Raw genomic sequence first — 48,125 nt, forward strand, 5'->3', positions numbered from 1 at the left:
CTGATCACCAACCGCGTTCCGCCAGGAGTCGACGAAGCTGCCTACGTCAAGGCTGCCTTCCTGTCCGCCGTGGCCAAGGGCGAAGCCACCTCGCCACTGATCGATCGCAAGCACGCCACCGAACTGCTGGGCACCATGCAGGGCGGCTACAACATCGAGACCCTGGTCCAGCTGCTGGACGACGCCGAACTGGGCGCCGTCGCGGCCGATCAGCTCAAGCACACCCTGCTGATGTTCGATGCCTTCCACGACGTGGCCGAAAAAGCCAAGGCTGGCAACGCCCACGCCAAGGCCGTGCTCGAATCCTGGGCTGCCGGCGAGTGGTTCACCTCGCGTCCGGCCATCGCCGAGAAGTACACCCTGACCGTGTTCAAGGTGCCTGGCGAAACCAACACCGACGACCTGTCGCCTGCTCCGGACGCCTGGTCGCGTCCTGATATCCCGCTGCACGCCCTGGCCATGCTGAAAATGGCCCGTGACGGCATCGAACCACAGCAGCCAGGTTCGGTCGGCCCGCTGGCCCAGATCGAAGCGGTCAAGGCCAAGGGCTTCCCGGTTGCCTACGTCGGTGATGTGGTCGGTACCGGTTCCTCGCGTAAATCCGCCACCAACTCGGTGCTGTGGTTCTTCGGCGACGACATCCCGTACGTGCCGAACAAGCGCGCCGGTGGTTTCTGCTTTGGCACCAAGATCGCTCCGATCTTCTACAACACCATGGAAGACGCCGGCGCCCTGCCGATCGAATTCGACTGCACCAACCTGGCCATGGGCGACGTCATCGACGTCTACCCGTTCAAGGGTGAAGTGCGCCGTCACGACAGCGACGAGCTGGTCACCGAGTTCGCACTGAAAACCGAAGTGCTGCTCGACGAAGTCCGCGCTGGCGGCCGTATCCCGTTGATCGTTGGCCGTGGCCTGACCGAAAAAGCCCGCGCCGAGCTGGGCCTGGGTGCTTCCGACCTGTTCAAGAAGCCAGAGCAGCCTGCCGATTCCGGCAAGGGCTTCACCCTGGCGCAGAAGATGGTCGGCCGCGCCTGCGGTCTGCCGGAAGGCCAGGGCGTGCGCCCAGGTGCCTACTGCGAGCCGAAGATGACCACCGTCGGCTCCCAGGACACCACTGGCCCGATGACCCGCGACGAGCTGAAGGACCTGGCGTGCCTGGGCTTCTCGGCCGACCTGGTGATGCAGTCGTTCTGCCACACCGCGGCGTATCCGAAGCCGATCGACGTCACCACCCACCACACCCTGCCAGACTTCATCCGCACCCGTGGCGGCGTGTCGCTGCGCCCAGGCGACGGCATCATCCACAGCTGGCTGAACCGCATGCTGATGCCTGACACCGTCGGTACCGGTGGTGACTCGCACACCCGCTTCCCGATCGGCATCTCGTTCCCGGCCGGTTCCGGCCTGGTCGCCTTCGCCGCCGCCACCGGCGTCATGCCGCTGGACATGCCGGAGTCGATCCTGGTTCGCTTCAAGGGCAAGCTGCAACCTGGCATCACCCTGCGTGACCTGGTGCATGCCATCCCTTACTACGCCATCCAGAAGGGCCTGCTGACCGTCGAGAAGAAGGGCAAGAAGAACGCCTTCTCCGGCCGCATCCTGGAAATCGAAGGCCTCAACGACCTGACCGTCGAGCAAGCCTTCGAACTGTCCGACGCCTCGGCCGAGCGCTCCGCTGCCGGTTGCACCATCAAGCTGCCAGAGAAGGCCATCGCCGAGTACCTGCAGTCCAACATCACACTGCTGCGCTGGATGATCGGCGAAGGCTACGGCGACCCTCGCACCCTGGAGCGTCGCGCCCAGGCCATGGAAGCCTGGCTGGCCAAGCCTGAGCTGCTGTCGGCCGACGCCGATGCCGAATACGCCGAGATCATCGAAATCGACCTGGCCGACGTCAAAGAGCCTGTGCTCTGCGCGCCGAACGACCCGGACGACGCCCGCCTGCTGTCCTCGGTACAAGGCGAGAAGATCGACGAAGTGTTCATTGGCTCGTGCATGACCAACATCGGTCACTTCCGCGCTGCCGGCAAGCTGCTGGACAAGGTCAAGGGTGGTATTCCGACCCGTCTGTGGCTGGCTCCGCCAACCAAGATGGATGCCCACCAGCTGACCGAAGAAGGCTACTACGGCATCTACGGCAAGGCCGGTGCGCGCATGGAAATGCCAGGCTGCTCGCTGTGCATGGGTAACCAGGCACGTGTACAGACCGGTTCGACCGTGGTCTCTACCTCGACCCGTAACTTCCCGAACCGTCTGGGCGACGCGACCAACGTGTACCTGGCCTCGGCCGAGCTGGCCGCTGTCGCTTCGATCATCGGCAAGCTGCCGACCGTCGAAGAGTACATGCAGTACGCCAAGGACATCGACAGCATGGCTGCCGACGTCTACCGCTACCTGAGCTTCGACCAGATCGCTGAGTTCCGTGAAGCGGCGGCCAACGCCCAGATCCCAGTGGTTCAGGCGTAAGCTGAGCAGTAGGTTGTAAACCAAAGCCCCGGCAGAAATGCCGGGGCTTTTTTGTGGCTGCCTGTGCCGGCCCTTTCGCGGGTAAACCCGCTCCTACAGTACGGCGGCACGCCTGTAGGAGCGGGTTTACCCGCGAAAGGGCCGGCACAGGCAACCTCAGATCACGAACAGATCGACGAACCTGTGCACCGCCGTGCCCTCCAGCGCTTGCTGGTCCTTGCACAGCGCAAAAATCCGCTCACACCGCTGCCGGGCAAACCGTGTCGCCAGGTTGTCCCTGAACTTCGCCTCCAGCAACGGTATACCCTCCCCCCGCCGCCGCCGATGCCCGATCGGATACTCCACCAGCACCTGCTCGGTGCTGCTGCCATCCTTGAAAAATACCTGCAGCGCATTGGCAATGGAGCGTTTGCCCGGTTCCAGGTACTCACGACTGAAGCGAGGATCTTCAACCACCTCCATCTTCTCGCGCAGGCGATCGATGCTCGGGTGGGCGGCATGGAAGGCGTCCTCATAGTGCTCTGCCGTCAGGTGACCGAAGATCAGCGGCACTGCCACCATGTATTGCAAACAGTGGTCGCGGTCCGCAGCGTTGGCCAGCGGGCCGCTCTTGGAAATGATGCGGATCGCCGACTCCTGGGTGGTGATGACGATCCGGTCGATCTCGTGCAGGCGGTTACGCACCAGCGGATGCAGGGTTACCGCCGCCTCGCAGGCAGTCTGGGCATGGAATTCGGCCGGGAAGCTGATCTTGAACAGGATGTTCTCCATCACGTAGCTGCCGAGCGCCTGCGCCAGGCCCAGCTCACGCTGCCCAGCGGGCTTGAGCGTCAGGTCCTTGTTGGCGTGGCTGAACGACACGTCGTGAAAGCCCCACTGCGCAGCGGTGAGCACACCCGGCACGCCCATTTCGCCACGCAAGGCGATATCGGCCAGGCGCACGCCGCGACTGGAAGCATCGCCGGCGGCCCACGACTTGCGCGAGCCGGCATTGGGCGCATGGCGGTAGGTACGCAAAGCCTGGCCATCGACGAACGCGTGGGACAAGGCTGACAGCATCTGCTCGCGGTTGGCGCCCATCAACCGAGCACAGACCGCCGTGGATGCCACCTTGACCAGCAGTACATGGTCGAGGCCGACCCGATTGAATGAATTCTCCAGCGCCAGCACGCCCTGAATCTCATGAGCCAGGACCATGCTTTGCAGCACTTCGCGCACCAGCATCGGCGCTTCGCCGCTGGCCACGCGCCGTTGCGAGAGGTGATCGGCCACGGCCAGGATGCCGCCCAGGTTGTCCGAGGGGTGGCCCCACTCGGCAGCCAGCCAGGTGTCGTTGTAGTCCAGCCAGCGCACGCTGCAGCCAATGTCCCAGGCGGCCTTGACCGGGTCGAGGCAGTAGGAGGTGCCAGGCACCCGGGCACCGTTGGGCACGACCGTGCCTTGCACCAACGGGCCGAGCAGCTTGGTGCACTCCGGGAAGCGCAGGGCCAGCAAGGCGCAACCCAGGGAGTCCATCAGGCAGTTGCGGGCGGTATCCAGGGCCTCGGGGGATTCGACCCGGTAATCCAGGGCATAGTCGGCGAGGGTTTGCAGCAACCGGTCGTAATCCGGGCGGTCGTTCAGGTCCACATTGGCGCTCATAGCCAGCTCCTGTGCATGGGGGCTGCTTTGCAGCCCATCGCGGGGCAAGCCCGCTCCTACAGGGATCGGGTAACCCCGTGTAGGAGCGGGCTTGCCCCGCGATGGGCCGCAAAGCGGCCCCATCAACTCAAGCCGAGCGCCAAGGTTGCGTCAGAAGCTATCGCCAGGCACGCGAACCCAGCCTTCCATCAACACCCGAGCACTGCGGCTCATGATTGCCTTGGTCACCGTCCACTCGCCATCCACCTTGCGCGCCTCGGCCCCGACCCGCAAGGTGCCGGACGGATGACCGAAGCGCACCGCACTGCGCTCGCCCCCGCCAGCGGCGAGATTGACCAGGGTGCCCGGAATCGCGGCGGCGGTACCGATGGCCACCGCGGCGGTGCCCATCATCGCGTGGTGCAGCTTGCCCATGGACAACGCGCGCACCAACAGGTCGATGTCACCCGCCTCGACAGCCTTGCCACTGGAAGCAGTGTAGGTGCTCGGCGGCGCGACGAACGCCACCTTGGGCGTGTGCTGACGCCCGACCGCCTGGTCGACGTGTTCGATCAACCCCATGCGTACGGCGCCATGGGCGCGGATGATCTCGAAGCGCTGCAGGGCCTTGGCATCACCGTTGATCGCGTCCTGCAACTCGGTGCCGCTGTAGCCGATATCGGCAGCATTGACGAAGATGGTCGGGATACCGGCGTTGATCAACGTCGCCTTGAAAGTACCGATGCCCGGCACCTCGAGGTCGTCGATCAGGTTGCCGGTAGGGAACATCGCCCCGCCGCCGCCATCCTCATCGGCCGCTGGATCGAGGAACTCGAGCTGCACCTCGGCCGCCGGGAAGGTCACGCCGTCGAGTTCGAAGTCACCGGTTTCCTGCACTTCGCCGTCGGTGATCGGTACATGAGCGACGATGGTCTTGCCGATGTTGGCCTGCCAGATACGCACGGTGGCCATGCCATTGCGCGGCACACGCGCCGGGTCGACCAGGCCGCCGCTGATGGCGAACGAGCCGACCGCGGCGGACAGGTTGCCGCAGTTGCCGCTCCAGTCGACGAAGGCCTTGTCGATCGCGACCTGGCCGAACAGGTAGTCGACATCGTGGTCGGGCCGGCTGCTCTTGGCCAGGATCACCGTCTTGCTGGTGCTGGAGGTGGCACCGCCCATGCCGTCGATCTGCTTGGCATAGGGGTCGGGGCTTCCGATCACCCGCAGCAGCAGTGCATCACGGGCGGGGCCTGGAACCTGGGCGCGCTCCGGGAGGTCCTGCAGGCGGAAGAACACGCCCTTGCTGGTGCCGCCGCGGATGTAGGTGGCGGGGATTTTTATCTGAGGTGCATGTGCCATTGCTGTGCTGTCCTGTCTGAAATGCCTATGACCCTGGGGCCGCTGTGCGGCCTCTTCAACTACACGGTCGCTTCGAGGAAATCCTGGGCAAAGCGCTGCAGCACCCCACCCGCCTCGTAGATCGACACCTCTTCGGCCGTATCCAGGCGGCACGTCACCGGCACCTCGAGGCGCTCGCCATTCTTGCGCGTCACCACCAGCGCCAGAGTCGCGCGCGGCGTGCGCTCGCCCAGCACGTCATAGGTCTCGCTGCCATCCAGGCCCAGGGTGTTGCGGTCGATGCCCGGCTTGAACTCCAGCGGCAGCACGCCCATCCCTACCAGGTTGGTGCGGTGGATACGCTCGAAGCCTTCGGCGACGATGGCCTCGACCCCCGCCAGGCGTACGCCCTTGGCCGCCCAGTCACGCGACGAGCCCTGGCCGTAGTCGGCCCCGGCGACGATGATCAGCGGCTGCTTGCGCTCCATGTAGGTCTCGATGGCCTCCCACATACGGGTCACCTTGCCTTCCGGCTCGATGCGCGCCAGCGATCCCTGCTTCACGCTGCCGTCGTCCTTGCGCACCATTTCGTTGAACAGCTTGGGGTTGGCGAAGGTAGCGCGCTGCGCGGTCAGGTGATCGCCCCGGTGGGTAGCATAGGAGTTGAAGTCCTCTTCCGGCAGGCCCATCTTGGCCAGGTACTCGCCTGCGGCGCTGTCGAGCATGATGGCGTTGGACGGCGACAGGTGGTCGGTGGTGATGTTGTCCGGCAGCACCGCCAGCGGGCGCATGCCGCGCAAGGTGCGCTCACCAGCCAAGGCGCCCTCCCAGTACGGCGGACGACGGATGTAGGTGCTCATCGGGCGCCATTCGTACAGCGGCGCCACCTTCGGCCCACGGTCTTCTTCGATGGCGAACATCGGGATGTAGACCTTGCGGAACTGTTCGGGCTTGACCGCCGCGCGCACCACTTCGTCGATTTCGGCATCGCTCGGCCAGATATCCTTGAGGCGGATTTCCTTGCCGTCGACCACACCCAGCACGTCCTTCTCGATGTCGAAGCGGATGGTGCCGGCGATGGCGTAGGCCACCACCAGTGGCGGTGAAGCCAGGAACGCCTGCTTGGCGTACGGGTGGATGCGCCCGTCGAAGTTGCGGTTGCCCGACAGCACGGCGGTGGCGTAGAGGTCGCGGTCGATGATTTCCTGTTGGATCACCGGGTCCAGCGCGCCGGACATGCCGTTGCAGGTGGTGCAGGCGAAGGCGACGATGCCAAAGCCCAGTTGCTCCAGTTCCTTTTCCAGCCCCGCCTCTTCCAGGTACAACTGCACGGCCTTGGAGCCGGGGGCCAGCGACGACTTGACCCACGGCTTGCGATTGAGCCCGAGCTTGTTGGCATTGCGCGCCAAGAGGCCGGCGGCGATCACGTTGCGCGGGTTGCTGGTGTTGGTGCAGCTGGTGATGGCGGCGATGATCACGGCGCCGTCCGGCATCTGCCCCGGCACTTCTTCCCAGGCCCCGGCAATGCCCTTGGCCGCCAGGTCGCTGGTGGCCACACGGGCGTGCGGGTTGGACGGGCCGGCCATGTTGCGCACCACGCTCGACAGGTCGAAGCGCAGTACCCGTTCGTACTCGGCATTGGCCAGGCTGTCGGCCCAGAGGCCGGTGGCCTTGGCGTAGGTTTCTACCAGGGCGACCTGCTGCTCTTCACGGCCGGTCAGCTTGAGGTAATCGATGGTCTGCTGGTCGATGGCGAACATCGCGGCGGTGGCGCCGTATTCCGGCGCCATGTTGGAGATGGTCGCACGATCGCCCAGGGTCAGCGCACGGGCACCTTCGCCATGGAACTCGAGGTAGGCACCCACCACTTTCTGCTTGCGCAGGAATTCGGTCAGGGCCAGCACCAGGTCGGTGGCGGTGATGTTCGGCGCCAGCTTGCCGCTCAGCTCGACGCCGACGATTTCCGGCAGGCGCATCCACGAGGCGCGGCCGAGCATGACGTTTTCGGCCTCCAGGCCACCCACGCCGATGGCGATCACGCCCAGGGCGTCGACATGCGGGGTGTGGCTGTCGGTGCCGACGCAGGTGTCTGGGTAAGCCACGCCACGGTCGTTGTGGATCACCGGCGACATCTTCTCCAGGTTGATCTGGTGCATGATGCCGTTGCCCGGCTGGATCACGTCGACGTTCTTGAACGCTTTCTTGGTCCAGTTGATGAAATGGAAGCGGTCTTCGTTGCGACGGTCCTCGATGGCGCGGTTCTTGTCGAACGCCTGCGGGTCGAAGCCACCGCACTCCACGGCCAGGGAATGGTCGACGATCAACTGCACCGGCACCACCGGGTTGACCTGGGCCGGGTCGCCGCCTTTGTCGGCGATGGCATCGCGCAGGCCGGCGAGGTCGACCAGGGCGGTCTGGCCGAGGATGTCATGGCACACCACACGGGCCGGGAACCACGGGAAATCGAGGTCACGCTTGCGCTCGATGAGCTGGCCGAGCGAGGCATCGAGTGTGGCCGGGTCGCAGCGGCGCACCAGGTTCTCGGCGAGCACGCGGGAGGTGTATGGCAGGCCATCGTAGGCGCCGGGCTTGATCGCCTCGACCGCCGCACGGGCGTCGAAGAAGTCCAGGTCGGTGCCTGGCAGGTGTTTGCGGTAGGCAGTGTTCATCATTCAGGCTCGGTCACAGGTTTTCGGAAGATTCCCCCGTCCCTGTGGGAGCGGGCTTGTCCCGCGAATGGCAGCTCAGACGCATTCGCGGGGCAAGCCCGCTCCCACAGGGGATACGGGTTGCCTCTCTTTATCTAATCAGCGCTGTTCGATCGGCACGAACTTGCGCTGCTCGACGCCGGTGTACTCGGCGCTCGGGCGGATGATGCGGTTGTTTGCACGCTGCTCGTAGACATGCGCCGCCCAGCCGGTCAGGCGCGAGCAGACGAAGATCGGGGTGAACAGCTTGGTCGGAATGCCCATGAAGTGGTACGCCGAGGCATGGTAGAAGTCGGCGTTGGGGAACAGGCGCTTCTGCTCCCACATGGTCTTGTCGATGGCTTCGGAAACCGGGTACAGCACGGTGTCACCTACCTCTTCGGCGAGCTGCTTCGACCAACCCTTGATCACCTCGTTGCGCGGGTCGGACTCTTTGTAGATGGCATGGCCGAAGCCCATGATCTTGTCCTTGCGCTCGAGCATGCGCAGCAACTCGGCAGTGGCTTCCTGCGGGCTCTGGAAACGCTCGATCAGCTCCATCGCCGCCTCGTTGGCGCCGCCGTGCAGCGGGCCGCGCAGCGAGCCGATGGCCGCGGTGATGCAGGAATACAGATCGGACAGGGTCGAAGCGCAGACCCGGGCAGTGAAGGTCGAGGCGTTGAATTCGTGCTCGGCGTAGAGGATCAGCGACACGTTCATGACCTTGACGTGCAGCTCGCTGGGCTTCTTGCCGTGCAGCAGGTGCAGGAAATGGCCGCCCAGGGTGTCTTCGTCGCTGGTGCAATCGATGCGCACGCCATGGTGGGTGAAGCGATACCAGTAGCACATGACTGCCGGGAACAGCGCCAACAGGCGATCGGTCTTGTCGCGTTGCTGCTCGAAGGTCAGCTCGGGCTCCAGGGTGCCCAGCACCGAGCAACCGGTGCGCATCACGTCCATCGGATGGGCATCGCGCGGAATGCGTTCAAGCACTTCCTTCAAGGCTTGCGGCAGGTCGCGCAGGCCCTTGAGCTTGTGCTTGTAGTCGGCCAGTTCCGCCTTGCTCGGAAGCTCGCCGTACAGCAGCAGATAAGCCACTTCCTCGAACTCGGCGCCGGCCGCCAGGTCGCGGACGTCGTAGCCACGGTAGGTCAGGCCTGCGCCGGCCTGGCCAACGGTGGACAAGGCCGTCTGCCCGGCCACCTGGCCACGCAGGCCTGCGCCACTGAGTACTTTTGCTTCGGCCATGGTGCTTCTCCTTTCTTGAACTTGTTATGGAAATCTTTCTGGCTAATCGGGTTTGCTTCTACCGCCGCGAGAAGGCCAGCTCAGGCTCAGCCTTTCTTCTGGGCGAACAACGCATCCAGGCTCTGCTCGAACGCGTGGTAACCAATGGCATCGTAGAGCTCCATGCGGGTCTGCATGGTGTCGACCACATTCTTCTGCGTGCCGTCACGGCGCAGCGCGGTGTAGACGTTCTCGGCCGCCTTGTTCATGGCGCGGAACGCCGACAGCGGGTACAGCGCCAGCGACACGTCGGCCGAGGCCAGCTCTTCGGTGGTATACAGCGGCGTGGCGCCGAACTCGGTGATGTTGGCCAGGATCGGCGCACGCACGCGCTCGGCGAAGGTCTTGTACATCGCCAGCTCGGTGATGGCCTCGGGGAAGATCATGTCGGCGCCAGCCTCGATGCACGCCTCGGCACGGTCCAGGGCGGCATTCAGGCCCTCGACGGCCAGCGCGTCGGTACGCGCCATGATCACGAAGCTGTCATCGGTCCGGGCGTCCACCGCCGCCTTGATGCGGTCGACCATCTCCTGTTGGGTGACGATTTCCTTGTTCGGTCGATGGCCACAACGCTTGGCACCGACCTGGTCCTCGATATGCAGGGCGGCGGCACCGAACTTGATCATCGACTTGACGGTACGGGCAACGTTGAACGCCGAGGCGCCGAAGCCGGTGTCGACATCCACCAGCAGCGGCAGGTCGCACACGTCGGTGATGCGCCGCACGTCGGTGAGCACGTCGTCCAGGCCGGTGATACCCAGGTCCGGCAGGCCCAGGGAGCCGGCGGCAACGCCCCCACCGGACAGGTAGATGGCCTTGAACCCGGCACGTTTGGCCAGCAGGGCGTGGTTGGCATTGATGGTACCGACCACTTGCAGTGGATGTTCGGCGGCTACGGCATCGCGGAAACGCTGGCCGGGCGTGCTCTTCACAGTCATGAATCACCTCGGGGGCTGTTGTTGTTGGCGTCCAGGTAATGACGCTGGATGTTGCGTTTGGACGCGCCGATGTGGCGGCGCATCAGGAGTTCGGCCAGTTCGCCGTCACGCTCGGCGATGGCATCGAGAATGCGGTGATGCTCGGAAAAGGCCTGGCGCGGCCGGTTGGGCGTGGCGGAGAACTGGATGCGGTACATGCGCACCAACTGGTACAGCTCGCCGCAGAGCATCTTGACCAGCGTCTGGTTGCCGCTGCCCTGGATGATCCGGTAATGGAAGTCGTAGTCGCCTTCCTGCTGGTAATAGCCCACCCCGGCCTGGAACGCCGCGTCGCGCTCGTGGGTATCGAGCACCCGGCGCAACTCGTCGATCTCGGCCTGGCTCATGCGCTCGGCGGCCAGACGGCAGGCCATGCCCTCGAGCGACTCGCGGATTTCGTAAAGCTCGATCAATTCGGCGTGGTTCAGCGACACCACCCGCGCCCCGACATGCGGCACTCGCACCAGCAGGCGCTGGCCCTCCAGGCGGTGGATGGCCTCGCGCAGCGGGCCACGGCTGATGCCATAGGTGCGCGCCAGCTCTGGCTCGGAGATCTTGCTACCGGGGGCGATCTCACCTTTGACGATGGCGGCCTGGATGCAGCGAAAGACATGCTCGGACAGGGTTTCCGTTTCGTCTGATTGCACCAGGCCAGGAGTGGAAAGGTCGAGCATATTGTCAACACCTTGGTAATCTATAAGGCGAAAACTAGCGAATCAGCAGCCCATAGTCAAAGACAAAATCAATATTGTCGACAATCGTCTAAGAGCGAACTTAAACCGCCTGGCTGCTGTCAGATCGCGACGCGCTGGCGCCAAGGCGTCGGCGTGATAGAATGCCGCGCCTCACACGGAGTATGGACAGTGTGTCCGTCTGCAACCGCAGGTTGTCGACAGATGAACGAGGAAGCTTGCGCAGTACTTGCCAGTCGCCTTGCCCCGAACTTTGCACAGCACCGCGCCAGGACTATGAGACTTACACCCGTTTTATCGCTGTTATGCCTTTCCCTGCTACCGGCCCTTGGCCAGGCCGCAGGCAAGACCGTATACGGTCTGAACGAATACGCCCGCCTCGGCGACCTCGACCTCGAAGTGGCCGCCAAGCTCGACACCGGCGCCAAGACCGCCTCGCTCAGCGCCCGCGACATCAAGCGTTTCAAGCGCAACGGGGAAAGCTGGGTGCGCTTCTACCTGGCCATCGATGCCGCCCACTCGCACCCGATCGAACGCCCCCTGGCCCGCGTCAGCAAGATCAAGCGCCGCGCTGGCGACTATGATGCAGAGTCGGGCAAGGCGTACACCGCCCGCCCGGTCATCGAACTCGAAATCTGCATGGGCCAGGCCCTGCGCACCATCGAAGTCAACCTCACCGACCGCAGCGCGTTCCAGTTCCCGCTGCTGATCGGCTCCGAGGCGCTCAAGCACTTCGACGCGCTGGTCGACCCAAGCCTTAAATACGCGGCCGGCAAACCTGCCTGTGCCACCGACGCTCCCAAAGCAGAGTAACCCCGATGCGTTCTCTTACCCTCCATCTGAAAGTCCTCATCACCGTGCTGGTGCTGCTGGGCGTGGCGGTCACGGCTTACCAGATCTTCGTCCTCGGCATCCCGGTGACCGAAGACGAAACCGACGACCTGTGGAACATCGACGCCAAGGTCGAATTCGTCGCCAGCTCCAAGGACCCGGTCAAGGTGCAGATGTTCGTGCCACCGCTGAACCGCGACTACGTGAGCCTCAACGAGAGCTTCATCTCCAATAACTATGGAGTGAGCGTCAACCGTGCCGACGGCAACCGCAAGGTGACCTGGTCGGCGCGCCGCGCCAGCGGCAACCAGACCCTCTACTACCGCCTGGTGCTGACCAAGCGCTACAGCAGCGAGAAGACCACGGTCAAAGGCCCGACCTTCCGTGACAGCCTGGCCGTCGAAGGGCCCGAGAAGATCGCCGCCGAGGCCCTGATGGCGCCGATCCGCCAGCACTCGGCCGACGTCGAGACCTTCGTCAGCGAGACCATCAAGCGGGTCAACAACCTCAACGACGACAACGTCAAGCTGCTGCTGGCCGGCGACACCTCGTCGATGAAGAAGGCCCAGGTCATCGACCTGCTGCTGTCGATCGCCCACGTACCGATGGAAAAGGTGCACACCATTCGCCTGGTGGCCGACACCCCGCAAACCCCGGAGCTGTGGCTGCGCAGCTTCAATGGCAACGACTGGCTGTACTTCAACCCGGACACCGGCGAACAGGGCCTGCCGAGCGACCGCCTGCTGTGGTGGACCGGTGACGACAACCTGATCACCGTCGATGGCGGCAAGAAGACCAACGTCACCTTCAGCATGAACAACAGCGAGATGAACGCCATCCGCCTGGCCAAGCTGACCGACGAGAACACCGACGCCGACTTCCTCGAGTACTCGCTGTACGGCCTGCCGCTACAGACCCAGCAAACCTTCATGATCATGGTGATGATCCCGATCGGCGTGCTGGTCATCCTGATCCTGCGCAACCTGATCGGCATCCAGACCCTGGGGACCTTCACCCCGGTGCTGATCGCCCTGGCCTTCCGCGAAACCCAGTTGGGCTTCGGCATCGTGCTGTTCACGGTGATCACCGCCCTGGGCCTGTCGCTGCGCTCGTACCTCGAGCACCTCAAGCTGCAGATGCTGCCACGCCTGTCGGTGGTGCTGACGTTCGTGGTGGTGCTGATCGCCGCCATCAGCCTGTTCAGCCACAAGCTGGGCCTGGAGCGCGGCCTGTCGGTGGCGCTGTTCCCGATGGTGATCCTGACAATGACCATCGAGCGCCTGTCGATCACCTGGGAAGAGCGTGGCGGCGGCCATGCCATGAAGGTGGCCATCGGCACCCTGTTCGCCGCCTCCCTGGCGCACCTGCTGATGATGGTGCCGGAGCTGGTCTACTTCGTCTTCACCTTCCCGGCGGTATTGCTGGTCCTGGTGGGCTTCATGCTGGCGATGGGTCGCTACCGCGGCTACCGCCTGACCGAGCTCGTGCGCTTCAAGGCATTCGTGAATAAGGCTGACGCGTGATGTTTGGCCTGATCAAGACATGGAAAGCCCTGGAGGCCCGGGGCATCATGGGTATCAACCGGCGCAACGCGGACTATGTCCTGAAGTACAACAAGCGCAACCTGTACCCGATCGTCGACGACAAGATCATCACCAAGGAGCGCGCACTCGCGGCCGGCATCCATGTGCCGGAGATGTACGGCATCATCGAGACCGAGAAGCAGATCGAGAAGCTCGACGAGATCATCGGCGGGCGCAACGATTTCGTCATCAAGCCGGCGCAGGGCGCGGGTGGCGACGGCATCATGGTGATCGCCGACCGCTTCGAGGACAACTACCGCACGGTTTCCGGCAAGATCATCAGCCACGAGGAAATCGAGCACCAGATTTCCAGCATCCTCACCGGCCTGTACTCGCTGGGTGGCCACCGCGACCGGGCGCTGATCGAGTACCGGGTGACCCCGGACCAGATCTTCAAGAGCATCAGCTACGAAGGCGTACCGGACATCCGCATCATCGTGCTGATGGGTTATCCGGTCATGGCCATGCTGCGCTTGCCGACCCGCCAGTCGGGCGGCAAGGCCAACCTGCACCAGGGCGCCATCGGCGTGGGTGTGGACCTGGCGACCGGCGTGACCCTGCGCGGCACCTGGCTCAACCGCATCATCAGCAAGCACCCCGACACCACCAACGCGGTGGACGGCGTGCAACTGCCGAACTGGGACGGTTTCATGAAGCTCGCTGCCAGTTGCTACGAGCTGTGCGGGCTGGGTTACATCGGCGTGGACATGGTGCTGGACCAGGAAAAAGGCCCGTTGATCCTCGAGCTCAACGCCCGCCCCGGCCTGAACATCCAGATCGCCAACGACTGCGGCCTGACCCAGCGCACCCACGCCATCGAGGCACACCTGGAGGCACTGGCCAAGGAAGGCATGACCGAGGATGCCGACCAGCGCGTGCGGGTCACCCAGGGGCTGTTCGGGCACGTGCACCCGTGATGACACGAGGCCGCCCCCACCCTGGGAGCGGCCATGTGTCGCGATTGGGCCGCAAAGCGGCCCCATTACGCTAGGCGCCTGCCCTGCACGGGTCTACAATCGCCCTCCTCGCTTTTACATCGCCGTCCACACTGATGCCGACCTGTACGCTCCACTCCCTGCCCTACCAACCCGATCCCGCCGCCTTCTTCGCCCGCCTGCGCCAGGCTCCCGGCGCGATCCTGCTCGACAGCGCCCGCCCCGGCGCCGAACGCGGGCGCTTCGACCTGCTCAGCGCCTGGCCACTGCAGCACCTGCAGGCCCAACCCGACGAACACGGCCGTGCGTTCCTGCAGCGCCTGCGCACAGCCCTGGCGCAACTGGGCGAAGCGCAACTGCCCGAAGGCTGCGAGCTACCCTTCGCCGGCGGCCTGATCGGCTACCTCAGCTACGATTTCGGTAGGCGCCTGGAGCATCTGCCCAGCCTGGCCAGCGACGACCTCGGCCTGCCTGACGCACAGCTTGGCCTGTATGCCTGGGCATTGATTTCCGACCACCAGCATGGCACCAGCCAACTGGTGTTCCACCCCAGCCTGAACAGCCACGAACGTCAGCGCCTGATCACCCTGTTCGAGGCCCCCGAGGCGACGACGACCGGCGAGTTCCGCCTGCTCGCCGCCATGCGCGGCGACCTGCAGCCGGCGCAATACCGCACTGCCTTCGACCAGGTGCAGCGCTACATCCAGGCGGGCGACTGCTACCAGATCAACCTCACCCAGCGCTTCCGAGCGCCGTGCCAGGGCGACCCATGGCTGGCCTACCAAGCCTTGCGCAAGGCCTGCCCGACCCCATTCTCCGGCTATCAGCAACTGGCCGATGGCAGCGCGTTGCTGAGCTTCTCGCCGGAACGCTTCATCCGTGTCAGCCGGCGCCAGGTCGAAACCCGCCCGATCAAGGGCACCCGCCCGCGCGCCAGCGACCCGCTCGAAGACGCACGCAACGCCGACGAACTGCGCCACAGCGCCAAGGACCGCTCGGAAAACCTGATGATCGTCGACCTGCTACGCAACGACCTGGGGCGAACCTGCGAGATCGGCTCGGTGAAAGTGCCGGAGCTGTTCAGCCTGGAAAGCTACCCCAATGTCCACCACCTGGTCAGCAGCGTCACCGGGCACCTGGCCGCAGGCCGTGACGCTCTGGACCTGATCGGCGACAGCTTTCCCGGCGGCTCGATCACCGGCGCCCCGAAGATCCGCGCGATGCAGATCATCGACGAGCTCGAACCCAGCCGCCGGGCACTGTACTGCGGCTCGCTACTGTACGTGGACGTGCGCGGCGAGATGGACAGCTCGATCGCCATCCGCAGCTTGCTGGTCAAGGACGGCCAAGTCAGTTGCTGGGGGGGCGGCGCAGTGGTGGCCGACTCCGACTGGGAAGACGAGTACGAGGAATCGATTGCCAAGGTACGGGTGCTGATGGAGACGTTGCAAGGCTTATGAACGGCGTCGCCTGCTTCGCGGGTGAACCCGCTCCTACAGACCAGTTCATGCCCCTGTAGGAGCGGGTTCACCCGCGAAGAGGCCGGCATTGGCAGCACACCGCCTCCAAGGCAAACGTCTACCCCGCCATTTTTTGTTACCATCACCCCATTACGAGCGCACAGCGCCACAGCCAAGATGGAAACCGCCTGATGAGCCAACCCTTCGACGTCGCCGCCCTGGCCGCGACCTATGCCAACAAGTCCCCGCAGGACATCCTCAAGCTCGCCTTCGAACACTTCGGTGACGACCTGTGGATCTCCTTCAGCGGCGCCGAGGACGTGGTGCTGGTCGACATGGCCTGGAGGCTGAACAAGCAGGTCAAGGTATTCAGCCTCGACACCGGCCGGCTGCACCCCGAGACCTATCGTTTCATCGACCAGGTCCGCGAGCAGTACAACCTGCCGATCGAGATTCTCAGCCCTGATCGCGACAAGCTCGACCCGTTCGTCAAGGACAAGGGCCTGTTCAGCTTCTACAAGGACGGCCACGGCGAGTGCTGCGGTATACGCAAGATCGAACCACTGCGACGCAAGCTCGCCACCGTCAGCGCCTGGGCCACCGGCCAGCGTCGCGACCAGAGCCCAGGCACCCGCAGCCAGGTGGCGGCACTGGAGATCGACGGCGCCTTCTCCACGCCCGAACGCACCCTGTACAAGTTCAACCCCCTGGCGCAGATGAGCAGTGAAGAAGTCTGGGGCTATATCCGCATGCTCGAGTTGCCCTACAACAGCCTGCACGAGCGCGGCTTCATCAGCATCGGCTGCGAGCCGTGCACCCGTCCGGTGCTGCCGAACCAGCACGAGCGCGAAGGCCGTTGGTGGTGGGAAGAGTCGACGCAGAAGGAATGCGGGCTGCATGCCGGCAATCTGATCAGCAAGTCGTAAACTCCGACAAATGGGGCCGCTTAGCGCCCCTTCGCGGCACGAGGCCGCTCCTACAGAGGTTTGCGATCCCCCTGTAGGAGCGGCCTCGTGCCGCGAAGGGGCGCAAAGCGGCCCCAATCAATTACCGATCAGTGCACCGGCAGTTCGACGCCGTCGAACAGCTCCTCGAGCTCCTGCTTGTTGTGGCACTGGATGGCCTTGGCCATCACTTCACGGGTCAGGTGCGGGGCGAACTTCTCGATGAAATCGCACATGAAACCGCGCAGGAACGTGCCGCGACGGAAGCCGATCTTGGTGATGCTGGCTTCGAACAACTCGCTGGCATCCAGGCACACCAGGTCGGGATCGAGCTTCGCATCCACTGCCATCTTGGCCACGATGCCCACGCCCAGGCCCAGGCGCACATAGGTCTTGATCACGTCAGCATCCGCCGCGGTGAACACCACCTTCGGCGTCAGGCCACGATGATTGAATGCCTCGTCCAGCTTGGACCGGCCAGTGAAGCCGAACACGTAGGTGACGATCGGGTATTCGGCAACCGCTTCCAGGGTCAGCTTCGGCAGCTTGGCCAGCGGATGGCCCTGCGGTACCACCACGCAACGATTCCACTTGTAGCACGGCATCATGATCAAGTCGCCGAACAGCTCCAGCGCCTCGGTAGCGATGGCGAAATCGACCGTGCCATCGGCCGCCATTTCGGCAATCTGCATGGGCGAGCCCTGATGCATGTGCAACGACACTTCCGGATACTGCTTGATGAAGTTGCTGATCACCGGCGGCAGCGCGTAGCGCGCCTGGGTGTGGGTGGTGGCGATGGACAGGGTACCCTTCTTCTCGTTGGAGAATTCCTGGGCGATCTGCTTGATGCTCTCGACCTTGCGCAGGATTTCGCCTGCGGTATTGATGATCCGTTCACCGGCAGGAGTGACCCGCGTCAGGTGCTTGCCGCTTCGGGCAAAGACTTCAACACCCAGTTCATCCTCCAGCAGGCGGATCTGCTTGCTGATCCCTGGCTGGGAGGTATACAGACTCTGCGCCGTCGCGGAGACGTTGAGGTCGTGGTGCGCCACTTCCCAGATGTAGCGCAGTTGTTGAAGCTTCATAGGTTTCCCTCGGATCAGCAGTAAGTCACCGGCGGCACGCTGCAGGCTGCGATGAGATATAACTATATTAGTGGTTATCGCAATAAATCTAGAACTATTTTGTTACGTGCGCCGGACATTTCCCACGTCTAGCTTTACGCCTTCCTACGGCCGAGATGCTGAGCCAACGGCACCATGTAGACCGGTACGGGTGACAACTGCAGCAGGCGCACCGCCGTGCGCCCGAGCGGCACGTCGACCCCAGCCCCTGCGCTGTGGCTGCCGAAGATCATCAGGTCGACTGCCAGGCGCTGCGCCTGGTCGAGGATGACCTGCGCAGGATCCCCCTGCCGCACGCGCACCGCCTTGATCAAGGCCAGATCGGCCTCCTCACCCAGTTCTTCGCGAAAATTCTCGAGCACGCGCTGCTCGATGTTGGCCATCACCGTGTTGACCCCTTCGCTGTGCAATTCGTCCAGCGTCTGCTCGTCGAGGTAGCTCTGCAGGAGCGATTCGGCGAACTGCCCCATCGGCTCCACGGCATGAATCACGTAGAGCTCCGCGCTGAAGGTGCGAGCCAGGGCCAGGGCATGCTGCATGACGAAGGGCGCGTACACCCCGAGGTCGGTGGCGTACAACATGGAACGAATCATTCGACCTCCTCGGCTGTCGCTTTGACAGAGCAAGCTTGAGCTTAGCAGCGCGCCACGCCCCCGCCTCACCGTCCGGCCGCTGGCGCCGCGGGCTGGCGAAGGTCAGGCGACCCGCAGCGTGGTGGTGGTAAATGCTGGGCCAGTCGGTTGCAGGGGGTACTCTAGTTCAAGGTTGAGCCCGCTGTTCTACACCCGTTTCTGCCACGCAGGCCCCCAATACATGCCAGGGCACTGTCCAGGCCAGGGAAAATCCCTGTGCGGAGCCGGCCCAACCCATTGTCGCCACCCCTGTAACGCGCTAAGGTTCCGCTCCCCGCTGCGAATATTCTTGCTGCTGGGCCGCACGGGGATTGCTGGCGGCCGGCACCCGTGACCTGACGAGTAACACGATGGCTGATTTACCGATCGACGACCTTAACGTTGCCTCCAACGAGACCTTGATCACCCCCGATCAGCTCAAGCACGAACTTCCCCTCAGCGCCAAGGCCCTGCAGACCGTGACGGCCGGCCGCGAAGTGGTGCGCAATATCCTCGATGGCAAGGACCATCGCCTGTTCGTGGTGGTCGGCCCCTGCTCCATCCATGACATCAAGGCGGCGCACGAGTATGCCGAGCGCCTCAAGGTACTGGCCGAGGAAGTCTCCGACACCCTGTACCTGGTGATGCGCGTGTACTTCGAGAAGCCGCGCACCACGGTAGGCTGGAAAGGCCTGATCAACGACCCGTACCTGGACGACTCCTTCAAGATCCAGGATGGCCTGCACATCGGCCGCAAGTTGCTGCTGGACCTGGCCGAAATGGGTCTGCCGACCGCCACCGAGGCGCTGGACCCGATCTCACCGCAATACCTTCAAGACCTGATCAGCTGGTCGGCGATCGGCGCACGCACCACCGAATCGCAGACCCACCGCGAAATGGCCTCGGGCCTGTCTTCGGCCGTGGGCTTCAAGAACGGCACCGACGGCGGCCTGACCGTGGCCATCAACGCCCTGCAGTCGGTATCCAAACCTCACCGCTTCCTGGGTATCAACCAGGAAGGCGGCGTGTCGATCGTCACCACCAAGGGCAACCCCTACGGCCATGTGGTGCTGCGGGGCGGCAACGGCAAGCCGAACTACGATTCGGTCAGCGTCGCCCTGTGCGAGCAGGACCTGGCAAAAGCCAAGATCAAGGCCAACATCATGGTCGACTGCAGCCACGCCAACTCCAACAAGGATCCGGCGCTGCAGCCTCTGGTCATGGAGAACGTCGCCAACCAGATCCTCGAAGGCAACCAGTCGATCATCGGCCTGATGGTCGAGAGCCATCTGAACTGGGGTTGTCAGTCTATTCCGAAGAACCTCGACGAATTGCAGTATGGCGTATCGATCACCGACGCCTGCATCGACTGGTCGGCCACCGAGAAGACCCTGCGTAGCATGCGGGCGAAACTCAAGGATGTGCTGCCTCAGCGTAAACGCGGGTGATCTGATAAGGCAGCGGGGCCGCTTCGCGCCCCATCCGGCCGGTCCGGCGCCCCGGCAAGGCCGGATGGGGCGCGAAGCGGCCCCGCTGTTTGGGTGTCAGGCCTTGCTCGAATGCCGCTGCTGCCGCTCCATGTAGCGCTCCACGTACGAGCAGGAAGGGATCACCGTATAGCCCATCTCCTCAGCGTACTCCAGGGCCTTCTCGGTCAGCGCCGCGGCAATACCGCGCCCACGCAGGGCGTTGGGAACGAAGGTGCGATAGATGTCCAGCGTCTGCTTGCCCAGGTCCATGTACGTCAGGTAGGCACGATGACCGTCCACGTTGGTCTCGAACTGATGACCGGCCTGGTCATGGTGGATGGTCAGCGCTTCACTCATCACTACTCCTCGCAGGTCTTTGCGGCAGACCCTGGCCTTAACCGATGGGGGTTTGTCCGGCGGAGGAACCTCTACGCCACCTACTGCCCCTTCGACCGCGGGGCCATGCCAATCGTTCTGCGGACGGGCACCCCAAATAGTAGGCACCCTCGGCACGATTGCTCAAGGTGGCAGCGGTTAAAAAGTGACAGAAATGGGTACAGCGCAGCCCATGTCCCGCACTCGCAACAGCAGCCGGATGTTCTTGGGCTTAAGACGCTGACGGACAGTTAAAGTCACCGTTAGTTCACCAAAAAAGTTCACGTACTACAGTCGGTTGCGAAGCCTGCACTGGATTTTCACAAAGTCCTACGCAAATCTTGTCGGCGACCCTTCGTGCAACAATTTTTTTTGCAGTTCTTGCGCTTGGTCAGTTTACTTACTACAAGTAATGGGTACTATGTACGCCGGCCAGTTTCTCTTTTCCGAGAGATGGCTCTTTAATAGAAAGTCCTTGAAGGGGAACACGATGAACAACGTTCTGAAATTCTCTGCTCTGGCTCTGGCCGCAGTTCTGGCTACCGGTTGCAGCAGCGTATCCAAAGAAACCGAAGCTCGTCTGACTGCGACTGAAGACGCAGCAGCTCGCGCTCAAGCTCGTGCTGACGAAGCCTACCGTAAGGCTGACGACGCACTGGCAGCCGCTCAGAAGGCTCAGCAGACCGCTGACGAAGCCAACGAGCGCGCTCTGCGTATGCTGGACAAAGCCAGCCGCAAGTAATAATCCTCACGGATTGTTCAGAAGCCGACCCACTTGTGGGTCGGCTTTTTTATTGCTGTGTTAAACCGGCGTGACACAAACGAAGAGGCCTGCGCAAGGCAGGCCCCGGGTACCACGCTTAACCCTTACTGCAGTTCGGGCGGAATGCTCGACACCATCGGCTCGTTGCCCTGGTTATTGGTCGGCACCGCGATTTCCACCGGCATGCCATCTTCGGCAGCAACCACGTCACGCACCATGTCCCAGTTCATGCGTAGGTTATTGGCCAAGTCTTCACGCTTGAGCAGCGCATTGATCACCGCAGTATGCTTGTCGACCACCGAGGGGTTGCCCTTGTCGTCGAGCGGGGTATGCGCTTCGAGGTAGACCTTGCCGCCACTCACACCGAACTTGTACGGCTCGTTGATGATACGCACCGAGGTACCGACCGGCACCATCTGCGACAGTGCCAGCACGTTGTTGTTGAGCATACGGAAGCAGCCGTGACTGGTGCGCATGCCGATGCCGAACTTCTTGTTCGAACCGTGGATCAGGTAGCCCGGTACGCCCAGGGTGAACTTGAACGGCCCCAGTGGATTGTCTGGGCCCGCAGGCACCACCGCAGGCAGAATGTCACCATCGGCGGCATGCTCGGCGCGAATGGAAGCCGGCGGCGTCCAGGTCGGGTTCGGCGTCTTGGCGGTGATCTTGGTGTGTGCGATCGGCGAGCCCCAGCCCTCACGACCAATACCCAGCGGGAAGGTATAGACCTTGTTCTCGCCCTTCGGGTAGTAGTAGAGGCGGTATTCGGCGAGGTTGATGACGATGCCCTCGCGCGGCCCCGGCGGCAGAATGTAACGGGTCGGCAGGATGATTTCGGTACCGGCGCCCGGCAGCCATGGGTCGACGCCCGGGTTGGCGGCGATCATTTCCAGGTAGCCGAGGTCGTTGGCCGTGCCGATGTCGGCGAAGGTGTCTTCGTACTTGGCCTTGATGACCTGCACCTGGCCAACCACGTCTTCACCGGGTGGCGGCAGGGGCAGCTCCAGGGCAGCAGCAGGCCCCGCTACCAGCAGGGCGGCCAGGGACAGGCAACGGGTGACGGCGGGAAAGCGCGGCAACATCCGGTAAATCCTTCGAAAGATGAGTCAAGACGGTCGATTGTACACCTGCCCCGATACAAGCGGGAGGCATTGGCAGCGGGCAAGCGTTTCAGATGATGAAAGGTGCCCCAAGCGCCCTAGAGTTGCGGCCACACCGGGCGCATGCCGCAGCGCTGGGCCTCGAGGATCGCCCGACACAGCGGGCACAGGCGGCCGTCGCGGTAGATCGAGCGGGCGACGCCTGACCAGCGTGGCTGCGCCGGCAGCAGCCCACCGCACAAGGTGCGGTCGGCCGGCACGCCCAGCTCGAGCTGACGCGCCACCAGGTGGACGCGGATTTCCTGGCAGGCGAACAGGTCGAGCTGCTCATCGGGCTCGATCAGTTGGTAGGCATACAAGGACCAGGCAGGGCGCGGCATCGGGGGCTCTCGAAACGGGGGGCGCAACATTAGCCGAAAGCCGCCCCCGTTTAAAGCGTCACAGCAAGGGTTTTATCGCCGGCCAGGCATTTTCCAGCAAGCGTTGCTGCGCGCCCTGCGCCGGGTGGATACCGTCGGCCTGCATCATGCCGGGCTCCCCGCCCACGCCGTCGAGGAAGAACGGCACCAGCGCCACCTGCTTTTCACTCTCCAGCTGCGCATACACCTGGGCGAACGCCGTGGTGTAACGTGCGCCGTAGTTGGGCGGCAGGCGCATGCCGAGCAACACCACCTTGGCTCCGGCCTGGCGCGAACGCTCGATCATCGAGGCAAGATTTTGTTGCAATTGCGCTGGCGGCTGCCCGCGCAGGCCGTCATTGCCACCCAGCTCCAATACCACGACGCTCGGCTTGTGCGCCGCAAGCAGCGCCGGCAGCCGCGCCAGGCCACCGGCACTGGTGTCGCCACTGATCGAGGCGTTGACCACCTGATCGTCGAAACCTTCGTCCTTGAGCCGTGTCTGCAACAAAGACACCCACCCCTGGCGGGTATCCAGGCCAAAACCGGCGCTGATACTATCGCCGACAACCAGCAACGTTCCCGCCGCCGCGCTCTGGGCCAGGCAATACAGGGCCAGACCGGCACTCAACCACCACACTCGCATCGGATTCTCCATGGGCCCCAGCATTCTCGTTGCGCAGCACCTTAGCAAAGTGGTCCCCAGCGCGGAAGGCGACCTGACCATCCTCCACGCACTGTCCCTCGACCTGGCCGCGGGCGACAGCCTGGCCATCGTCGGCGCCTCGGGCTCGGGCAAGTCGACCCTGCTGGGCCTGCTCGCAGGGCTCGACCGCCCCAGCGCCGGCAAGGTCATCCTCGCCGGCCACGACCTGGGGCCGCTCGATGAAGACCAGCGAGCGCGGGTGCGCGCCGAGCATGTCGGCTTCGTGTTCCAGTCATTCCAGTTGCTCGACAGCCTCAACGCCCTGGAGAACGTCATGCTGCCCCTGGAGCTCGACGGCCGCCGCGATGCCCGCGAGCAAGCCCGCACCCTGCTCGAACGGGTCGGCCTGGGCAAGCGCCTGAGCCACACGCCGCGCCAGCTGTCCGGTGGCGAACAGCAACGCGTCGCCATCGCCCGCGCGTTTGCCGCCCAGCCTTCGGTGCTGTTCGCCGACGAGCCCACCGGCAACCTCGACAGCCACACCGGCGAGCGCATCAGCGACCTGCTGTTCGAACTGAACAAGGAACGCGGCACCACCCTGGTGCTGGTCACCCACGACGAACGCCTGGCCCGCCGCTGCCGGCGGCTCATTCGCCTGGAAGCCGGGCACATGGTCGCCCCGGTAGCAACGCCATGACCCGCCTGCCGCTGATCCGCCTGTGCGGCCTGGCACTGCGCCAACTGCTGCGCGATACCCGCGCCAGCGAAGTGCGCGTGCTGTTCTTCGCCCTCTTGGTGGCCGTGGCCGCCAGCACGGCAATCGGCTACTTCGGCGCCCGCCTCAATGGCGCCATGCAGTTGCGCGCCAGTGAATTCCTCGGCGCCGACCTGGTGCTCCAGGGCACCTCGCCGGCCCGCCAGGCACAGCTCGACGACGGCCTCGACCTGGGCCTGAAGCACGCGCAGGTCGTGGAATTCACCAGCGTGGTCGGCAGCGATGCCGGCATCCAGCTGTCCAGCGTCAAGGCCGCCGATGGTGCCTACCCGCTGCGCGGCCAGGTCCGCAGCGCCGCCGCACCCTACGGCGAGGAAAGCGCCGGCGGCGGCCCCGCGCCCGGCGAAGCCTGGGTCGAGCCGCGCCTGCTGGCGGCGTTGGGCCTGGCGATCGGCGACAGCATCGACGTCGGCTCCAAGACACTGCGCATGACTCGGGTACTGACCTACGAACCGGACCGCGCCAACAATTTCTACAGCCTCACCCCAAGGGTGATGATCAACCTCGCCGACCTCGAGGCCACGGGGGTCATTCAGCCGGGCAGCCGGGTCACCTACCGCGACCTGTGGCGCGGCGATACCGAAGCCCTGGCCACCTACCGGCAAAGCGTGGAAAAGAACCTGGCAGCCAACCAGCGCCTGCGCGACACCCGCGACGGCAACCGGCAGATCGGCGGCGCCCTGGGCAAGGCCGAACGCTACCTGAACATGGCCAGCCTGGTCGCCGTGCTGCTGGCCGGGGTGGCCGTGGCCCTGTCGGCCAGCCGCTACGCCGCACGCCGCCTGGACGCGAGCGCCCTGCTGCGCTGCCTGGGCCTTTCCCGGCGCGAAGCACTGGGCCTGTACTGCATGCAACTCGCCGCCCTGGGTCTGGCCGCCGCACTCGGCGGCGCCCTGCTCGGCTGGCTGGCACAGCTTGGACTGTTCCGCCTGCTGCACGATCTGTTGCCCAGCGTGGTGCCGCCAGGCGGGCTGGCACCGGCACTGGCCGGAATCGGCACCGGGCTGGTGGCGCTGGCCGGTTTCGCCCTGCCACCACTGGCGGCACTGGGCAAGGTGCCGCCACTGCGCGTGCTGCGCCGCGACCTGCTGCCGGTACCGCCGAGCAGCTGGCTGGTGTATGGCGCCGCCCTGCTCGCCCTGGGCCTGATCATGTGGCGCCTGAGCCTCGACCTGCTACTGACCTTCGCCCTGCTGGGCGGTGGCCTGGTCGCCGCGCTGTTGCTCGGCGGCCTCCTACTGCTCGGCCTGCGCAGCCTGCGACGGCTGCTGGCCGGCGCGCCGCTGGCCTGGCGCCTGGGCCTGGGCCAACTGCTGCGCCACCCTACCGCCGCCGCCGGCCAGGCCCTGGCCTTTGGCCTGATCCTGCTGGCCATGGCCCTGGTCGCCCTGCTGCGCGCCGAACTGCTCGACACCTGGCAGGCCCAACTGCCCAAGGACGCACCCAACCATTTCGCCCTGAACATCCTCCCGGACGACCGCGAGCCCTTCGCCCAGCACCTGCGCGAGGTCAACGCGTCCTCTGCGCCGTTGTACCCGGTCACGCCCGGGCGGCTCATCCAGATCAACGAGCAACCGGTGCAACAGATCGTCAGCAAGGACTCGGCCGGTGAGCGCGCCGTGCAACGTGACCTCAGCCTGACCTGGGCCAACGACCTGCCCACCGGCAACAGCCTGACCGCCGGCGACTGGTGGCAGTCAGCCCCCAGCGACGCGCAAATCCCTGGCGTGTCGGTGGAAGCGGAACTGGCCAGCAGCCTGAAGCTGCAACTGGGCGATCTGCTGACCTTCGACATCGGTGGCGAGCAGCACCAGGCCCGCGTCACCAGCCTGCGCAGCGTGCACTGGGACAGCTTCCAGCCGAACTTCTACATGATCTTCCAGCCCGGCACCTTGCAAGGCCTGCCGACCACCTACCTGACCAGCTTCTACCTGGCACCGGGACACGACCTCGACGTGGTCGCGCTGTCACGCGCCTTCCCGGCAGTCACCATCCTCCAGGTCGACGCCCTGCTGGACCAACTGCGCAGCATCCTCGCCCAGGTCACCCTGGCCGTGGAATACGTGCTGCTGTTCGTCCTCGCGGCCGGCCTGACCGTGTTGTTCGCCGGGCTGCAGGCCACCCTCGACGAACGCATCCGCCAGGGCGCCCTGCTGCGCGCGCTCGGCGCGGCACGCCCGCTACTGGTCAAGGCCCGGCGCATCGAGTTCGGCCTGCTGGGGGCGGCCAGCGGCCTACTGGCCGCCCTGGGCTGCGAGGTGATCACCCTGGTGCTGTACCGCTATGCCTTCGACCTGCAATGGAGTCCGCACCCCTGGCTTCTGCTGTTGCCACTGGCCGGCGCGCTGCTGGTCGGTGGCGCCGGAGTACTCGGCACCCGCCGGGCACTGAACGCCAGCCCCCTCACGGTCCTGCGCGAAGGGTAATGAGGCAGGGGAACCTGGCATTTCATGAATGCCTTTCCCCTGGCTGAATGAAACCCTATTCCTGCCGAGTGCCTGGGCGCTGCGGGAACAGTGAACGACTGATGAACCGAGCCGCCTCATGCAGACTGGCGCCGACCTGCTCCAGCTCGGCGCGCTCATGCTGGGCGCTGATACCAATGCCCGAGATCACGAAGCGCGGTTGACGATCGTGGTCGGTGATGGCACTGGCCACCATGCTGACGCCCCGGTACAGGTGATCCTGGTCGATGGCCCACCCCAATTCAAGGGCGGTCGCGGCGTCGTTGCGATACGCCTCGAAGCTCGGCGGGTTCTCCCAGCGCACTCGGGTCAGGCGCCGGCGCAGCTCGTCGTCCGGCAACTGGCGCAGGCCAGAGATGCAACGCCCAGCGGCCCCGACCAGCTCCGGCAGGCGCGAACCGAGGGCGACGTTGACGTGCGCCACCGACGGCGCCGAAACCGCGATGACGCGGATGTGCGCATCGTCGGTGACCTGCCACAGGGTGATCAGGATCTGGTGCGTGGTGCTCAGGCGCTCCAGCTCCGGCTGGATCAGATCGGCGTAGCTGCGCCCGACGAAGCTCACCGCCAGCTCCGACAACCCCAACCCCAACCGATAGGTCTTGGCCTCGTTGTCGAACGAGGTCAATTGTTCATTGCTCAAGGTGCGCAGGATGTTGAAGGTGGTGCTCGGGCTGATGCCCGTGGCCCGGGCGATCGCGGCCACGCCTTCGGCGCTTTCGGCATTGGCCAGGTGGCGGAGGATCTGGATGGCATTCACCACGGCACCGACATCCTTGCCGCTGGAACGCTTGGCTTGTGGCTCGTCGGCAGTATTTTCGGTCTTCATATTCTGTATTCTGATTGACATTCGGTATTTGGAATTTATTCTAACCCTGCGACGCCTGCAACAGCCATCTGGACGGCCAGCAGCGCATCGGCGACAACGCACTGTGCAACAAAGCAGAACAACAACAAAGGAGAAACCTCATGCTGGATTTCCCCGACCACAGCATGCCAGGGCCCGAGGCACAGTACCTCGCGTTTCTCGGCCAAGGTCATTTCATGTTGCAGCGCAGCGCCTCCACCGGCCAGCACGTGTTCTACCCTCGCACCCAAGTGCCAGGTAGCGGCGAAACCGACCTGGAGTGGGTACCAGCCAGTGGCATGGGCACCCTCTACGCCCTCACCGTCAACCGCGCTCGCGGCGGTGACCACAACATTGCCCTGGTCGACCTCGACGAAGGCGTGCGCATGATGTCGCGCATCGAAGGCCACCTGAGTGTGCCCATCGGCAGCCGCCTCAAGGCACGCATCGTCGACCAGGATGGCAGCCCGGTCGTGGTCTTCGAACCCGCAGCGGAGGTACAAGCATGAGCCAGGCCCTGCGCGGCAAGACCGCCATCGTCGGCATCGGCAGCGCCGGCATCGGTGAAGCCCCCGGCTACAGCGCCATGGAACTGCTCGGCCAGGCCTCGCTCAAGGCCATCGCCGATGCCGGCTTGAAGCTTGCCGACATCGATGCGGTATTCGCCGCCACCAGTTCCCATGCCTTCCCTACCCTGTCGGTCTGCGAATACCTGGGTATCAAGCCGAAATTCGTCGACGGCACCAATATCGGCGGTTCCAGCTTCGAACTGCACCTGCTGCAGGCCACCCTGGCCCTGCAAGCCGGATTGTGCGATGCCGCGCTGATCTGCTACGGCTCCAACCAGCGCACCGCTGGCGGCAAGCTGGTATCGATGAGCGAGCCCCAGTGGCATGAGACGCCCTACCACCCACGCCACCCGATCACCGCCTATGGCCTGGCTGCCAGCCGCCACATGCACCAGTACGGCACCACCCGCGAGCACCTGGCCGAAGTGGCCGTGGCCGCCCGAGGCTGGGCCAACCTCAACCCCGAGGCCTTCGCCCGCGGCCCGCTCAGCCTCGATGAGGTGCTGGCCTCACGCATGGTCAGCGACCCGCTGAGCAAGGCCGACTGCTGCCTGGTCACCGATGGCGCGGGCGCCTGCGTGGTGGTCCGCGCCGACCGTGCCCGCGACCTGCCCAACGAGCCGGTGTACTTCCTGGGCGCCGCCGGAGCGCAATGGCACCGCTCCATCGCCGCCATGCCAGACCTGACCGTCACCGCCGCCTCGGAAAGCGGACCGCGAGCCATGCAGATGGCCGGCGTGCAGCATGCCGACATCGACCTGGTGATGCTTTACGACGCCTTCACCATCAACACCCTCCTGTTCCTCGAAGACCTCGGCTTCTGCCCCAAGGGCGAAGGTGGCCGTTTCGTCGAGGGTGGGCGCATCGCCCCTGGCGGCGAGCTGGCGGTGAACACCAATGGCGGTGGGCTGTCCTGTGTGCATCCAGGGATGTACGGCATGTTCCTGATCATCGAGTCGGTCACCCAGTTGCGCCGCCAGGCCGGCGAACGCCAGCTGAAGAAGGCCGATATCGCACTGCTGCACGGCAACGGCGGTACGTTGTCCAGCCAGGTCACGGCACTGCTCGGCACCCAGGCCACGCTTTGAAGTTCGCGTAGCACGCGCCCGGCGGCCATGCCTTGGCCTGCCGTGGACACACTCGCCCTCGCGCCGGGCGAACGGTCCGGCACACGTCAACGTTTCAGGTGGAACATCATGTCAGTGAGTCACTTGCAACACGCAGCCTTCTCCAGCCTCACCCCCCTGGTACAACCGCGCTCGGTTGCCGTGGTCGGCGCCTCCAGCGACCCGCACCGCATCGGTGGCCGCCCCATTGCCTACATGCTGCGCAACGGTTTCAGCGGGCGCATCCTCCCGGTCAACCCCAACCGCACCGAGATCCAGGGGCTGCCGGCCTATGCCAGTGTCGAGGCACTGCCAGAAGCGCCCGACGTGGCCATCGTCGCGGTGCCGGCACCGCAGGTGCTGGAGACCATTCAGGCGTTGGGGCGCAAGGGTGCGCGCAGCGCCATCGTGTTCTCCTCGGGCTTCAGCGAGGTCGGCGAGGAAGGCGTGGCCATGCAGGATGCCATCGTCGACGCTGCTCGTGCCGCCAACATGCGCCTGCTCGGGCCCAACGCCCTGGGCGTGTTCAACGCCAACCTCGGCTACTATGCGTTCTTCTCCACCAGCCTGGAACGCGGCATCCCGCTGCCCGGTCGAGTCGGCATCGCCACTCAGTCCGGCGCCTACGGCGCGCACCTGCTCGGTCTGTCGCGCCAACGCGGGCTGGGCACGCCGATCTGCATCGCCACCGGCAACGAAGCCGACGTCACCCTGGGCGACAGCATCGGCTGGCTGGTGGAGTCGCCGGACGTCGATGTGGTCATGGCCTACGCCGAATCCATCCGTAACGTCGACAGCTTCCTCGCCGCCCTGGAAGCCGCGCATCGCGCCGGCAAGCCGGTGATCCTGCACAAGGTCGGGCGCAGCGAGCTGGGCGGCCGCGCGGCGATGTCGCACACCGCGTCGCTGGCCGGCGACGACAAGGTGCTCGACGCCGTACTGGCCGACTACGCGGTGATCCGCGCCCGGACCACCGAGGAACTGGTGGACATCGCCTACCTGGCCACCCAACGCCTGTACCCGATCGACAACAGCCTGGGCATGATCACCGTCAGTGGTGGCGCCGGGATCATCGTCAGCGACACCGCAGAGGACGTCGGCCTGCCCATGCCGGCGATGCCCGAGGCCGCCCAGCAACGCCTCAAGCAGCGCCTGTCGTACGCCTCGCCGATGAACCCGGTGGACTGCACCGCGCAGGCCCTCAACGACCTGAGCCTGGTGCACGACTTCACCGAATCGATGGTGGTGGACGGCGGCTACCGCTCGCTGATCGCCTATTTCACCCAGGCAGGCACCGCCGCATCCATCGGCCCGCGCCTGGCCGAGCAGTTCAGCCGAATCAAGGCCGATCACCCCGACCGCCTGTTCGTCGTCTCGGTGATGGGCGAAGGCGAGGAGCTGGCGCCCTATCAGAATGCCGGCTTCGCCCTGTTCGAAGACCCGACCCGCGCTGTGCATGCCATCAATGCCATGGGCAAGCTCGGCGAGGCCTTCGCCCGGCCGTTGCGCCCGCGCGCCGCAGCAGGTGGCGTCGAGTTGCCGGCGCGGACCCCAGGCGAAGCCGAGGCCAAGCAACTGCTGGCGCGTGCGGGGATCGAGTCGGCACCCGAGCAAGTCCTGCGCAGCCCTGACGAAGCCGCCGCCTTCGCCGAGCGCATCGGCTTCCCGGTGGTACTGAAGATCGCCTCGGCGGACATCCTGCACAAATCCGAAATCGGTGGCGTGCTGCTCAATGTCGACAGCGCCCAGGCGGTGCGCGAAGGCTTCGCCCTGCTGCTGCGCCGCGCCGCCGAGCACGCCCCCGAGGCGCGTATCGACGGCGTGCTGGTGGCGCGCCAGCTGCAAGGTGGCGTGGAGTGCTTCATGGGCATCCAGCGCGACCCGCAGTTCGGCCCGGTGGCGGTGTTCGGCCTCGGCGGCATCTTCGTCGAAGTGCTCAAGGACGTGGTGTTCCGCCGCTGCCCGTTCGGCGTCGACGAGGCCGAGCAGATGATCCGCAGCATCAAGGGGGCGCCGCTGCTGCTCGGCGCACGTGGCCGCCCGGTCACCGACATCAAGGCACTGGCCAAGGTCCTGTCGCAGCTTTCGCAATTCGCCGCCGCGGCAGGCCCACGCCTGCGCTCGGTGGACCTCAACCCGGTCTTCGCCATGCCCGAAGGGCAAGGTGCCTGGGCCGCCGATGCGGTACTGGAAGTCGAGGAGATGGACCATGGCACTGAATCCTGAGCATCTGCTGAGCTACCCGATCCCCGAAGTGCGCCAGCACCTGAGCCGCCAGGACAGCGCCTTGTATGCGCTGTCGGTGGGGCTCGGCGCCGACCCGATGGACGAGCACCAGCTGGCCTTCGTCGACGCCAACCGCGACCTCCAGGCGCTGCCGTGCATGGCAGTGGTGCTCGGCCACCCAGGCTTCTGGCTGGGCAACCCGGACACCGGCGTCGATGCCCTGCGCCTGGTCCACGGCGAACAGAGCATCGAGTGGCACCAACCGTTGCCGGTCGAGGGCGAGCTGATCGGCCGCACCCGGGTCACTGGCCTGGTCGACAAAGGCGCCGGCAAGGGCGCACTGGTGTACAGCGAAAAAGTCGTCAGCGATGCCACCAGTGGTGAAGTGATGGCCATCACCCGCAGCACCACCTTCCTGCGCGGCGATGGTGGCTTCGGCGGCGACAGCCAGTCGCTGAGCCAGCCGCACCGCATGCCCGAGTCGGCAGCGGACCTGGTCATCGACCTGCCGACCCGCCCGGAGCAAGCGCTGTACTACCGCCTCAACGGCGACGACAACCCGATCCACGCCAATCCCTCGGCGGCGGTGCGCGGCGGCTTCGCCAGGCCGATCCTGCACGGCCTGTGCACCCTGGGAGTGGCCTTTCACGCGCTGCTGCGCGGGGTGGCCGACTACCGCGCCGATCGGTTCGCACACCTGCAAGTGCGGTTCTCGGCCCCGGTGTTCCCCGGCGAAACCCTGCGTACCGAGATCTGGAACGACGGCTCCTTCCGCACCCGCGTGGTCGAGCGCGATGTGGTGGTGCTGGACAACGGCCACGTGCGCCTGACGCCGCAAGGGAGTGCCAACCTGGCCGGGCGGGCATAGCGCGACGACGACCTCAACCCCATTTGCGAGAACAACAACAATGAACGCATCCGACAGCTTGGCCCAGAACGCCGCCCTACCCCGGCGGACCCTGGTGATCGCATTCCTCTTCTGCTTCCTCGGCCTGCTGGCCGACGGCGCGGACCTGATGTTTCTCGCCTACAGCCTGAACAGCCTCAAGGCCGAGTTCGGCCTGAGCAACTTCGAGGCGGGCTCGCTGGGCAGCATCACCCTGGCCGGCATGGCCATCGGCGGTATCTACGGTGGCTGGGCCTGCGACCGTTTCGGCCGCGTGCGGGTAGTGACCTGGACCATCCTGGTGTTTTCCGCCGGCACCGCCCTGCTGGGGCTGGCGCACAACTACTGGGCGTTCGCGGTGGTGCGCTTCATCTCCTCGCTGGGGCTAGGCTCGCTGTTCGTCGCCTGCAACATCCTGATGTCCGAATTCGTCACCGCCAAGTACCGCACCACCATCCTCGCCACCATGCAGGCCGGCTGGACGGTGGGCTACCTGGTGGCGACGGTGCTGGCCGGGCAGATCATCCCCGAGCATGGCTGGCGGGTGCTGTTCTTCACCGCCGTGGGCGCCGGATTGCTGTGCCTGGCCCTGCGCCCCTGGGTACCGGAGTCGCCGTCGTGGCTCGCCGCCCGCGCCCAGCGCAGCCAGCCGGCTACCAGCCGTGGCCAGGCCAAGGTCGCCAGCGGCGGCTTGCGCCAGCTGCTGGTCGATGCACCGACACGACGGATGTTCCTGCTGTGGAGCCTGACCTCGTGCTTCCTCCTGTTCGGCTACTACGGCACCAACAACTGGATGCCGTCGTATCTGGAAAGCGAGCTGGGCATGAACTTCAAGTCCATGACCGGCTACATGGTCGGCACCTACACCGCGATGATCCTCGGCAAGGTGGTGGCCGGCATCGCCTCGGACAGCTTCGGCCGTCGCGTGACCTTCGCCGCCGGCGCCATCGGCACCGCGCTGTTCATGCCGGTGATCGTGTTCTGGCACACCCCCGACAACATCCTCTGGGTACTCACCCTGTTCGGCTTCATCTACGGCGTACCGGTGGGCGTGCTGGCCACCTACATGACCGAGAGCTTCTCCACCCAGGTCCGTGGCGCCGCCGTAGGCACCGCCTACAACCTCGGGCGCATCGGCGCGGCGGTGGCTCCGGCGGCCATCGGCCTGCTGGCCACCCATGTATCGATCGGCGCGGGCTTCCTGGTGATGGGCATCACCTACGTCATCACCGGCCTGATCCCGGCCCTGGCCATCCCCAACCGCCTCTATGACCCCAACCGCGAAGCCCGCAGCGCCAAGGCCGCCACGCCGGCGCAGGCCACCGCGCAAAACCCTGCCCGGCCACTGGGCAAGCCAGCCACCGAGGAGGGCCTGGGATGAACGACAACACCTGCGCAGCGAACACCGCCGAGCGGGAAATTTTCCCCAGCGGCCGCTCCACCTTCCAGGAATTCATCGGCCTGGAGCGCTGGATCGAGGGCGACACCGCCCGGGTCCGCCTGCGCCACCAGCCCGAACTGATGAACTACAACGACACCTTCCACGGCGGCGTGCTGATGAGCGTGCTCGATGCCGCCATGGCCGGGGCCGTCCGCATCGCAGTACCGGGCTGCTCGATGGTCACCATCGACATGGCCAGCCACTTCATGGGCGCCACCCGCGGCGAGCTCAATGCCGTCGGCAAGGTGCTGCGGCGCACCCGCACGCTGTGCTTCTGCACGGCACAGATCTTCGACCAGGATGGCGAGCTGATCGCCAGCGCCACCGGCAGTTTCAAGTACCGGCCCGCGGCGGCCGGAGCTGTTCAACCGACACGGGAATGACGACATGACAGAACACGCTGAACTGGCAGCAGAACGCGAAGAACGCCTGCGCATGATCCGCGACAGTGCGGCCTCGCTGGTGCCGCGCGACGGCGGCCTGAACCGGGTCCGCCGCCAGCGCTTCCAGGCGCCAGGCATCGACCGCGACGCCTGGGCCGAAGTCTGCGCCATGGGCTGGCCGGGCCTGCGCCTGGCCGAGGACGAGGGCGGCAGCGGCCTGGGCATGGCCGAATACGCCGCGCTGCTCGAAGAACTGGGCCGTGGCCTGTTGCCCGAGCCGCTGATCGAGGCGAGCCTGGTGGCTCCCTTGCTGCCCGCCGCCGAGCGTGACGCGCTGCTGGCAGGCGACCGGCTGATCCTGCCGGCCGGTCTCGGTTTCGAAAGCGCCAACCTGCCGGTGCTGCGCGATGGCCAGCTGCACGGTGAAGTCGCCCATGTGGCGCTGGGCGCGACCGCCGACGCCTGGCTGGTGGCCTGCGAACAGGACTTGGCCCCGGGGTTGGCACTCGTACGTCGCAATGCCCAAGGCCTCACCGTCACGCAGGAACCGACCCAGGACGGCGGCCACCTGGCGCGCCTGCGTTTTGCCGGCACTCCGGCCGAGCCGGTGGCCAACCAGCCCGCAGCCCTCGACGAAGCCACCGTGGCCTGCGCCGCCTACCTGGTGGGGCTGATGGATGCCGCCTTCGAGCGCACCCGCGAATACCTGGGCGTGCGCCGCCAGTTCGGCCGCGAGATCGGCAGCTTCCAGTCGCTGCAACACCGCATGGTCGACCTCAAGCTGCAGATCGAACTGGCCCGCGCCATCGTCGGCGAGGCGGCCAGCGCACTGGATGCAGGCGCCCCGGCGACACGCGTGCAGCGCCTGGTGTCCACCGCCAAGGTGCGCGCAGCGGATGCGGCGATGCTGGTGACCCGCCAGGCGATCCAGCTGCATGGCGGCATCGGCTACACCGACGAAGCCGACATCGGCCTGTTCCTGCGCCGCGCCATGGTGCTGCTCAACCACCACGGCTCGCTGGCCTTCCACCGCCAGCGCTACATCGACCTGCTGCACGCGGAGGTGGCCTGATGGAGGCGCGGCTGATCCAGGAAACCCACGGTTCGGTGCGCCTGCTGCGCCTGGACAACCCGGCCCGGCGCAATGCCCTGTCCCGCGCCTTGCGCGCCGAGTTGCACGTGGCCCTGCAGCAGGCCGATGAGGACCCGGCCATTCGCAGCGTGGTGCTCACCGGCTCTGCCGAGGTGTTCAGTGCTGGCGGCGACCTCAGCGACATGAACGTCGGCGACCTCAACGCCGGCCGCGTGCGCATGCAGAAGAACGCGGAGCTGGTGCGGCAGATGCTGCGCATGAACAAGCCACTGATCGCCGCCATCGAAGGCTGGGCGGTAGGCGCCGGGCTGTCGGTGGCCCTGGCCTGCGACAGCTTGGTGTGCGGCGCCACGGCGCGCTTCGCCGCCGGCTTCGGCAAGGTCGGGCTGCTCGCCGACCTGGGCCAGTTGCACACCCTGCCGGCACGTATCGGCATCGGCCGAGCACGCCAGGTGCTGATGTTCGGCCAGGTGATCGAAGCCGAGGAAGCGCTGCGCATCGGCCTGGTAGACCAGCTGTGCGCCGCCGGCGATGCCTTGAGCACGGCCTTGGCGCTGGCCGCCCGGGTCGAGCAACAGGCGCCGCTACCGCTGGCCATGACCAAGGCCCTGCTGGCCGACGGCCTGGAACTGCTGCTCGAACGCGAGGGTGACTTCCAGGCGCAGCTGTTCCTCAGCGCCGATCACGCCGAAGGCAAAGCCGCCTTCCTCGACAAGCGCTCCCCCTCTTTCAAAGGACAATGACATGACCGACTACAACGTCTTGGGCGATGACGAGTTCCGCCAGCTGGTACGCGAGTGGGTCGCCGCCAACTATCCGCAACATATCCGCAACCCGGCCCACCGCTTGGGGCGCGAAGAGACCTGGGAGTGGTACCAGGCGCTGTCGCGCCAGGGCTGGCTGTGCCCAGGCTGGCCGGTGGCACATGGCGGCATGGGCCTGAGTGCCGGCAAACAGTTGGTGATGATGGAAGAAATGGAAGACTACGGCTGCGCACGCCTGCCCGACAGCGGCATCACCATGCTCGGCCCGCTGCTGATCCGCTATGGCAGCGACGCCCAGCGCGAGCGCTTCCTGCCACGCATCCTCAGCGGCGAGGACATCTGGTGCCAAGGCTACAGCGAGCCGAACGCCGGCTCCGACCTGGCCAGCCTGCGCACCGAGGCGGTGCTGGACGGCGACGACTGGGTGATCAACGGTCAAAAAACCTGGACCACCATGGGCAGCGAGGCCAACTGGATCTTCGTCCTCGCCCGCACCGAGCGCAGCGCCAAGCCCCAGCAGGGCATCAGCTTCCTGCTGGTGCCGATGGACACGCCCGGCGTCGAGGTGCGGCCGATCCTCAACCTGGAACTGCAGGGCGAGTTCTGCGAAGTGTTCTTCAACGACGTGCGCGTGCCGCAGGCCAACCTGGTCGGCGCGGTCAACCAGGGCTGGGGCATGGCCAAGGCGCTGCTGGGCTTCGAGCGGATCTTCCTCGGCTCGCCCAAGCAGGCCACCTTCGCCCTCGAGCGCCTGGTGCGCCTGGCTCGCCATCAGGGCCTGTGGCAAGACCCAGTGTTCGCCCAGCGCTTCGCCGCCCTGAGCATGGACCTGGACTGCCACAAGGCGCTCTACGAACGCTTCGCCGAACGCCTGCGCCGTGGCGAAGAACTGGGCCCGGACGTTTCCATGCTGAAGATCCACCAGTCCGAGCTGTACCAGCGCATCAGCGAGCTGGGCCTGGAAATCGCCGGTGCCGATTCGGCGCTGCTGCACCCGTTCAGCGACGACCCCGAGCTGCACCCGGCCGGCATCTTCATCCAGTCGCGGCCCACCACCATCTACGGCGGCACCAACGAGATCCAGCGCAACATCCTGGCCAAGGCCGTGCTCGGCCTGCCGAACTGAACCCTGTGCAAACGCTGTGCATACCGAATTCTGAATGAGGAACGAGCAATGACCCAACGACTCAACGAAGGCAAGGTAGCGATCGTCACTGGCGCAGGCGGCGGTATCGGCCGTGAGATCGCCCTGGCCCTGGCCGACAGCGGCGCGCGGGTGCTGATCAACGACATCGGCGTTTCGCTGCAAGGGGATGGCGGCTCGGCGTCGCCGGCCGAGGAAACCCTCGGCCTGATCCGCCAACGCGGTGGCGACGGCGCGATCAACACCGACAGCGTATCGGACTGGGACAGCGCCCGGCGCATCGTCTCCAGCGCCGTGGACGCCTTCGGCCGGGTGGACATCGTGGTCAACAACGCCGGCATCCTGCGCGACGCGATCTTCCACAAGATGAGTGCCGAGGACTGGTTGTCGGTGATCAACGTGCATCTCAACGGCAGTTTCTTCGTCAGCCGTGCCGCCGCCGAGCACTTTCGCGCGCAGAACAGCGGCGCCTTCGTGCACATGACCAGCACCTCGGGGCTGATCGGCAACTTCGGCCAGGCCAACTATTCAGCGGCCAAGCTGGGCATCGTCGCCCTGAGCAAGTCCATCGCCCTCGACATGCAACGCTACAACGTGCGCTCCAACTGCATCGCGCCGTTCGCCTGGAGCCGCATGACCGACTCGATCCCGGCCGATACCCCGGAGCAGAAGGCGCGGGTGGAGAAACTCCAGCGCATGACCCCGGACAAGAACGCACCGCTGGCCGTGTACCTGGCCTCCGACGCTGCCCGCGAGGTCAATGGCCAGGTGTTCGCCGCCCGCAACCACGAGCTGTTCCTGATGAGCCAGAGCCGCCCGCTGCGCAGCGTCCACAGCGAACAGGGCTGGACCCCGCAGGCCATCGCCGAACACGGCATGCCGGCGCTGCGCAACAGCTTCATGGACCTGGCGCGCAGCCCGGACGTGTTCTCCTGGGACCCACTCTGAGCCGGCGAGGACATGCCCATGTTCAAGACCCGATTCACCGAACTGTTCGATGTCGAGCACCCGATCATGCAAGGTGGCATGCAGTGGGTGGGGCGCGCCGAGATGGCCGCGGCAGTGGCCAATGCCGGCGGCCTGGCCACCCTCTCGGCGCTGACCCAGCCAAGCCCGCAGGCGCTGGCCGATGAGATCGCGCGTTGCCGCGAACTCACCGACCTGCCCTTCGGCGTCAACCTGACGCTGTTGCCGACGCAGAAGCCGATCCCCTACGCCGAGTACCGCGCGGCGATCATCGAAAGCGGCATTCGCATAGTCGAGACCGCCGGCAACAACCCCGGCGAGCACATCGCCGAGTTTCGCCAGCACGGGGTCAAGGTGATCCACAAGTGCACCAGCGTGCGCCATGCGCTCAAGGCCGAGCAACTGGGGGTAGACGCGGTGTCCATCGATGGCTTCGAGTGCGCCGGCCACCCTGGCGAGGACGACATTCCCGGGCTGGTGCTGCTGCCCGCCGCCGCCAACCGGCTGAGCGTGCCGATCATCGCCTCGGGGGGCTTCGCCGATGGCCGCGGGCTGGTGGCGGCACTGGCGCTGGGGGCCGATGCGATAAACATGGGCACGCGTTTTCTCAGCACCCGCGAGTGCCCGATCCACCCGCAGGTCAAGGCGGCCATCCGCGCCGCCGACGAGCGCGCCACCGACGTGATCATGCGTTCGCTGCGCAACAGCGCACGGGTGGCACGCAACGCGGTGAGCCAGGAGGTGCTGGCCATCGAGGCGCGCGGCAACGCCACCTATGCCGACATCGCTGCGTTGGTCAGCGGCCTGCGCGGGCGCACCGTCTATGAACAGGGCGACACCGACCTGGGGATCTGGTCGGCGGGCATGGTCCAGGGCCTGATCGATGACGAGCCCAGCTGCGACGAACTGCTACGCGGCATCGTCGAACAGGCCCGCGACCTGGTGCGCCAGCGCCTGGAGGGCATGCTCGGCAATTGACTGCTTGCATGCGGCGCCCTGGAGCGGCGCCGCTTTCACCCCATCTGACGAAGAGCACAACAACAATGAGAATTCTTCCCGTACGGGCGCTCGTTTCGAGCTTCGCCTGCCTGCCCCTGCTTGCCCAGGCCGACTTCATCGGCGACAGCAAGGCCAGCCTGGAGCTGCGCAATTTCTACTTCAATCGCGACTACCGCCAACCCGGCGCCACCCAGTCGTATTCCGAGGAATGGGCCCAGGGCTTCCTGCTGCGCCTGGAGTCTGGCTACACCGAGGGCACGGTCGGCTTCGGCGTGGATGCACTAGGCCTGCTCGGCCTGAAGCTCGACTCCAGCCCTGACCGCACCGGCTCCGGCCTGCTGCCCTATTCGGCGAGCGACAAACGTGCTGCCGACGACTACAGCGACGTCGGCCTGACGGCGAAGATGCGCGTATCGAAGAGTACCCTGAAGGTCGGAACATTGCTGCCGAAGATGCCCGTGGTGCAGTACAACGATACGCGCCTGCACCCGCAGACCTTCCAGGGCGGCCTGGCCGAAATCAACGAAATCGATGGCCTGGCCATGCAAGTGGGGCAGTTGCGCGAGGTCAAGCAGCGCGATTCGTCCAACCACGAAGACCTGACGATGACCCGCGGCAACAAGCGCAACATCGTCCTGGGCCGTCACACCAGCAGCGACCGCTTCAACCTGGCCGGTGGCACCTACCGCTGGACCGACAACCTCAGTACCAGCTACCACTATGGCGGCCTGGAGGACTTCTATCGCCAGCACTACCTGAGCCTGGTGCATGTGCTGCCGATCGCCGAGGGGCAGTCGTTCAAGTCCGATATCCGCTGGGCGCGGTCCACCGACGACGGTGGCAGCAACGTCGACAACCGGGCACTCAATGCCCTGTTCACCTACCGCCTGGGCGGCAGCAGTTTCGGCGTGGGCTATCAGCGCATGTCCGGCGATACCGGTTATGCCTACCTCAGCGGCACCGACCCGTACCTGACCAACTTCGTGCAGATCGGCGACTTCGCCAACAAGGACGAACGCTCCTGGCAGGCCCGCTACGACTATGACTTCGCCGCCCTTGGCCTGCCAGGGCTGACCTTCATGACCCGCTACCTGCAAGGTGACCACATCGACCTGCTCAACGGCCAGGGACGTGGCAAGGAATGGGAGCGCGATACCGACATCGGCTACGTGATCCAGAGCGGACCGCTGAAGAACCTGGGATTGAAGGTGCGCAACGGGGTGTTTCGCAGCGACTTCGGTAACGACATCGATGAAACGCGGGTGATCCTCAGCTACCAGATGCCGCTGTGGTAGGCCGGTAACGGGTGGGCTGGCACGGGCTGTGCCCGTGTTCGCGGCGGTTCGGCGCCCCGATAAATCCGCTCCTACAAGGGCGGCGCGGCGTAGGCGATGCGGTCGATGTACCAGACTGCATCGCCCGTCGGTGTCTGCACCACCACCTCGTCGCCCTCTTCCTTCTTCAGCAACGCCCGGGCCATGGGGGAGTCGATCGAGATGTAATCATTGCGGCCGTAGATCTCGTCATAGCCAACGATGCGAAACTTCATGCGCTCGCCGTCGTCGTTCTCGATCTCGACCCAGGCGCCGAAGAACACCTTGCCTTCCTGCTGCGGCGAATAGGCCACCACCTTCACATCTTCAAGACGCTTGCGCAGATAGCGGACCCGACGGTCGATCTCGCGCAGCAGCTTCTTGTTGTACTGGTAGTCGGCGTTCTCGCTGCGATCCCCCAGCGAAGCCGCCCAGGCGACCTTCTGGGTAATCTCAGGGCGGTACACCCGCCACAGATGGTCGAGCTCCTTCTTCAGGGCGTCATGACCTTCGGTGGTGATGATATTGGTGCTCAACGGCGCACTCCTCAGCGGCGGGTGATCAGGCCCTGGCGCGCGACGCGGGTCAGCTGGCCGATGACCTCGGCCGCCTCGCTGGCCAGTGGCGACTGGATCACGGCGAGATCGAAGCGGTCGTTGGCGTACTGTTCGAGCTGGCCGACACCGTCGATGAACTGAATCAGAAAGGCACGGGCCTGGCCCTTGCGCCGGGAAAGGCCTTCAAGGTGGCGCAGGAGCGTGGGTTGATGCTGACCGCCGAGCAGGATGCGCGGGGTACGGGAAGCCTGGTTGGCAGGCAGGGGGCTCAAGCAGACACTGGTACGTGGACAACTCATGGTGGTTTCTCTGCGCCTCGCAATACCCGCTGGGCCGCGGTGGGAGGCGTCACCGAACCAGCGCTTTAGCGGTATTTCGGACGTACCTTGGAAGGGCTGTCCCGCGCCCCGCAAGTAGCTGTTTAAATCGGCGCAGGCAGTATCCTAGAGCCTAGCGCCAGCGCCTGCAAGCCTACCTTGATCTAGCGCCGCGCCACGCGCTCCAGCTGGGAACGCTGGCGGTTGAACGCCAGGTAGTACTTGTTGACGCTGTTGACGAAATTGACCACCCCCATACCCACCTGCTCCATGGCGATGCGCTCGGTCTGGAAGAACCACTGGTTGCCGTTGAGCCCGCGCCGGCGGGCCTCGGCGCGCATGGCCTGGACTCGCTCGGGGCCAAGGTTGTACGCCGCCAGGGTGAACGCCATGCGCTCGCGCTCGTTGATCTTGGCACTGGCGAAGAACTTGCGGCGAATCAGCGCCAGGTAGCGGGCGCTGGCCTGGACATTGCCGTCCACCGTCGCGGTATTGCTCACGCCAACGCGCTGGGCCGCCGATGGGGTGATCTGCATCAGGCCGTGGGCGCCACCGGTGCCGCGCGCGGCAGGGTTGAGCGTGGATTCCTTGAAAGCCAGCGCCGCCAGGTTGAGCCAGTCGATCTGCTGCGCCTGGCCATGCTTCTGCAATACCGGGCGCAACGACGCCAGGCGCTGGCGATCCTTGCGCGCCAAGGGGTCGTGCACCCGGTACTGGCGCCGGTAGATACGCTCGAAGGCGGCGTCCTGGTTGTCCGGTGCTCGGTAGCCCTTGAGGAAGCGGTCGACCGCGCCCAACAGCAGCGTGGCATCCTTGGGCACGTACCAGCGCATAGCCTGCGCCTTGCCCAGCTGCACGCGCTTGTCCAGGCGCAGGCGCGGCATCACCCGCGCCCAGCGCTGGGCGATCGGCCGCTCGACCACGGTCAGGTGATAGATGCCGGCCTGGACCATTTCCAGTACATCCTCCACCGCCAGGGTCGAATCGACCCACTCCACCTTGATCGGCGCGCGCTTGCGCAGGGCCAACTGCTGGTTGATCTGGGCGATGGCAGCGCCGGCGGCGCTGGCCGAGGTCAATGCCACGGTCCGCCCGGACAACTGTTCGGCGCGGCTGAAAGCGCGCTCGCCCTTGCGCCCGACCAGGGTCAACGTCACTTGGTCGACCACCGGCGCGCTTACGCCGACGTTGCCCACCACGCTCGGGTCGAGCAGTTCGCCCGGTGCGGCCAGGTCGCCCTCCCCCCGCTGCAAGGCGCCGAGCAGTTGCTCCTTGGCTCGCGGGATGATCTTCAGCTGGACTTGCTGGTCACCCTCCAGCCGCGCATTGAGGTAGTGCTCGAAGCTGCGCAAGCGATAGTACTCGACCCCGACCGGCTCGCCCTTGACCTCTCCGGAGCTGTTGCGGCTCTGGTTGACCAGCACCCGCAGCACCTTGCTGCTGCGAATCTGCTCCAGGTCGCGGACCTTGCTCGCCGGTGCGTGCGGCTGCGGGCCGGGCAGCCGGGCCTGGGCGGGGCCGGCGCCGAGCAGCGCGAACATCAGCAACAGGGTGAGCACAGGTCGCAACATGGAAACGTGTCCGAGGTGATGGGCGGCGCCAGCACGGCGCTATCATAAGGTGAGAAATGAGGCTAAAAGACCACGGCAACCGCCTGAAGTTCTTGGCTTTTTCCCGAAAATCGCGTTTTTTGCTATGCTGGCCGCCCCGCGGCACGAGGTAGCACCATGCAACTGATCGATATCGGCGTCAACCTGACCAACAGCAGCTTCCACGGCCAGCAAGCCGCCATCGTCGAGCGCGCCGTCGAAGCCGGCGTGTCACGCATGGTGCTCACCGGCACCAGCCTGGAGGTCAGCGAACAGGCGCTTGCCCTGTGCCAAGAGCTCGACGCCCCAGGCCAGCACCTGTTCGCCACGGCCGGCGTACACCCGCATGACGCCAAATCCTGGAACAGCGACAGCGAACGCCAGCTGCGCCAGTTGCTGGCCGAGCAGCGCGTGGTCGCCGTAGGCGAATGCGGGCTGGACTTCAATCGCGACTTCTCCCCTCGCCCGCTCCAGGAAAAGGCCCTGGAAGCCCAACTGGCACTGGCCGCCGAGTTGCGCCTGCCGGTGTTCCTGCACGAACGCGACGCCAGCGAGCGGCTCCTGGCAATCCTCAGGAACATGCGCGACCACCTGCCGGCCGCCGTGGTGCACTGCTTCACCGGTGAGCGTGCAGCGCTGTTCGGTTACCTCGACCTCGACCTGCACATCGGCATCACCGGCTGGATCTGCGACGAGCGCCGTGGCACCCACTTGCATCCGCTGGTGGGCAACATCCCGCAAGGCCGCCTGATGCTGGAGAGCGACGCCCCCTACCTGCTGCCGCGCACCCTGCGACCGAAGCCGAAGAACGGCCGCAACGAACCGGCGTTCCTGCCAGAGGTACTGCGCGAAGTGGCGCAACATCGCAACGAAAGCCTGGAACAGACTGCCGCCCACACCACGGCCGCAGCCGAGGCATTCTTCCAGCTGGGCCAAGCCTGACCCAGCCAGGCGAACGGTTCATTGATACACATCAAGGTCTTCCTGACGCGCGCAGGCACAATGATGGCACCTTGCCAATCATGTTTCCGCTCAACTCAGAGAAGACCTACCCATGGGTGCCTGGCTTAGCAATATTTCCCTGAAATACAAATTCTGGGCCGTCAACGCGGTGGCCTTCGTCACGACCCTGCTGCTGGTGCTCTATGCCGTGCACCTGGAACAACGTGCGCGGATCGATGCCGCACGTTCCCAGGCCCAGGTTCAGGGGCAGTTACTGGCGGCCTGGCCGGCCGCTGAGCCGCTGCCGAGCCAGGGCAACGTGATCACCTGGCAACCCGGGCAGGCCCCGACCCTGGCCGGCGAACCGCTGGAAGCCCTGCGCAGCGCCCAGGGCTGGGTCGAGCTACCGGCTGCCTGGGCACTGGGCGACAACCCGCTGTACGGCGCCCTGGTACTGCACCACGGCCAGCAACAGGTCGCGGTACTCGCACAAGCGCCAAGCCTGCGCCAGGTGTTCTTCGAGCGCTTCAGCAACTATGCCGTATGTGTTCTGGTGCTGATGCTGGCCATGCTAGGCGCCTCGCAGTTGCTCATCCGTTTCCTCCTGAGCCAGCTCGACACCCTCAAGGACGTCATGCTGCACGTCGAGAAAACCGGCGACTTGACGGCCCGCGTGCCCCTGGCCTGTGGCGACGAGGTGGGCCAGATGGCCGGCGCGTTCAACGCCATGCAGACCACCTACCATCGGGTGGTCGGCACCGCCGCCCGCACCGCCGCGCAACTCGACGCCGGCGCGGCGCGCCTGGCCGCAAGCATGAGCGAGGTGCGCCACGGCATGCTCGGCCAGCAGAGCGAAACCGACCAGGCGGCCACGGCGATCAACCAGATGTCCGCCACCGTGCACCACATCGCCCAGCATGCCGGGGCCACCCGCGACCTGTCCCAGGCCGCCGATACCCTGGCCGGCGATGGCCAGCAGGTGGTGAGCCGCGTGCAGACCTCGATCGCCGGGCTGTCCACCGGTGTGCAGCAGACCGCGCAAATGATCAACCAGCTGGCCGAGGACAGCCAGAAGATCAACGGCGTGGTCGGGGTGATCCACAGCATCGCCGAACAAACCAACCTGCTCGCCCTGAATGCCGCCATCGAGGCCGCCCGCGCCGGCGACCTGGGCCGCGGCTTCGCCGTGGTCGCCGACGAGGTACGCAGCCTGGCCAAGCGCGTGCAGACCTCCACCGACGAAATTACCCACATGGTCGCCGACTTGCAGGCCGGCACCCGCGACGCCGTGGAGTTCATGCAGGAAAGCTCGTACAAGGCCGACGATTGCGTGCGCGAGGCACGTGAGGCGGGCGAGGCCCTGGCGCAGATCACTGGCGCGGTGGCGCAGATGCGCGAGAGCAACACGCAGATCGCCGTGGCCGCCCAACAACAGAGCCAGGTCGCCGAGGAAATGAACCGCGCCGTGGTGAGCATCCGCGACGTCACCGAGCAGACCGTGCAGCAGACCGTCGGCTCGGCGACCACCAGCACTGAACTGGCGACCCTGGCCGGCGAGCTGACCAAGGCGATTGGCCAGCTCAAGCTATAGTCGCCATAGCTTGCCTCGATTGGCCCCTGCCGGGGCGGCGCACTAAGCTTTGGGCATGACTTGGAGGAATTGCCCATGAGCAAACGATTGCCCAATCTGCACGCCTGGCAGTGGCGCGGCTACCACCACAACCATCGTCACCCGACCAACCTGGTGCTGCACCTGATCGCGGTGCCGCTGTTCATCCTCGGCGCGCTGCTGGTACTGTCGGGACTGTTCGGCCTGGACCTGGGCCAGGTGGCGGTCGGCATCATCGCCCTGCTTGCAGGCCTGGCCCTGCAGCGCCAGGGCCACCGCCTGGAGGCCACTCAGCCCGAGCCCTTCGCCAACCGCAAGGACGCTGTGCAACGCCTGCTGACCGAGCAGTTCGTCACCTTCCCGCGCTTCGTGCTCAGTGGCGCCTGGTTGCGGGCCTGGCGTGAACGGCACAAACACCGGGACTGAGCCGGTGCCGCGACCACCTAGCGGTGCGCCTTGCTCCGCCCCAACGCTTTGAGCAAGGCATCCAGGGTTGCATCGGAGGTGCGCTCGGCCTCGTGCAGCTCCTGCTCCCAGTCGACCTTGCAGGGTGCAAGATCGGCGTGATCGCGCGCCTGCAGCAGCCATTGCAGGCGGTCGTGCCAGTCCCCCAGGTCGCCCTGGGCGCGCTTCAACAACTTCTGCAGTTTCTTGCCCGCGTGATCCAGCTGCGGATAGGCCTCGTCGCCATAGCGCGCCCGCTTGATCAGCAGGCGCAGGCGGTGACGGTCGTGCGCGGGGTCGCGCAGGGCGTCGTGGAGCTTGTGCCACTGCTTGACCAGGCGCTTGTCGACGCGTTTGTCGAGGTTCTGCATCAGCCCCTCCCGGTCCGCCGCGCGCAAGAACAACGGAAACGCATCGACAATCGCCAGCACCCGCGTCAGCTGGGCGCTGCGTGCGACGCTGGCAAAATTTGCCGCACGCCCGGCCAGGCGGCGCTGCCCGGGCTCGTCAAACCCTCGACGAATCAGCTCGGCGGCCAGCACCTCGCGATCGCGCAACGGGGTGGTCAGGCTGCCCAGCGACTCGCACGCCCCTTCCAGCTGTTCCACCCCCGGCATGCCACGCAAGGGTCGCAGCAGGCTGCGCAGGCGCCGTACGCTGGTGCGCAGGTCATGCAGCGCCTCGCTGTCGGTATCGGCGGCAAGGCGCTCGCGGCAGGCCAGCAGCCGTACCTGCAAGGCCACTACCTGGGCTACCACATGATCGAGCATGGCGGCCATGCAAGGCTCCTTGGTCAGCGACCGGCACGTGACTCACGAATATAGAACCGGGCCTTTTCGGCCTTGTGGGTGCAGCCCTCGAAGCCTTCGAACTGTTGCTGGGTCTTGGCGCCGGTCAGCAGCGACAATGCCTTGGAATAACTGACGGTACCGGCGAAGCCTTCGGCCTTGGCCAGGTCGAGCTCCTTCCAGGCGGCATCCAGCTGGGTCGCGCAGCTGTCACGGTAAGCCGTCTTGCCGGCGCATCCGGCCAGCGCCAGGGCAATCAGAGGAAGGCAGATCCAGGCTTTCATCGGTGATACCTCGAAGGGAAATGGAGTGGCTGTTCGACGCCTGGGCAGGCGAAAAGTGCCGTGCTGGGCAGGCTCTGCTGAGCATGCTTTGCTTAGGGTAGCTCAGCAAGGCACGCATTGAAGCACAGCGCGTGAAGGTGCATTGTTGGACCATGGTTGCACAGATGGGGAAAGAGCATGAGCAAACGCGTGGCGCTGGTATTGGGTTCGGGGGGCGCCCGAGGGTACGCCCACATCGGGGTGATCGAGGAGATCGAGCGGCGGGGCTACGAGATATCCTGCGTCGCCGGCTGTTCGATGGGCGCGGTGATTGGCGGCATCTACGCGGCCGGCAAGCTCGAACAGTACCGCAACTGGATCGAAAGCCTGGACTACCTGGACGTACTGCGCCTGGTCGACGTCAGTTTTCGCCTCGGCGCCATCCGCGGCGACAAGGTGTTCGGGCAGATCCGCAAGATCGTCGGCGAAATCAACATCGAGCAGTTACGTATCCCCTACACAGCCGTTGCTGCCGATCTCACCAACCAGCAGGAAATCTGGTTCCAGGAAGGCTGCCTGCACCAGGCCATGCGCGCCTCGGCGGCCATACCCAGCCTGTTCACGCCCGTGATGCAGGGCAACCGCATGCTGGTCGATGGCGGCATTCTCAATCCGCTACCGATCGTGCCGGTGGTCTCCAGCCACAGCGACCTGATCATCGCCGTCAACCTCAACTCGACCAACCAGAAGCAATACCAGTTGCCGGTGATCGAACGCCCAGCGGCGTTCAAGCTGCGTTTCGATGCGCTGATCAGTTCGCTCGGTTCGCGCCTGCCCTTTCGCCGCAAGCCGGCCGAGGAACTGATCCGCATCGAGCAGGAGATCGTCAGCGAGGGCTTGGCGCCGCCCAACCCCTGGCTGGCCGACGAGGCCGACCCCGAAGCCCAGCAACCGGCGGCTGCGCCTGAGCGCAGCGGTGCGCCGAAGTCGGCGACCGGCTCGTTCATCGTCGACAACGTCGGGCCGGCTTCGCTGCTGGATTTGATCAACCAGAGCTTCGAGGTGATGCAGACATCGCTGGCCCAGTACAAGATCGCCGGTTATCCGCCCGACGTGCTGATCAACGTGCCCAAGCGGGTCTGCCGGTTTTTCGAGTTCTACAAGGCGCCGGAACTGATCGCCCTGGGGCGCGAGATTGCCCGCGATACGCTGGACAACTACGAGGGCGAGAAGCGCTGAAGAACACGCTGCATGGTGACGGGGGCCCGGTTGGGGCCCCCGGCATTCTCAGCGCTTGGCGATGATGTACACCGCATGCACGATCCCC

The 48,125-nt window shown here is 65.5% G+C and carries 44 protein-coding genes (1 of these 44 only partly in view); 26 read left to right on the forward strand and 18 right to left on the reverse strand.

Going from position 1 to position 48,125, the window contains the following annotated elements:
* Positions 1–2,469, forward strand: the 3' portion of a protein-coding gene (acnB, locus tag IAE37_RS18395) for a bifunctional aconitate hydratase 2/2-methylisocitrate dehydratase (RefSeq protein WP_201175870.1). 141 nt of this gene lie to the left of the window's left edge; only the last 2,469 of its 2,610 coding nucleotides appear in the window; the start codon falls outside the window, past its left edge; its stop codon occupies positions 2,467–2,469.
* A 156-nt stretch (positions 2,470–2,625) separates the two neighbouring features.
* Here acnB and prpD read toward each other — a convergent pair whose 3' ends face one another.
* The 6 genes from prpD to IAE37_RS18425 all read right to left on the reverse strand — a co-directional run bounded on the left by prpD (position 2,626) and on the right by IAE37_RS18425 (position 11,055).
* Positions 2,626–4,110 carry a 2-methylcitrate dehydratase gene (prpD, locus tag IAE37_RS18400; protein ID WP_201175808.1) on the reverse strand — a complete coding sequence of 495 codons (1,485 nt, stop codon included), beginning with the start codon at positions 4,108–4,110 and terminating at the stop codon, positions 2,626–2,628.
* A 150-nt stretch (positions 4,111–4,260) separates the two neighbouring features.
* Positions 4,261–5,451, reverse strand: coding sequence for a 2-methylaconitate cis-trans isomerase PrpF (gene prpF, locus IAE37_RS18405; protein ID WP_201175810.1), 1,191 nt, complete (start codon positions 5,449–5,451; stop codon positions 4,261–4,263).
* Positions 5,452–5,510: 59 nt separating this feature from the next.
* Positions 5,511–8,099, reverse strand: a complete 2,589-nt coding sequence (gene acnD / locus IAE37_RS18410; protein ID WP_201175811.1) for a Fe/S-dependent 2-methylisocitrate dehydratase AcnD — start codon at positions 8,097–8,099, stop codon at positions 5,511–5,513.
* A 138-nt stretch (positions 8,100–8,237) separates the two neighbouring features.
* Complete coding sequence (gene prpC / locus IAE37_RS18415; protein ID WP_201175812.1) at positions 8,238–9,365, reverse strand: bifunctional 2-methylcitrate synthase/citrate synthase; 1,128 nt, start codon at positions 9,363–9,365, stop codon at positions 8,238–8,240.
* Positions 9,366–9,451: 86 nt separating this feature from the next.
* Positions 9,452–10,342: a methylisocitrate lyase gene (gene prpB / locus IAE37_RS18420; protein WP_201175813.1), complete on the reverse strand. Its 891-nt coding sequence runs from the start codon at positions 10,340–10,342 to the stop codon at positions 9,452–9,454.
* Positions 10,339–11,055 (reverse strand): GntR family transcriptional regulator, encoded by a 717-nt coding sequence (locus tag IAE37_RS18425; protein WP_201175814.1) that lies wholly within the window; start codon positions 11,053–11,055, stop codon positions 10,339–10,341. The genes prpB and IAE37_RS18425 overlap by 4 nt, the downstream gene beginning before the upstream one ends.
* 294 nt (positions 11,056–11,349) lie before the next feature.
* Here IAE37_RS18425 and rloA point away from each other — a divergent pair, with 294 nt between their 5' ends.
* The 5 genes from rloA (at position 11,350) to IAE37_RS18450 (ending at position 16,808) form a co-directional block, all read left to right on the forward strand.
* On the forward strand, positions 11,350–11,886 hold the full coding sequence (rloA, locus tag IAE37_RS18430; protein ID WP_201175815.1) for a retropepsin-like aspartic peptidase RloA: 537 nt from the start codon (positions 11,350–11,352) through the stop codon (positions 11,884–11,886).
* Positions 11,887–11,891: 5 nt separating this feature from the next.
* The gene (gene rloB, locus IAE37_RS18435; RefSeq protein ID WP_201175816.1) at positions 11,892–13,427 is read left to right on the forward strand and encodes an osmotic stress tolerance membrane protein RloB; all 1,536 of its coding nucleotides are present in this window, start codon (positions 11,892–11,894) and stop codon (positions 13,425–13,427) included.
* A complete protein-coding gene (locus tag IAE37_RS18440; RefSeq protein WP_201175818.1) occupies positions 13,427–14,404 on the forward strand; it encodes an alpha-L-glutamate ligase-like protein in 978 nt (325 codons plus the stop codon). Before rloB ends, IAE37_RS18440 begins: the two co-directional genes overlap by 1 nt.
* A 134-nt stretch (positions 14,405–14,538) precedes the next feature.
* The gene (gene pabB, locus IAE37_RS18445) at positions 14,539–15,882 is read left to right on the forward strand and encodes an aminodeoxychorismate synthase component I (RefSeq protein ID WP_201175820.1); all 1,344 of its coding nucleotides are present in this window, start codon (positions 14,539–14,541) and stop codon (positions 15,880–15,882) included.
* Between the two features lie 191 nt (positions 15,883–16,073).
* A complete protein-coding gene (locus tag IAE37_RS18450; protein WP_201175822.1) occupies positions 16,074–16,808 on the forward strand; it encodes a phosphoadenylyl-sulfate reductase in 735 nt (244 codons plus the stop codon).
* 128 nt (positions 16,809–16,936) lie between these two features.
* Here the strand turns inward: IAE37_RS18450 and cysB are convergent, their stop codons facing one another.
* Complete coding sequence (gene cysB, locus IAE37_RS18455; protein ID WP_201175824.1) at positions 16,937–17,911, reverse strand: HTH-type transcriptional regulator CysB; 975 nt, start codon at positions 17,909–17,911, stop codon at positions 16,937–16,939.
* A gap of 134 nt (positions 17,912–18,045) precedes the next feature.
* Positions 18,046–18,543: a universal stress protein gene (locus IAE37_RS18460; RefSeq protein WP_201175826.1), complete on the reverse strand. Its 498-nt coding sequence runs from the start codon at positions 18,541–18,543 to the stop codon at positions 18,046–18,048.
* 389 nt (positions 18,544–18,932) lie between these two features.
* Between IAE37_RS18460 and IAE37_RS18465 the strand changes: the two genes are divergently transcribed.
* Positions 18,933–20,009, forward strand: a complete 1,077-nt coding sequence (locus IAE37_RS18465; protein ID WP_201175828.1) for a 3-deoxy-7-phosphoheptulonate synthase — start codon at positions 18,933–18,935, stop codon at positions 20,007–20,009.
* 96 nt (positions 20,010–20,105) lie between these two features.
* Here IAE37_RS18465 and IAE37_RS18470 read toward each other — a convergent pair whose 3' ends face one another.
* Positions 20,106–20,387, reverse strand: coding sequence for a GNAT family N-acetyltransferase (locus tag IAE37_RS18470; protein WP_201175829.1), 282 nt, complete (start codon positions 20,385–20,387; stop codon positions 20,106–20,108).
* Positions 20,388–20,895: 508 nt separating this feature from the next.
* Between IAE37_RS18470 and oprI the strand changes: the two genes are divergently transcribed.
* Complete coding sequence (oprI, locus tag IAE37_RS18475; RefSeq protein WP_003259780.1) at positions 20,896–21,147, forward strand: outer membrane lipoprotei OprI; 252 nt, start codon at positions 20,896–20,898, stop codon at positions 21,145–21,147.
* 125 nt (positions 21,148–21,272) lie between these two features.
* Here the strand turns inward: oprI and IAE37_RS18480 are convergent, their stop codons facing one another.
* From IAE37_RS18480 to IAE37_RS18490, 3 genes are all read right to left on the reverse strand, one after another.
* Positions 21,273–22,250: a L,D-transpeptidase family protein gene (locus IAE37_RS18480; RefSeq protein WP_201175830.1), complete on the reverse strand. Its 978-nt coding sequence runs from the start codon at positions 22,248–22,250 to the stop codon at positions 21,273–21,275.
* 116 nt (positions 22,251–22,366) lie between these two features.
* Positions 22,367–22,648, reverse strand: a complete 282-nt coding sequence (locus IAE37_RS18485) for a hypothetical protein (RefSeq protein WP_136913814.1) — start codon at positions 22,646–22,648, stop codon at positions 22,367–22,369.
* Positions 22,649–22,706: 58 nt separating this feature from the next.
* Positions 22,707–23,312: an arylesterase gene (locus IAE37_RS18490; RefSeq protein ID WP_201175831.1), complete on the reverse strand. Its 606-nt coding sequence runs from the start codon at positions 23,310–23,312 to the stop codon at positions 22,707–22,709.
* Between the two features lie 10 nt (positions 23,313–23,322).
* On the opposite strand from IAE37_RS18490, the gene IAE37_RS18495 reads away from it, so the two are divergent.
* Both IAE37_RS18495 and IAE37_RS18500 read left to right on the forward strand, forming a co-directional pair.
* Positions 23,323–24,009 carry an ABC transporter ATP-binding protein gene (locus IAE37_RS18495; RefSeq protein WP_201175832.1) on the forward strand — a complete coding sequence of 229 codons (687 nt, stop codon included), beginning with the start codon at positions 23,323–23,325 and terminating at the stop codon, positions 24,007–24,009.
* Positions 24,006–26,513, forward strand: a complete 2,508-nt coding sequence (locus IAE37_RS18500; RefSeq protein ID WP_201175833.1) for an ABC transporter permease — start codon at positions 24,006–24,008, stop codon at positions 26,511–26,513. The genes IAE37_RS18495 and IAE37_RS18500 overlap by 4 nt, the downstream gene beginning before the upstream one ends.
* A 55-nt stretch (positions 26,514–26,568) precedes the next feature.
* On the opposite strand, the gene IAE37_RS18505 is transcribed toward IAE37_RS18500, so the two are convergent.
* On the reverse strand, positions 26,569–27,381 hold the full coding sequence (locus tag IAE37_RS18505; RefSeq protein WP_201175835.1) for an IclR family transcriptional regulator: 813 nt from the start codon (positions 27,379–27,381) through the stop codon (positions 26,569–26,571).
* A 140-nt stretch (positions 27,382–27,521) separates the two neighbouring features.
* Here IAE37_RS18505 and IAE37_RS18510 point away from each other — a divergent pair, with 140 nt between their 5' ends.
* The 12 genes from IAE37_RS18510 to IAE37_RS18565 all read left to right on the forward strand — a co-directional run bounded on the left by IAE37_RS18510 (position 27,522) and on the right by IAE37_RS18565 (position 40,271).
* Positions 27,522–27,908, forward strand: a complete 387-nt coding sequence (locus IAE37_RS18510) for a Zn-ribbon domain-containing OB-fold protein (protein ID WP_201175837.1) — start codon at positions 27,522–27,524, stop codon at positions 27,906–27,908.
* Positions 27,905–29,056, forward strand: a complete 1,152-nt coding sequence (locus IAE37_RS18515; RefSeq protein ID WP_201175839.1) for a thiolase — start codon at positions 27,905–27,907, stop codon at positions 29,054–29,056. Before IAE37_RS18510 ends, IAE37_RS18515 begins: the two co-directional genes overlap by 4 nt.
* A gap of 108 nt (positions 29,057–29,164) precedes the next feature.
* Positions 29,165–31,300 carry an acetate--CoA ligase family protein gene (locus IAE37_RS18520; protein WP_201175840.1) on the forward strand — a complete coding sequence of 712 codons (2,136 nt, stop codon included), beginning with the start codon at positions 29,165–29,167 and terminating at the stop codon, positions 31,298–31,300.
* Positions 31,284–32,168, forward strand: coding sequence for a MaoC/PaaZ C-terminal domain-containing protein (locus tag IAE37_RS18525; protein WP_201175841.1), 885 nt, complete (start codon positions 31,284–31,286; stop codon positions 32,166–32,168). The genes IAE37_RS18520 and IAE37_RS18525 overlap by 17 nt, the downstream gene beginning before the upstream one ends.
* Positions 32,169–32,208: 40 nt before the next feature.
* Positions 32,209–33,567: an MFS transporter gene (locus tag IAE37_RS18530; RefSeq protein WP_201175842.1), complete on the forward strand. Its 1,359-nt coding sequence runs from the start codon at positions 32,209–32,211 to the stop codon at positions 33,565–33,567.
* On the forward strand, positions 33,564–34,010 hold the full coding sequence (locus IAE37_RS18535) for a PaaI family thioesterase (protein ID WP_201175843.1): 447 nt from the start codon (positions 33,564–33,566) through the stop codon (positions 34,008–34,010). Before IAE37_RS18530 ends, IAE37_RS18535 begins: the two co-directional genes overlap by 4 nt.
* A 4-nt stretch (positions 34,011–34,014) precedes the next feature.
* Entirely contained in the window at positions 34,015–35,082 is a 1,068-nt protein-coding gene (locus IAE37_RS18540) for an acyl-CoA dehydrogenase family protein (RefSeq protein ID WP_201175844.1), read from the forward strand.
* On the forward strand, positions 35,082–35,846 hold the full coding sequence (locus IAE37_RS18545; protein ID WP_201175846.1) for an enoyl-CoA hydratase/isomerase family protein: 765 nt from the start codon (positions 35,082–35,084) through the stop codon (positions 35,844–35,846). The genes IAE37_RS18540 and IAE37_RS18545 overlap by 1 nt, the downstream gene beginning before the upstream one ends.
* Before the next feature lies 1 nt (position 35,847).
* On the forward strand, positions 35,848–36,993 hold the full coding sequence (locus tag IAE37_RS18550) for an acyl-CoA dehydrogenase family protein (protein ID WP_201175847.1): 1,146 nt from the start codon (positions 35,848–35,850) through the stop codon (positions 36,991–36,993).
* A 48-nt stretch (positions 36,994–37,041) separates the two neighbouring features.
* A complete protein-coding gene (locus tag IAE37_RS18555) occupies positions 37,042–37,959 on the forward strand; it encodes an SDR family NAD(P)-dependent oxidoreductase (protein ID WP_201175848.1) in 918 nt (305 codons plus the stop codon).
* A gap of 12 nt (positions 37,960–37,971) precedes the next feature.
* Positions 37,972–38,955: an NADH:ubiquinone reductase gene (locus IAE37_RS18560; protein ID WP_201175849.1), complete on the forward strand. Its 984-nt coding sequence runs from the start codon at positions 37,972–37,974 to the stop codon at positions 38,953–38,955.
* A 65-nt stretch (positions 38,956–39,020) separates the two neighbouring features.
* Positions 39,021–40,271, forward strand: a complete 1,251-nt coding sequence (locus tag IAE37_RS18565) for an OprD family porin (protein ID WP_201175850.1) — start codon at positions 39,021–39,023, stop codon at positions 40,269–40,271.
* 71 nt (positions 40,272–40,342) lie between these two features.
* Here IAE37_RS18565 and greB read toward each other — a convergent pair whose 3' ends face one another.
* The 3 genes from greB to IAE37_RS18580 form a co-directional block, all read right to left on the reverse strand.
* On the reverse strand, positions 40,343–40,825 hold the full coding sequence (gene greB / locus IAE37_RS18570; RefSeq protein ID WP_201175852.1) for a transcription elongation factor GreB: 483 nt from the start codon (positions 40,823–40,825) through the stop codon (positions 40,343–40,345).
* 11 nt (positions 40,826–40,836) lie between these two features.
* On the reverse strand, positions 40,837–41,145 hold the full coding sequence (locus IAE37_RS18575; protein WP_201175854.1) for a hypothetical protein: 309 nt from the start codon (positions 41,143–41,145) through the stop codon (positions 40,837–40,839).
* A gap of 182 nt (positions 41,146–41,327) precedes the next feature.
* Positions 41,328–42,734: a transglycosylase SLT domain-containing protein gene (locus tag IAE37_RS18580; protein WP_201175856.1), complete on the reverse strand. Its 1,407-nt coding sequence runs from the start codon at positions 42,732–42,734 to the stop codon at positions 41,328–41,330.
* Between the two features lie 156 nt (positions 42,735–42,890).
* Between IAE37_RS18580 and IAE37_RS18585 the strand changes: the two genes are divergently transcribed.
* From IAE37_RS18585 to IAE37_RS18595, 3 genes are all read left to right on the forward strand, one after another.
* Positions 42,891–43,694, forward strand: a complete 804-nt coding sequence (locus tag IAE37_RS18585; protein WP_201175858.1) for a TatD family hydrolase — start codon at positions 42,891–42,893, stop codon at positions 43,692–43,694.
* Positions 43,695–43,806: 112 nt separating this feature from the next.
* Positions 43,807–45,285, forward strand: coding sequence for a methyl-accepting chemotaxis protein (locus IAE37_RS18590; RefSeq protein WP_201175860.1), 1,479 nt, complete (start codon positions 43,807–43,809; stop codon positions 45,283–45,285).
* A 75-nt stretch (positions 45,286–45,360) separates the two neighbouring features.
* Positions 45,361–45,729: an Mpo1-like protein gene (locus IAE37_RS18595; protein ID WP_201175862.1), complete on the forward strand. Its 369-nt coding sequence runs from the start codon at positions 45,361–45,363 to the stop codon at positions 45,727–45,729.
* Between the two features lie 17 nt (positions 45,730–45,746).
* Here the strand turns inward: IAE37_RS18595 and IAE37_RS18600 are convergent, their stop codons facing one another.
* Together IAE37_RS18600 and IAE37_RS18605 are read right to left on the reverse strand one after the other, a co-directional pair.
* A complete protein-coding gene (locus IAE37_RS18600) occupies positions 45,747–46,526 on the reverse strand; it encodes a CHAD domain-containing protein (RefSeq protein WP_201175864.1) in 780 nt (259 codons plus the stop codon).
* Positions 46,527–46,540: 14 nt separating this feature from the next.
* Positions 46,541–46,819, reverse strand: coding sequence for a hypothetical protein (locus IAE37_RS18605; RefSeq protein ID WP_201175866.1), 279 nt, complete (start codon positions 46,817–46,819; stop codon positions 46,541–46,543).
* 177 nt (positions 46,820–46,996) lie between these two features.
* Here IAE37_RS18605 and IAE37_RS18610 point away from each other — a divergent pair, with 177 nt between their 5' ends.
* On the forward strand, positions 46,997–48,037 hold the full coding sequence (locus IAE37_RS18610) for a patatin-like phospholipase family protein (RefSeq protein ID WP_201175867.1): 1,041 nt from the start codon (positions 46,997–46,999) through the stop codon (positions 48,035–48,037).
* Positions 48,038–48,125 lie beyond the last annotated feature (88 nt).

It is taken from the genome of Pseudomonas sp. S31 (assembly GCF_016648105.1).
GTDB lineage: Bacteria > Pseudomonadota > Gammaproteobacteria > Pseudomonadales > Pseudomonadaceae > Aquipseudomonas.

What these genes read in the sequence shown, in the direction of transcription:
- prpD (WP_201175808.1), bottom strand. Translation starts at nt 4,110, where the DNA reads ATGAGCGCCAATGTGGACCTGAACGACCGCCCGGATTACGACCGGTTG.
- prpF (WP_201175810.1), bottom strand. Translation starts at nt 5,451, where the DNA reads ATGGCACATGCACCTCAGATAAAAATCCCCGCCACCTACATCCGCGGC.
- acnD (WP_201175811.1), bottom strand. Translation starts at nt 8,099, where the DNA reads ATGAACACTGCCTACCGCAAACACCTGCCAGGCACCGACCTGGACTTC.
- prpC (WP_201175812.1), bottom strand. Translation starts at nt 9,365, where the DNA reads ATGGCCGAAGCAAAAGTACTCAGTGGCGCAGGCCTGCGTGGCCAGGTG.
- prpB (WP_201175813.1), bottom strand. Translation starts at nt 10,342, where the DNA reads ATGACTGTGAAGAGCACGCCCGGCCAGCGTTTCCGCGATGCCGTAGCC.
- IAE37_RS18425 (WP_201175814.1), bottom strand. Translation starts at nt 11,055, where the DNA reads ATGCTCGACCTTTCCACTCCTGGCCTGGTGCAATCAGACGAAACGGAA.
- rloA (WP_201175815.1), top strand. Translation starts at nt 11,350, where the DNA reads ATGAGACTTACACCCGTTTTATCGCTGTTATGCCTTTCCCTGCTACCG.
- rloB (WP_201175816.1), top strand. Translation starts at nt 11,892, where the DNA reads ATGCGTTCTCTTACCCTCCATCTGAAAGTCCTCATCACCGTGCTGGTG.
- IAE37_RS18440 (WP_201175818.1), top strand. Translation starts at nt 13,427, where the DNA reads ATGTTTGGCCTGATCAAGACATGGAAAGCCCTGGAGGCCCGGGGCATC.
- pabB (WP_201175820.1), top strand. Translation starts at nt 14,539, where the DNA reads ATGCCGACCTGTACGCTCCACTCCCTGCCCTACCAACCCGATCCCGCC.
- IAE37_RS18450 (WP_201175822.1), top strand. Translation starts at nt 16,074, where the DNA reads ATGAGCCAACCCTTCGACGTCGCCGCCCTGGCCGCGACCTATGCCAAC.
- cysB (WP_201175824.1), bottom strand. Translation starts at nt 17,911, where the DNA reads ATGAAGCTTCAACAACTGCGCTACATCTGGGAAGTGGCGCACCACGAC.
- IAE37_RS18460 (WP_201175826.1), bottom strand. Translation starts at nt 18,543, where the DNA reads ATGATTCGTTCCATGTTGTACGCCACCGACCTCGGGGTGTACGCGCCC.
- IAE37_RS18465 (WP_201175828.1), top strand. Translation starts at nt 18,933, where the DNA reads ATGGCTGATTTACCGATCGACGACCTTAACGTTGCCTCCAACGAGACC.
- IAE37_RS18470 (WP_201175829.1), bottom strand. Translation starts at nt 20,387, where the DNA reads ATGAGTGAAGCGCTGACCATCCACCATGACCAGGCCGGTCATCAGTTC.
- oprI (WP_003259780.1), top strand. Translation starts at nt 20,896, where the DNA reads ATGAACAACGTTCTGAAATTCTCTGCTCTGGCTCTGGCCGCAGTTCTG.
- IAE37_RS18480 (WP_201175830.1), bottom strand. Translation starts at nt 22,250, where the DNA reads ATGTTGCCGCGCTTTCCCGCCGTCACCCGTTGCCTGTCCCTGGCCGCC.
- IAE37_RS18485 (WP_136913814.1), bottom strand. Translation starts at nt 22,648, where the DNA reads ATGCCGCGCCCTGCCTGGTCCTTGTATGCCTACCAACTGATCGAGCCC.
- IAE37_RS18490 (WP_201175831.1), bottom strand. Translation starts at nt 23,312, where the DNA reads ATGCGAGTGTGGTGGTTGAGTGCCGGTCTGGCCCTGTATTGCCTGGCC.
- IAE37_RS18495 (WP_201175832.1), top strand. Translation starts at nt 23,323, where the DNA reads ATGGGCCCCAGCATTCTCGTTGCGCAGCACCTTAGCAAAGTGGTCCCC.
- IAE37_RS18500 (WP_201175833.1), top strand. Translation starts at nt 24,006, where the DNA reads ATGACCCGCCTGCCGCTGATCCGCCTGTGCGGCCTGGCACTGCGCCAA.
- IAE37_RS18505 (WP_201175835.1), bottom strand. Translation starts at nt 27,381, where the DNA reads ATGAAGACCGAAAATACTGCCGACGAGCCACAAGCCAAGCGTTCCAGC.
- IAE37_RS18510 (WP_201175837.1), top strand. Translation starts at nt 27,522, where the DNA reads ATGCTGGATTTCCCCGACCACAGCATGCCAGGGCCCGAGGCACAGTAC.
- IAE37_RS18515 (WP_201175839.1), top strand. Translation starts at nt 27,905, where the DNA reads ATGAGCCAGGCCCTGCGCGGCAAGACCGCCATCGTCGGCATCGGCAGC.
- IAE37_RS18520 (WP_201175840.1), top strand. Translation starts at nt 29,165, where the DNA reads ATGTCAGTGAGTCACTTGCAACACGCAGCCTTCTCCAGCCTCACCCCC.
- IAE37_RS18525 (WP_201175841.1), top strand. Translation starts at nt 31,284, where the DNA reads ATGGCACTGAATCCTGAGCATCTGCTGAGCTACCCGATCCCCGAAGTG.
- IAE37_RS18530 (WP_201175842.1), top strand. Translation starts at nt 32,209, where the DNA reads ATGAACGCATCCGACAGCTTGGCCCAGAACGCCGCCCTACCCCGGCGG.
- IAE37_RS18535 (WP_201175843.1), top strand. Translation starts at nt 33,564, where the DNA reads ATGAACGACAACACCTGCGCAGCGAACACCGCCGAGCGGGAAATTTTC.
- IAE37_RS18540 (WP_201175844.1), top strand. Translation starts at nt 34,015, where the DNA reads ATGACAGAACACGCTGAACTGGCAGCAGAACGCGAAGAACGCCTGCGC.
- IAE37_RS18545 (WP_201175846.1), top strand. Translation starts at nt 35,082, where the DNA reads ATGGAGGCGCGGCTGATCCAGGAAACCCACGGTTCGGTGCGCCTGCTG.
- IAE37_RS18550 (WP_201175847.1), top strand. Translation starts at nt 35,848, where the DNA reads ATGACCGACTACAACGTCTTGGGCGATGACGAGTTCCGCCAGCTGGTA.
- IAE37_RS18555 (WP_201175848.1), top strand. Translation starts at nt 37,042, where the DNA reads ATGACCCAACGACTCAACGAAGGCAAGGTAGCGATCGTCACTGGCGCA.
- IAE37_RS18560 (WP_201175849.1), top strand. Translation starts at nt 37,972, where the DNA reads ATGCCCATGTTCAAGACCCGATTCACCGAACTGTTCGATGTCGAGCAC.
- IAE37_RS18565 (WP_201175850.1), top strand. Translation starts at nt 39,021, where the DNA reads ATGAGAATTCTTCCCGTACGGGCGCTCGTTTCGAGCTTCGCCTGCCTG.
- IAE37_RS18575 (WP_201175854.1), bottom strand. Translation starts at nt 41,145, where the DNA reads ATGAGTTGTCCACGTACCAGTGTCTGCTTGAGCCCCCTGCCTGCCAAC.
- IAE37_RS18580 (WP_201175856.1), bottom strand. Translation starts at nt 42,734, where the DNA reads ATGTTGCGACCTGTGCTCACCCTGTTGCTGATGTTCGCGCTGCTCGGC.
- IAE37_RS18585 (WP_201175858.1), top strand. Translation starts at nt 42,891, where the DNA reads ATGCAACTGATCGATATCGGCGTCAACCTGACCAACAGCAGCTTCCAC.
- IAE37_RS18590 (WP_201175860.1), top strand. Translation starts at nt 43,807, where the DNA reads ATGGGTGCCTGGCTTAGCAATATTTCCCTGAAATACAAATTCTGGGCC.
- IAE37_RS18595 (WP_201175862.1), top strand. Translation starts at nt 45,361, where the DNA reads ATGAGCAAACGATTGCCCAATCTGCACGCCTGGCAGTGGCGCGGCTAC.
- IAE37_RS18600 (WP_201175864.1), bottom strand. Translation starts at nt 46,526, where the DNA reads ATGGCCGCCATGCTCGATCATGTGGTAGCCCAGGTAGTGGCCTTGCAG.
- IAE37_RS18605 (WP_201175866.1), bottom strand. Translation starts at nt 46,819, where the DNA reads ATGAAAGCCTGGATCTGCCTTCCTCTGATTGCCCTGGCGCTGGCCGGA.
- IAE37_RS18610 (WP_201175867.1), top strand. Translation starts at nt 46,997, where the DNA reads ATGAGCAAACGCGTGGCGCTGGTATTGGGTTCGGGGGGCGCCCGAGGG.